The organism is Bacteroides sp. HMSC067B03, from assembly GCF_001811315.1.
GTDB lineage: Bacteria > Bacteroidota > Bacteroidia > Bacteroidales > Bacteroidaceae > Bacteroides > Bacteroides faecis.
This window is the reverse complement of the sequence record NZ_KV804410.1, coordinates 1-57,671: the sequence shown is the minus strand read 5'-3', so window position 1 is coordinate 57,671 and position 57,671 is coordinate 1. Positions and strand designations below refer to the sequence as shown.

Below are 57,671 nucleotides of genomic sequence, written 5' to 3'. Positions count from 1 at the left end.
CAGGAGGCGACAGCGGGGATGATCCGGACAAAGGTTCCGGTGGCAGCGGATCGGATGACGATGAGGCTCCGGACCCTACAGTGTGATTTTTTTAGTGGTAAGCAATTAAATGAAGATGTGAAATGAAAGAATTAGTAAGCAAGATTTTGGATGTGATCATGTATCTTATACCTTTCTTCGGTAAGAGGAAACGGAATAGGGTGGTGAGAGAGGTACGTTATAATGCTTCCTGTAAGGAGGTATGTGAAGTGAAAACTACTGAAAGGGAGAAAGACGATGAGAAAGATTAGTTTGATTGTGATTCATTGTTCGGCTACTCGTGTTGACCGTGACTTTACGGCGAAAGATGTGGATACTGCGCATCGGTATCGTGGATTCTCGTGCTGGGGGTATCATTATTATATATGCAAGTCGGGAGAAGTGGAACCGATGCGGGATGAGGATACAACGGGAGCGCATGCGAGAGGCTATAATGCGATTAGTCTGGGAGTGTGCTACGAAGGCGGACTGGATGAGAACGGTAAGGCTGCGGATACACGTACACCCCTTCAGAAAGAGGCGTTACATCATCTGGTAAAGGAATTGTTGCAGCGTTATCCGGAAGCAAAGGTGGTAGGGCACCGCGATTTGAGTCCGGATACTAACTACAACGGGATTGTAGATCCTTGGGAACGGATCAAGGAATGTCCCTGTTTTGAAGTAAGTGACGAATTTCCGTTCTAATTGACTACTACAGTAGTGAAATACTCCTTGAATACCTCCGCAGCTTGTTCTACTTGCTCGGGGGTATTTTCTTTTGCATCTTTCAGTTTGTAATCCTGCTCCATGGCTTCGTACTTGTGTACTCCTAAGGTGTGATAGGGCAGAAGCTCTACACGCTGAATCATTTTATACGTTCCCAATGCTTTTCCCAATGCGCGGATATCTTCTTCAAAACTACTGTATCCGGGTACTAGTACATAGCGTAGCCAGAAAGGTTTCCCATGTTCTTCCAGCCAGGCAGCGGTGCGTAGTGTCTGTTCGTTGTTTCTTCCGGTCAGCGCTTGATGCCGGTTGGGATTGAACTCCTTTATGTCCAGCAGTACGAGATCGGTCAGCTTGAACAGTTCTTCCACTTCTTCGTTCCAGATTCCTCCATTACTGTCCAGACAAACATGGATTCCCTTTTCTTTCAGTTCGCGAACCAATGGTACCAGTGCCTTTGCCTGAAAGGTCGGTTCTCCTCCCGAAAAAGTGATCCCCCCGCGTTTGCCAAAGAAGGGACGCTGGCTCATTGCCATGCGGACAATTTCTTCCGGTGGGGTAGGCGTACCTCCCTTTCCTGCTATCGTATCCGGGTTGGCACAATACAGGCAACGGAAATTGCATCCTTGAAGAAAAACGACGAGCCGTAAGCCCGGCCCGTCGAATGTTCCCATACTTTCGTATGAATGTACGTTTATCATCATAAGAGTATATAAGATTACATACGTTCGTGGAAGCTACGGCTGATAACTTCCAGTTGGTGTTCGCGGCTCAGTTTCACGAAGTTTACGGCGTAACCGGAAACACGGATTGTCAGCTGCGGATATTTTTCAGGATGCTCCATTGCATCGTATAGCATGTCACGGTTCAGCACGTTCACGTTCAGGTGGTGTGCACCTTTGGTGAAGTAGCCGTCCATCATCGTTATGAGGTTTTCGATACGGTCTTCGTCGGTAGCTCCCAGTGATTTCGGAACGATAGAGAAGGTGTTGCTGATACCGTCTTGTGAGTCACGGTAACGAAGTTTCGCTACAGAGCTCAAAGAGGCGATGGCACCATTCTTGTCACGTCCGTGCATCGGGTTGGCACCCGGAGCAAAGGCGACACCTTTGGCACGTCCGTCAGGAGTAGCGCCGGTCTTCTTTCCGTACATGACGTTCGAGGTGATGGTCAGCAATGAAAGGGTAGGACGCGCATTCTTGTAAACCGGCAGTTTCTTCAATTCTTCGCTGAAGAAGTATACCAGGTCAACACCCAAGTGGTCTACCTTATCATTGTCATTACCGAAGCATGGGAATTCGCCTTCGATATCGAAACCTTCTGTCAGGCCGATGTCGTTGCGGCGGGCAGTAACTTTTGCATACTTGATAGCCGATAATGAGTCGAGTGCAATGGAAAGTCCGGCTACACCGTAAGCCAGGTTGATGCGCGGGTTGGTATCTACAAGAGCCATCTGGGCTTTCTCGTAGTAATACTTATCGTGCATGTAGTGGATGATGTTCATTGCTTCGTTATATACGCGGGCAATTTCTGTCAGCACTTTCTTATAGTTGTCCATTACTTCTTCAAACTTCAGCGTGTCGCTTGTCAGCACAGGAATGTTTTTCACCATCACGGTGCCTGTATTCTCGCAACGTCCGCCGTTGATGGCAAGCAACAAGGCTTTTGCGAGGTTGCAACGTGCGCCGAAGAACTGGATCTGTTTTCCGATTTCCTGATAAGATACGCAGCAAGCGATTCCGTAGTCGTCAGACTGGCGTACTTCGCGCATCAAGTCGTCATTTTCATATTGGATAGATGAAGTGTCGATAGAAACCTTGGCACAGAATTCCTTGAATCCTTCCGGCAGTTCCGGGCTCCACAGTACAGTCAGGTTCGGTTCTGGTGAAGGACCGAGGTTGTACAGTGTTTGCAGGAAGCGGAAAGAAGTCTTTGTCACTTTGGTACGTCCGTCGTTGAGACGTCCGCCCAGAGATTCGGTCACCCAAGTCGGGTCGCCGGCAAAGATGTCGTTGTATGATTGCATACGCAGGTGGCGTACCATACGCAGTTTGATGACAAACTGGTCGATCAGTTCTTGTGCGTAAGATTCTGTAATGGTTCCCTTGCTCAATTCATATTCCATATAGATATCGAGGAAAGAAGAAACGTTGCCCAGTGACATGGCAGCACCGTCTTGTTCTTTTACGGCAGCGAGGTAAGCCATGTATACCCATTGCACAGCTTCCTGCGCAGTGTAGGCAGGACGGCTCAGGTCGAGTCCGTAGTATTCGCCCATTACCTTCATGTCTTTCAGTGCCTTGATTTGCTCTGCTACTTCCTCGCGCAGGCGGATACGGGCATCAGTCATCGGACCAGTCAGGTTGCGGAGGTCTTCTTTTTTAGCTTCAATCAGTCGGTCGATACCATAAAGAGCCATACGGCGGTAGTCACCGATGATACGTCCGCGAGCGTAGTTGTCGGGAAGTCCCGTGAGGAATCCCAGTGAACGGAACGAGCGGATTTCTTCGGTATATACGTCGAATACTCCGTCATTATGGGTTTTACGATAATGAGTGAAGATATCTTTTACACGATCGTCTACTTCTACGCCATTCTCGTGGCAAGCCTTGCTTACTACGTTGATACCTCCGAAAGGTTTGATGGCACGTCTCAAAAGTTCGTCTGTCTGCAGACCAACGATCAGTTCGTTTTCCTTGTCGATATATCCGGCTTTGTGAGATGTGATAGTAGATACGGTAACATTATCTAGCGAGCGGACACCGTTGTTGGCTCTTTCTTCTGCCAATGCTTCGAGGCAGCGGTTCCATACGGCTTTTGTACGTTCAGTAGGTCCTTCGAGGAAAGAAGCATCTCCGTAATACGGAGTGATATTGTGACTTACGAAATCTCTAACGTTGATTTCGCTGCTCCAAAGACCGTCTTTAAAGATCTTGTTTAATTCCATAAAATGATAAAATTAGAGGTTGTAGTTATCCTTTTCTTTAGAGCGCACAAAGTTACAATCATTTTTCATATAATCAGCATAAATATGCTCTCTTTTATGCTTTTCAACATAAAATACCTATTAATTGCTATCCTTAGGAAAAGATTCGATTATTTTTTGAGAGAAAACTCTTGCAAGTTTAAAATATCTTTGTACCTTTGCACCGCTTTTAACGAAAAGCACTTCTGATAAGGAAGTTCTGGAGAGGTGGCAGAGTGGTCGATTGCGGCGGTCTTGAAAACCGTTGTACTGCGAGGTACCCGGGGTTCGAATCCCTGTCTCTCCGCTGGAAAGCAGCTGTTCGGCTGCTTTTTTGTTTTTATGGAGGGTGATGACTCCGATATTTTGAAACGGAAACGGGGTGTTTCCAATGTTTTTATTGAGTTTTGAAAGGAGAGATGCTCGAGTGGTTGAAGAGGCACGCCTGGAAAGCGTGTATACGCCAAAAGTGTATCGCGGGTTCGAATCCCGCTCTCTCCGCAGAATATGAAACCATTTTATGCTATGCGGGGTTCTTTTCGTTTGTTTTTCAATTATGTACTTATCTGAATTTTAGTCAAAACTTCTCGGTCTTTAGCCAAAAGTTCTTTTCATAAGTAAAAGAGACTGGTATTTTTAGTAATCCTTTCTTGTATATCATTCTCTTTTCTGTATATTTGCGCCCGATATTTTTGAGATATCACATTTTTGTAATTCTGAAAATAGACTTGATGGATAAAATAAATGCGGTAATTACTGGAGTCGGAGGATATGTGCCCGATTATGTGCTGACTAATGATGAAATTTCTAAAATGGTCGATACCACTGACGAATGGATTATGGGGCGTATTGGTATCAAAGAACGACACATTTTGAATGAGGAAGGACTCGGGACTTCTTACATGGCTCGTAAGGCTGTAAAGCAGTTGATACAACGCACGAATACCAATCCGGATGATATTGACCTGATTATTGTTGCCACTACTACTTCTGATTATCGTTTTCCTTCTACAGCATCTATCCTCTGCGAAAGACTGGGATTAAAACATGCTTTTGCCTTTGATATGCAGGCTGTTTGCAGTGGTTTCTTGTATGCAATGGAGACAGGAGCGAATTTTGTCCGTTCGGGGAAGTATAAAAAGGTAATCATAGTGGGGGCTGATAAGATGTCTTCTATCATTGATTATACAGACCGCGCAACTTGTCCTATCTTCGGTGACGGTGCGGCTGCTTTCATGCTGGAACCAACGACAGAAGATGTAGGAATCATTGATTCCGTTTTGCGGACGGATGGTAAAGGGCTACCTTTCCTGCATATAAAAGCCGGAGGGTCTGTATGTCCGCATTCGTATTATACTTTGGATAATCATATGCAGTATATTTATCAGGAAGGCCGTACTGTATTTAAGTATGCTGTAGCCAATATGTCGGATGCATGCGAGGCCATTATTGCAAGAAATCATTTGACGAAGGAAGATATTGACTGGGTGATTCCTCATCAGGCCAACCAACGTATAATCACTGCTGTAACACAGCGTCTGGAAGTGCCATCGGAAAAGGTTATGGTCAACATTGAGCGTTATGGCAATACGAGTGCCGGCACGCTTCCGCTTTGTATCTGGGATTTTGAAAATAAACTGAAAAAAGGCGATAAGCTGATTTTCACTGCGTTCGGAGCAGGATTTGCCTGGGGAGCCGTTTACGTGAAGTGGGGATATGACGGAAAAAAGCTGAGCTAAAAAAGTCCGGTTTTAGATAGATGATATAGATAAAAAGCAAAGGGTCATCTCAAGATAAAATTTTCAAAGTGAGAGCTTTATCTTGAGATGACCTTCTTTTTGTTTTATTCCAGTTTCTCAATGATTTTCTTTACGTCTACCGGTTGTAACCGTCCGTACACCTTTTCACCGATCATCACTACCGGAGCTAATCCGCAGGCGCCTACGCAGCGCAGGCAGTCTAATGAATATTTTCCGTCGGGAGTGGTTTCTCCGACTTCGATGCCAAGTACCCGTTTGAATTCTTCCAATAATTTCTCTGACCCCCGTACGTAGCATGCCGTGCCCATACAGACGGAAATAGGATGCTTTCCTTTCGGAGTCATAGTGAAGAAGGTATAGAATGTCACTACCCCGTAGACTTTGGATACGGGAATTCTGAGTTTCGAGGCTATGATACGCTGCATCTCTTCAGGCAAATAGCCGTGCAGATGTTGCGCTTCATGCAAAATATTTATTAATTCGCCCGGATTGTTTCCATGCTTGTCGCAAATCGTTTTGACTTGTTCCACCACATCACAGGCTAGCTTTATATCTGACATAATACTACTTGTTTAAAGTTAATCGATCGATTTATTGAAATAATGCGTATGTAACAGCATTTCCGATTTCTCGCCCAGTGGTTTGCCGAGATATTCTTCATACAGTTTTTGAATATACGGATTTTCGTGAGATTTGCGTAAAGGTTTGTTGGCATCTTCACGGTAAAGGGCGTTGGCACGTGCATAAAGAACGTCTGAATTGCCGTGATGCAACGGTTGTCCGCCACCTCCGATACAGCCGCCGGGGCATGCCATGATTTCGATTACATGATATTCATTCTGTCCGTTTCGTATATCTTCCAGCAAATGCCGTGCGTTGCCTAGTCCGTGGGCGATGCCTACTTTCAGTTCAAATCCGTTTAGATGGATGGTAGCACGCCGCACACCGCTCAGTCCGCGTACCTGTTCAAAATTTACATTTTTCAGCGGTTCTCCGGTATAGATTTCGTAAACGGAGCGCAGGGCGGCTTCCATTACACCACCTGTCGTACCGAAGATGACACCGGCACCGGTAGATTCTCCCATAGGATTGTCGAACGGGCTGTCCAGTACGAGGGTAAAACCGATGTTGGCACGCTTTATCAGTCGTGCCAGTTCGCGGGTGGAGATGGAATAATCAACGTCGGGGATGCCGTTCACTTTAAATTCGTCACGGTCACATTCATATTTCTTAGCCAGACAGGGCATGATGGAGACGACTACCAGTTTCTCGCGGGGGATTCCCATTTTCTCTGCCCAGTAAGACTTGGCGATGGAGCCGAACATCTGTTGGGGAGAACGTGCGGTAGAAGGGATATCCAGCATATCCGGGAAATGATGTTCGAAGAAATTCACCCATGCCGGACAGCAGGAAGTCAAGATTGGAAGCCGAACGGATTTGTCGCCATCCAAGTAGCGTGTCAGTCGGTTCAGAATCTCAGAACCTTCTTCCATGATGGTCAGGTCAGCGGCAAAGTCTGTATCAAATACGTAGTCGAAGCCCAGTTCGCGCAAGGCGTAAACCATTTTTCCGGTTACCAACGTGCCGGGAGGTAACCCGAATTCCTCTCCCAAGGCGGCACGTACGGCGGGAGCTGTCTGAACAATTACGACTTTATCGGGATTGGCCAGGTCATCCAATAGGCGGTTGGTGTAGTCGCGTTCGGTCAATGCGCCTACAGGGCATACGGCTACACACTGTCCGCAGTAGGTACATTCACTGTCTTTCATCATTCTGTCGAATGCCGGTGCTATCGTTGTGTTGAATCCACGACGGATAGCTCCCAGTGCTCCGACTGTCTGTACATCATTGCAGACGCTTTCGCATCGGCGGCAGAAGATGCATTTGTCCATATTGCGTACAATGGAGGAGGTCACTTCCCGTTTGCGGGGAGAAAGTTCGCCACCGTTGAATGGCATCTCACGGATGTTGAAGCGCAGTGCCAGTGTCTGGAGTTCACAGTTTCCGCATTTGGGACAGGTGAGACAGTCGTTGGGATGATCGGACAGGATAAGTTCGGCTACTACTTTCCGGGCGTTCATCACACGCAGCGTACTGGTTTTTACTACCATCCCTTCCGTGCAACGGGTAGCGCAGGCGGGAGCCAGATTGCGACGCCCTATTACTTCGACTACGCAGATGCGGCAGGAAGCGGGATTGTTTTTGATACAAGTGCCTTTCAAGTCGATGTGACACAGTGTGGGTATGTTGATGCCGATTTTACAAGCGGCTTCGAGGATCGTGCTTCCTTCGGGTACGGTAATAAAGTGACCGTCTATCTGGAGGGTGATTTGTTTTTCTTCCATAGCAATAGATTTTAGCAGACAAGAATAGCTTTGAATTTACAGCGTGCCATGCACATGCCGCACTTGATACATTTCTCTGGATTGATAACGTGAGGCTTGCGTACTAAACCACTGATGGCATCTGCCGGACAGTTCTTGGCACACAGATGACATCCGATACAAAGTTCCGGATTAATGGTGTAGGTCAGCAACGACTTGCATTGTTTGGCGCGGCAGGTCTTGTCTCTGACATGTTCCAGATATTCGTCGTAAAAGTTGTCCAGTGTGGATAAAACCGGATTCGGGGAAGTCTGTCCCAATCCGCAGAGTGCCGTATCCTTTATCACCTTTCCGAGAGTGGAAAGCGTGTCCAGGTCTTTTTCTGTACCTCGCCCTTCCGTTATCTTATTCAGCAGTTCCAGCAGACGTTTATTACCGATACGGCAGGGCGTACATTTGCCACAGGATTCTTCGACCGTAAAGTCGAGATAGAAACGGGCAACGGATACCATGCAGTCATCTTCGTCCATGACGATCATCCCTCCCGATCCCATCATGGAGCCGGCTGCCAGTAGGTTGTCGAAATCGATAGGAGTATCCAGATGTTTCTCCGTCAGGCACCCACCCGACGGACCACCTGTTTGTACGGCTTTGAATTTTTTTCCACCTTTGATGCCTCCGCCTATTTCGTAAATAACTTCCCGCAAAGTGGTTCCCATTGGCACTTCGATGAGTCCGACATTGTTGATCTTCCCTGCAAGAGCGAATACTTTCGTTCCTTTAGAACGTTCCGTTCCGATAGAGGCGAACCATTCGGCTCCTTTCGTCAGTATAATAGGAATATTGGCAAGAGTCTCTACATTGTTCACGTTGGTTGGTTTGCCCAGATAACCGGATTCTGCGGGGAAAGGAGGTTTTAAGGTCGGTTCACCCCGTTTTCCTTCCATCGAGTGTATGAGGGCGGTTTCTTCACCGCAGACGAAAGCCCCTGCTCCATAACGTATCTCTATATCGAAACAGAAATCTGTTCCTAAAATGTGATCTCCCAATAATCCGTACTCACGAGCTTGCTCAATCGCTTTTTTAAGACGGTTGATGGCAAGCGGATATTCGGCGCGGATATAGACCAATCCTTTGGAGGAGCCGATGGAATAACCACAAATGCACATTGCCTCTACAATAGAGTGAGGGTCACCTTCCATGATGGAGCGGTCCATGAATGCGCCGGGGTCACCTTCGTCGGCGTTACAGACAACGTATTTTACATTTGATACTTGTTTTCCGGCAAATTCCCATTTCAATCCTGTAGGGAATCCGCCACCACCGCGTCCCCGTAGTCCGGAACGTTTGATAACGTCGATGACGTCGGCAGGCTGTTTGCAGAGCAGGCAGTCGGCTAATGCGAAGTATCCTTCCCGGGCGATGTATTCTTCTATATTTTCGGAGTCGATAAATCCGCAGTTGCGCAATGCGATACGAAGTTGCTTCCGATAGAAGTCCATGTGTTTGGAGTCACTGACGGTCTGGTCGGTTTTCGGGTCTGTGTAAAGCAGCCGTTCGATTCTTTGTCCTCCGATGATGTGTTCACTGATGATTTCCTCCGCATCTTCGGGAGTGACTTGGATGTAAAATGTATTGTCCGGAATGATTTTTACGATGGGACCTTTTTCGCAGAAGCCGAAGCAACCCACTGTGATGACATCTACTTTGTCAGTAATCCCGTTTCTTTCAATGGCTTTTTGAAGATTTTCCGTGATGCCTTGACTGGAAGAAGCTTTACAACCGGTACCTCCGCATATAAGAATCTGGAGATGTTCTGTTCCGGACGCCAGGCCGCAACATTTCTCGGAAACTTTTTCATTACTTTCTTCGCGCAATGAAAGATTGTGCTCCGCTCTCTTCCTGATTATTTGTAAATCATGGATAGATAGTATTTTCATAAGTATCAGAATTGTTAGATTTCTGCAAATATAATTCTTTGTTTGGAATTGGAGCTTTGTTTGGCGAAAATAAATATTCCTGTTTGGTGTAAGCTTGCGGAAGTGTGGTATGAAAATTTTATTTTTAACATTTTTAGTTGGCTGTATTAACAATAATAATGATACAAAAAAATTATCTTCGTATCGAAAAAGGGCGAATACCCATATGAATCCGACAATAGTTGGGGAGATTCGCAAGAATATTGTAAGAAACCGAATGTAGGAAGAACATATCCGGTAGCGACCCCTCCGGAGAGCGATGAATTCAATACCCGCCATCTGGGGTTGCAATGGCAATGGCATGCCAATAAGAAAGATACTTATGGCTTTACCACCGGCTTGGGATATATCCGGCTATACGCAGGCAGCCTTTCCAAAGAATTCGTAAACTTCTGGGAAGTCCCCAATCTGTTGATGCAGAAGTTTCCGGCGGAGGAGTTTACAGCTACTGCCAAGCTGACGTTTACAGCTAAGCAGGATGGGGAACAGGCAGGTATTATCGTGATGGGATGGGATTATAGTTATTTGTCTGTCCGTAAGGCCGGCGATAAATTTATCCTGCAGCAAGCCGTATGCAAAGATGCGGAACAACAGAATCCCGAACAAGTAAAAGAACTGGCGAGCTTTCCGGTAGAATATCTGAAGATGCCGGGTGTTGCCGATAATGAATGGAAGACCGTTTATCTGAGGGTGAAAGTAACCAAAGGGGCCGTTTGTACCTTTGCTTATAGCCTGAACGGAAAGAAATATACCACAGTAGGCGATGCTTTCACAGCCCGGCAGGGAAAATGGATTGGAGCCAAGGTCGGATTGTTCTGTGTCACTCCTAATGACGGAAACAGAGGCTGGGCAGATGTCGACTGGTTCCGGATGACGAACGAATAAATGAGAATAGAAAATAAGAACTAACACGAAGATATAGAACGAAAAATGAAGAAGATTGTAGCAGGGTTGGTTGTAGTGCTAGGCTTTTATGCTTGTGCCCATCGGACTTCCGGTACTTTGGATGTGAATAAGGCTTTAGGCTATTGCGCAGAACAGACCCAACGTACATTGGTCGAACTGAAAGGAGATTCAGGGATAGACTATACGATGATGCCGCGTAACATCATGGCGGATGAGCATCATTGGAACTGTCGGAAAGCAACGAAGGAAGAATGGTGTGCCGGTTTCTGGCCCGGTGTCTTGTGGTATGACTACGAGTACACACAAGATAAGCACATTCTGGAAGAAGCCGAGAAATTCACAGCTTCACTGGAATTCCTTTCCCGTATTCCGGCTTATGACCATGATTTGGGATTTCTCGTTTTCTGCAGCTATGGCAACGGATATCGTCTGACCAAGAATCCCGCTTATAAACAGGTAATTCTGGATACGGCTGACTCATTGGCTACTTTATTTAATCCGGTAGTCGGCACCATGCTGTCATGGCCTCGCGAAGTGGAACCGCGCAACTGGCCCCACAATACTATCATGGACAACATGATCAACCTTGAAATGCTTTTCTGGGCATCCAAGAACGGGGGCAATCCTTACCTGTATGATATTGCGGTATCCCACGCCGATAAGACTATGAAATGCCAGTTCCGACCGGATTATACCTCCTATCACGTAGCGGTATACGATACCATTACAGGAAATCTGATCAAGGGAGTCACCCATCAGGGATATGCAGACAGCACCATGTGGGCACGCGGACAGGCATGGGCTGTTTATGGTTATACGGTAGTCTACCGTGAAACCAAAGATCCTAAATATCTGGACTTTGCACAGAAAGTGACGGATGTCTATCTGGAACGCCTGCCGGAGGATAAGATACCCTATTGGGACTTCAGCGCACCGGGGATTCCGGATGCTCCCCGCGACGCTTCGGCAGCTTCGGTAGTTGCTTCCGCATTGCTCGAACTATCCACCTATCTTCCGAACGGTAAAGGAAAAAGATATAAAGATGCCGCCATAGAAATGCTGGCAAGCTTAAGCTCTGACCGTTATCAGAGTGGTAAGAGCAATCCCGCTTTCCTGCTTCATAGCACGGGACACTGGCCGGCGCATTCGGAAATAGATGCTTCTATTATTTATGCGGATTATTATTATATCGAAGCGTTGCTTCGTCTGAAACGCCTGCAGGAAGGGAAAGGAGTGCTGGGATAGAAATAAAGATGCTCTGCGAAGACCGGTCATTCGCAGAGCATTTTATTTACTGGTTAGGGTTTAGGTTATTTATTTCTTTACCTTGATGATATCATAATTCAGATCGCTGACAGCTTCCTGCAAACTATCGTTTACCAGACGCAGGGTAGTGTCATTGACGATTACGAAGTACATTGGAGCTTCGCCGTCATTCGGAGTCAGCTTAACAGCCTTGGTAGGTTTTTTGTTCACTACTTTTTGGACAGTCTGTTGTTTTCCTTTCGAAGAGAAGGTTTTGTTCTTACCCTGACCTTCTGCATCGAGGTAAGTCATATCCAGAGTATACGTGGTATCTACACCATCAGTTGCAGCATTCAGTGTTAATACGTAGTCGATACCCGGGCCGTCGGCTGCAGGAAGTGTTCCTTCATAAACTTCGGTCACTTCTGTGATCGGAGCCATTTCTATGGAAAGACTGTCTGCTTCTGCCTCTGCGGCTTTGTTGGCTTTTGATTGGCAAGATGCCAAAGCAGCTACGACTGCTGCTAACATAATTACTTTTTTCATCGTTAAGTGCTTTAAGTTAATATAAATATAGTGAGCTAATATTGCTCGGGTTATTATTTTCTTTATGCTTCTTCGTCCCGTTTGATGACCAGCAGTTTGTCTACTCGTCCACGGTCCATGTCCACCACTTCGAACTGCAGGTTCTTGTAGGTGAAGATATCTCCGGCTTTCGGGATACCGCCCAACAGGAACATTGCCAATCCTCCGAGGGTAGTGAAGTCTTCGTCTTCCAGATCTTCATAAGATAAGATTCCCATCTCTTCCATAAAGTCCTTGATGTTCATCGAGGCTTCTACGAGCATCGAACCATCCTGCCTTCTGACGATATCTTCTTCTTCCATTTCATCCTCTTCAAGGATGTCTCCGAAGATACTTTCGGTCAAGTCGTGCAGGGTGATGATACCCTCTGTACTACCATACTCGTTAACAACAACTCCGAACTTGTTTTTGTTCTTCTTGAATAGCTCTAATATTTTATTTGCATATAAACTTTCCGGAATAAACAGTGGCGGACGGGCTATTTCACGCAGGTTGAACTCCTTTTTGTTGCCTACCATCAGAATAATATCTTTTACGGATACCACACCGATAATCTCATCTTTTCGCTCGTCTACCAACAGATATTTGCTGTAGTGTTCCTCTTCGATGGTCTTCATCACCTTGTCTTTCGTATCGTCGGGATGGAAGATGACAAGATCTCTGCGATGCGTCATCAGTTCGTTGGCGCGTTTGTCCGAGAAGCGGAATACGTCACGCAGCATTTCCGTTTCTTCTTTGTCGATCACTCCCTGTTCCGAACTTTGGTGGAGAATCATCTTGATTTCTTCCTGTGTCATCGGGCGTTCTTCATTCTTCACGCCGATGATTCTGTTCAGCAGACGAGTGGAGATACTAAGCAGCCAGACGAACGGGTAGGAAACTTTCGTCAATAAAATCATAATCGGACTGAACAGAGTTGCGTACCGTTCCGGATTGCTGAGGGCAATGGATTTGGGTACCAGCTCGCCGATGATAAGAGAGAGGTAGGTGATGATTACTACTGTGGTAATCATTGCCAGATTGCGGGCATAGGCTTCTGCTCCCGGTATGAGAGAGAAGAACGGAACAAGATCGTCTGCGATGGCAACCCCACCATAGGCACCGGATACGATACCGATAAGGGTGATACCGATTTGGATAGTGGACAAGAACTTTTCCGGTTCTTCCAATTGTTTCAGTACTCCACGTGCAGATTTATTGCCTTTTCCGGCGAGAGTTTCAAGACGTGCTTTGCTGGAAGATACCAGCGCAATTTCGTACATGGCAAAGATGCCATTCAGTACAAGTAAGAAAAGTATAATAAGAAATTCCATAAATGGATTAAAATGATTATTGCTTCGAAATTACATGAAATCACGACGTCATGCAAATATGTACTGTATATTAATGATTTTTTAATAAACAATTGGTGCGGAATAGTAATGTATGCTTTGAAATGAAGGGTGTTTAATAAGCAAAGAACATATTCCGGGATTGCAAAGTAAATGCTCCCGGAATATGTTCTTTAGTTATTTCTGATTTTGAGTCTTTCTTATTGTTTGTATTTATCAGCCAGTTCTTTAGCACGGGCTACACGTTTGGCTGTGTCGGGGTGTGAAGAAAACATTCTCTGCATGTAGGAAGATGCGGGAGCTCCGTTGGACAATTCGAGAAGTTTATTCAGTGATTTGTACATGCCATAAGGGTCGATGTTGTTTTTTACGCAGAACTCTACCCCATAGGCATCGGCTTCGTACTCTTGTTTTTGTGAGTATTGCGCACCGGCAAGTGCTTCTGCCATTGCTCCCAGTTCAGAGTCGGTCAGTTTGGCGATTTGGCTGCTGGCTGCTCCTGCCGCATTCTTTACTGCCGAGCGGAGATAGGCATTCTTCATGGCATCTTTAGAATCGGTATGGATAACGTGTCCGATTTCATGACCGATGACTGCCATTACTTCCTCGTCGTTCATGACGTCCATCAGTCCGGCACAGATACGCACACTGCCGTCGCCGCAGGCGAAAGCGTTTACGTCCACTACTTCATACACGCCAAAGTTTACTTTCATGCCATCCACTTCTTTGATGTTGCCGGTCAGTCTTTCCAGACGTTTTCCGTATTCGCTGTCCGGTTTGGCCAGTGGATTATGCTTGTCCATCCATTCCATGTATTCTTTGCTCATGGCAGCGATGTCGGCATCCGATAAGGTGATTGCCTGCACGGCATCCTTGCCTGCTTGAAGAGCTTTTCCTACATTGAATTTTTTTCCGAATTGTGCCGAAGCGTTGAAACAGCTCATGCCCAGAAATAACAGGGTCACTAATGCAATTTGTTTTTTCATCATAGTGAATTTTAGTTCGTTATTATTATAATAGTGTTAGTATTCGAATGTGATTCCTAAAGTCGGCAGCAGTGTACCGCTTTCCTGTTTGACGGACTTCATGACATACCGCTGCCCGGCTATGGGTGCGTCCGGATTCTTAATTACCCCTGTGCTCATCAACACATCCGCCTGTTTCAGTTTGCTGCCTGCAATATTCTGCAAATCGATATAGAAGCCCAGCATACAGCGTTTCAGGTAAAATGTTTTATCTATGCGTATATCTACCTGAGTAAAGGCCGGAAGCCGTTCTTCGTTATATCGGGTATAGTCGTAATACGGTTTTCCCTGAGCGTTCCAGGCTGTTACCAGAGAGGACTTGTCGGCATCATAAGGAGTGTAGGGAGCACCGCCTATGCAACTGACTTTCATCCCGACGCTCCAATGTCGGGGGAGGTTATAAGTACCCCGTAAGTTGAAGATGAAGCGGTTGTCCCATGCGGAGGCGATATATTCGCTTTCTTTATTGTTACGGTATTCGCTTTTAAAGAGCGTGAAGGAGGAGGCCAGATTCAGCTTCTTGGCAATCAGCCATTTGAGGAGAAGCTCTGCGCCGTATGAACGTCCCTGTGCGGTGGAAGTCAGCAGTTCGTTGCCTATCACTCCGTAATCGTTTCCTTTGCAGGTCAGCGGAATGCCGTCGGCTACGGAAAGGGGGATTTTGTCGTAGTCTTTGTAGAACCCTTCGAGGGATACTTCGAAGGTATCGCCTTTTCGCCAGTTGATGCCTATGCTTCCCTGACTGACTTGCATATAGCGGAGCGCATATTTGTTGGCATAGAGTCCGTTATTGTTTTTAAAGCCGAGAGCGGTGTAGGGAGGCAGCTGGTAGTAAAGTCCCGCATTTCCGCTTAGCGACCAGTGTTCCGTCAGTTGATAGGAAAGCGACAGGCGGGGAGAGAGCTGATCGGTCATATCCTTCATGGCTGCCGAGTAATTATTGGCATCGGTACGCAGACCGAGCGAAGCCGTAAAGCGTTCGTCTATCGAAGTATAGTTGATCGTTCCGAAAAGTCCCCAGCGCATGATGTCCAGATAGGTGTGATAGTCAAATGTCTGCGCATGGTCGGTGTACACCTTTTGGAAAGTGGTGTTGCTATATTGGCTATAGTCCAGATTGGCTCCGACAGTCACTTTCCAGTTGCGGAAAGAAGAGCTGTTTTCCAGACGGAACTGAGTGTTCTGCTCCGTAGAACGGAGACGGAGCGTGAGGTTGTCCGGATTACTTTCGTCGTTCTGCCGGTATTTGGTGTTCCGGTTGTTCAGATAACTGTGGCTGGCGATGACCGACTGTACGTGTGCCCCTGCATAATGCCGGTATACAGCGCCAAGTGTGAATGTCTCTTGCTGAATCTTAGGCAGGTAACTGAGTATATATTCATTATCTTCATCGTCGGCTTTGGTGTTTAACTTCATTTTGTCAATGCCGCCCAGTCCCAGTACGGTCAATTCGTTTTGTGCGTCGAACCTTGTTTTCAGCTTAAACTGTGCATCCGTAAAGGTGGGCAGGAAGGGCAGACCGAGCATGTCAAACAGAAATTGCAGATAGGACTGACGGACGGAAACCAGATAGGAAGTCTTTTTACCCAGATGTCCGTTGGAAGCCAAAGATACTTCGGAAGCTCCGAGAGTGGCTTTCACGGAATTGCGTTCCATGTCTCCGTCACGCAATTTGAAGTCGAGCACAGAGCTGAGCGCATTTCCTTTATCCGTCGGAAAAGCTCCGGTATAGAAGTTCACTTCACGTATCAGATCGGCATTGAGAATACCTACCGGACCGCCCGATGCTCCTTGTGTACTGAAATGGTTGATATTGGGAATCTCTACTCCGTCCAGGTAAAAGCGGTTTTCGGAAGGTGATCCGCCGCGTACAATCAGGTCGTTGCGGTATCCTATCGGCGAAAAGGCGACTCCCGGATAAGACTGTACGATGCGTGAAATGTCCCGATTGGCTCCCGGACTCTTTTCTATCTCCTGCAATCCGATGATACGCAGGCTGACCGGACTTTCAATGTCGCGGCGAAAGGGGGAGGCGGTAATGGTTACTCCTTCAAGCTCCGTCTGGTTCTCTTCCATTTCTATCTGTATGTGCAGATCTCTGGTCGATAGAATATATTCGGGGGTAGTGACGGTTTTGTATCCGATAGCTGATGCTTGCAGGCGGTAGATGCCGGGAGGAACCTGTTCTATCGAAAACTTTCCTTCCGCATTCGTCACTCCTCCTTTGTTTAGTCCGACAATCATTACATTGATAAATTCCAGAGGCTGGCGGCTGGATTTGTCAATGACTGTACCTTTCACTTGATGGACAGGCTGTGCCCATAGGAAGGAGATTGTTATATGGCAAAGTAGCAGAACTGACAGGAGTCTTTTCATGTTATTGTAGTTTAGTAACTGCAAAGTTAATGGAAAATAGTTTCACATTTCATTTTTATATTTTATTTTTGCGGGAACAATCAAATTAGGTTGAGTATGAAAACCGTAAAACTGATAACCTGTAATGACGCAATGGAGGCACACATCCTGCAGGGAGCGTTAGAGAATGAAGGTATTGAATCTGTTCTGCACAATGAGAACTTCTCGTTTCTGTATAGAAGTTATGTGAGCAGCATCGCAGGAGTGGATATCTTGGTGGTAGATGAAGATTATGACAAAGCTGTCCGGGTGCTGAAACAGAATCAGAGTTGGCCTGAAGAACTGACTCTCTGCCCGTACTGTGGATCATCTGACATTAAACTGGTGTTGAGAAAAGGAAAGAAACTGCGTGCGATAGGTGCGGCTGTGCTTTCTATGCTGGCTGCGGCGCCTCCGGGAAGCAACCACTGGGAATATACCTGCAAACAGTGTCATAAGACTTTTGATAAGCCTGTTTCTGAATTTCAGCCTTCGGAAGACGACGAAGAATGATCTGACTAAACATATTTATAAACACAATGAAAAAGAATAGACTTCTATTAATTGCTCTTTTGTTAGTTTGGCTGGCACCTTCTTTTGCAGCCAGGGTAGATACTTTATTAGTGAAAAGCCCTTCCATGAATAAGGAAATAAAGGTGGTGGTAGTAACTCCTGATGCAGCCCTGGGAAAGAAAGCTGTATCATGCCCTGCTGTGTATCTGTTGCATGGCTTTGGCGGTCATGCCAAGACATGGATTGAAATCAAGCCCAATCTGCCTCAGATAGCGGATGAGAAAGGCATCATTTTTGTTTGTCCGGACGGAAGTACCAGCTGGTACTGGGATAGTCCGAAAGATCCGTCTTTCCGGTATGAAACGTTTGTTTCATCGGAGCTGGTGAAGTACATAGACGGACATTACAAGACAATCGCCGACCGTAAAGGACGTGCCATTACAGGGTTGAGTATGGGTGGACATGGCGGCTTGTGGACGGCTATCCGTCATAAAGATACTTTTGGCGCTTGTGGAAGCACAAGTGGCGGTGTGGATATTCGCCCGTTCCCGAAGAACTGGGATATGGCAAAACGCTTGGGAGACTATGAATCTAACAAGGAAATATGGGATACACATACTGTTATCAACCAGATTGATAAAATACAGAATGGAGATCTGGCGATTATCTTTGATTGTGGCGAAGCAGACTTTTTCATTCAGGTGAATAAGGATTTGCACAACCGCTTGTTGGAAAAGAAAATCGACCATGACTTTATCACTCGTCCCGGAGGGCATACCGGAGAGTATTGGAATAACTCTATCGATTATCAGATTTTGTTCTTTGATAAGTTCTTCAAGAAATAAAACCGGAAAAGCTTGACTTTAGCATCCGAATGTCGTATCTTTGGATGCATAATCATATAGTAGATTGAAATTAAACTACGATAGAAGGAGGAAGTGAGAACTTTCTCCTTTTTTTGTGTTTAGTCGGGGGGAAAAATGACTTTACCTCGGCTTTGGGTTGACTTTTACCTGCTTTCTGATGAAAATTAGATGCTTTGTCAAGCAAGATTAGATGCTTTGTCAGGTGAAAACCGATGCTTTGTTAAGTGAAAACCGATGCTTTGTTACGGCAAATGTGCCTTTCGTTCACGAAAAAGGGAACCGTGAGTTAAGAATCTGTAATTCTGCTCTTGACAAAAACGGGGTTATTCGATGGAAATATTGATGGTACGGTTTATATAATTCATGCTTTTACCGTTACCATATTTAGTCTGGATATGTAAGCCGGTAGGTTTGTTCTTCTTGTCAAAGCTATATGAATATTCGGTTCTTTCGGTGTAGGTATCACCCGTCTGGTCGGGATAGGAAGCAACGGTGAGATGCTGTGTCGGTTTGCCCAGTATCCCTGCAAACATCGCTTCACGATGAAAGGAGAGAGGATAAGTATCTGCCAGTACCGGACAGGGCAGGCGATAATAATTAATATCCTTTCCGGGTTCATAATGGGTTTGCAGCTCTCCGTACCCGGTGAATGATTCGTTGGTCAGCGAAGGACAAGTTGCAGAGACCAGGTCTCCTTGCTCGTATTTCAGTGAAAGGGTTTGTGTAGTGGTTGCTTCGCTGCTTCCTTCTTTGGGCAGGGTTTCCTTTACCAGTGTCAGATAGCCGTCTGTATAGGAAAAGGTATATTCTCTCTTCTGACCGAACGAAGTGTATTTACACTGTGTAGCGTATCCTTGTTCGTTTAAAGTATATTTGCGTTGGATGCCCGTTTCGTCGGTAAGGGTGACACTGCCTCTGTTATTCTCGTATCGAACTGCTATCGGGTTAGTGATAGTTTCCGTCAGGTCGGCAATAGAAACCTCCTGTGAATAGATATAATCCGTCAGCCAATTCTCTTGATAAGAGAACTCTTCTCTTTTCGTAACGTCAGATACTCCTATTCCGTCAGACTTGCAGAATTCAGTTAACAGCATTCTGCTCATTGCAGGAGTCGGGATTTCAATTTCTGTCCATGCCTTTTCTTCATCATCCGAGCAACCGAATATGACTGTCATCATGCAGACTAAGAGGAGTATCTTTCTCATTACCGCTTATTTAATCCGTAATCCTCCGGCAAACCGTCTGCTGGCAGGACTACTGACATTCTTTTCTATCTTGAAGCTCTTCGTGCTTGGAGTTTCTTCTTCTTTATCTTCGTCTTTCGGCGGATAAGTTCCTTCCAGCGTCTGAATGGCTATGCTTAGCATTCTCTCTTTGGGATCACCGAAAGGAAGAAACTGGCTGTAGTTGGTCGTTCCGTCAATGGACGTTTCACTTATCTTGAATTGATCGCTCGGAGTAAGAATGAATGGTTCTTCGCCTGCGACGTGATCTGAATTGTAAACGGTACATACCACAGGATTGACAGACCAGCGGTAAGTCTCATTGATGAACTGTTCGGTGGCTACAGTTTGTCCTTTACTTGCGCTGCCCATCACAATGATGTTAGGGTACTGGTCCTTTTTGTATAGACTGGTCAGCAGCATTTCCGCTGCTCCGGCTGTTGTGCCGCTGGTAATCACTATCAATACGTTCTGGTTCAGGTTGGTACCGGTTTTCAATACTTCCTGATCAAAATCGATGGTAGTGCTCTTGTCTATGTTTTTGTCATTGTACTCCAGGTAAGCCATAGGGGTACCCATTCTTGCACTCGGAACGAGGATGGTAGCTAATAACTGAACACAATCCAGAGATCCTCCCGCATTGTAGCGAAGGTCGAGTATGGTGGCCTTTACATTGGCTTCTTTAAATTTGGTAGAGACTTCGCGTAGTTTGTCGTTGTACTTTTCCGGATCGGCGCTAGTGCCGGCAGTGAAACTGTTGTACATCAGATAGCCTACTTTGGTACCATCATTTAAGGTCAGAATTTCGTATTTATGTACCGGCTGGTCTTCGATAGACTGGGCTGCTCCCAAATCCAGCGTAATGCCGTTCGGTACTACTTTGTATACCATTACCGGCTCTTCCGGAACTTCTTCTCCTTCTTCGGGCTCTACTTCAACTTCCTTCCATATCCCCATAGAAAGCTCTCTTGCTATCGTGCCTTGCAGCAGTTGTGTTTCATACTTCTTACTGATGTAGGAAGTATCTACTTTCATAATCCAGTCGCCACGTTGAAGACCGGCCTTTGCTGCGGGCGATTCGGGGATAACATAGGTAATCAGGGCATTGTATGCCGTATCGTTATCCTGGCTTTTTACAAGTGAATAGTCGAATCCATAGGTTGGCAATGGAGCTTCCATCACAGAGTCTACAAAAGAATAGCTGTCTTGGTCCCATTTCGCTTTGGATAGAAAGGAAGCGGGGTCCAGAAATAGATTAACGTCATTGTAGGAAGGCATATTCTGATACCACAGATAGTTCTCTTGCATAATGTCATACATCCAGCTATCCAGTTCGGTCAGGTGGGCATATTCCGGCCAGCGGTCTACACCACAAGAAAAGAAACTGCTGACAGATACGACGATCAGAGCAGGTATGAGTAGTATTTTGCGTAAATTCGTCATCATAAAAAGCTTTTCAGTGTGCAAATGTAGGAAATACTTTGCTTATCTACCACATTTATGGTATAAAAATGCCTTCAATATGTGATAGGCTGTTAGCAAATCCCGCCTTATCTTTGCAACATCGGAAATGAATGACAGGTATTAATATAATAGAGAGAGAATAAAGAGAATAATTAGAATCCGAAGAGAGTGATATAGAGTTAATGATTTTTGGATGGACCACAACCTGACTTTGACAAAGATTTGATGAAACAGATTTGCCTGTGTGCTAATTTGTCGATGATTATGATCATAATACATTGGCATATTAGCACTTCTTTGGTGTTAAATGAATAATTATGATGAATATAGCTGCATTATTATCCGGAGGTGTCGATAGCTCTGTCGTCGTTCACCTTCTTTGTGAGCAAGGATACCGTCCGACTCTTTTCTATATCAAGATAGGTATGGATGGAGCGGAGTATATGGATTGCTCGGCTGAAGAAGATATTGAAATGTCTGCCGCCATTGCCCGTAAGTATGGCTTGTCGCTGGAAGTGGTTGATTTGCATAAGGAGTACTGGGAGAACGTGGCTGCTTATGCGATTGATAAAATCAGAAAAGGACTGACGCCGAACCCGGACGTGATGTGCAACAAACTCATCAAGTTCGGTTGTTTTGAGCAGCGTGTCGGAAAGAATTTCGATTTTACAGCGACAGGGCATTATGCCACTACCGTCCAGCGGGACGGTAAGACTTGGCTGGGGACAGCCAAAGACCCTGTTAAAGACCAGACAGATTTCCTTGCACAGATAGACTATCTGCAAGTTTCCAAACTGATGTTTCCTGTTGGCGGGCTGATGAAGCAGGAAGTACGCGAGATTGCACGCAATGCAGGACTGCCCAGTGCCCGGAGAAAGGATAGTCAGGGGATTTGCTTTTTGGGGAAGATTAACTATAATGATTTCGTGCGTCGCTTTTTGGGAGAACAGGAAGGGGCGATTATAGAACTGGAGACCGGAAAGAGAGTGGGCACACATCGCGGCTACTGGTTTCATACGATCGGGCAGCGGAAAGGTCTTGGACTGAGTGGCGGTCCCTGGTTTGTGATAAAGAAGGATGTGCAGGAAAATATCATCTATGTCTCTCATGGATATGGAGTAGAGACGCAGTTTGGGCATGAATTCCGGATCAATGATTTCCACTTTATTACGGATAATCCGTGGAAAGATGCGGGAAAGGAGGTTGATATTACGTTCAAGATTCGTCACACTCCCGAATTTACAAGGGGAAGGCTGATTCAGGAAGAGGGCAATCGGTTCCGTATCTTGTCTTCCGAGAAGTTGCAGGGCATTGCGCCCGGTCAGTTCGGGGTCGTTTATGATCAGGAAGCGGGAGTTTGTGTGGGAAGTGGTGAGATTGTCCGTTAGCAGCTTTCCGCCGGGATCGATCTTTAGCCGGCTGTCTCAAATATAATATTCCGCCAAGTCGACAATCCCTGCACGCATCGCATACTTGGTAGCCTCGTGTACATTGTTGACTCCCAGCTTCCGGAAGATATTCTTTCGGTGGCTGTTTATCGTATGGAAACTGAGATTCTTTTCTGCGGCTATTTCTTTGGTCGTCTTTCCCAACGCGATCTCTTTGAGGATGTTTTTCTCTGTTTGTGTCAGCAGATGATCTTCTGTGGTGGCAGGGGATGGGGCAGAAGGGACCGATCCCGAAAGCAGCAGATTGCTGACATGATTGCAGATATACCGCTGTTTGCGTGAAGCGCATTGCAAGGCGGTCATGATCTCTTCTTTCGAATTGTCCTTCATGACTACTCCGAAAGCCATACTGCTGAACAATACCTGCCGGAGAAAAGGAATGCTCAACTCATCGGAAAACAGAATCCAGTCGGCTTCTTTGAATCGCTCCTGCAAGACAATCAGTTCGTCTGCTCCGGCGAAATCAAATAAAGTATAATCCAGAATAACCACCGCTTGCGGATACAGACGCAGTTGCTGAATCAGCTCAGCCTTGTTGTCGGCTTCTAAAAGAACAGATACATCCTTTTGGCGGCTTAGCAGAAACATCATTCCTGCTTTACTGATATCCTGGTTGTCTGCGATGATATATTCCCTCATAAGAATTGATAAATTAAAAACTCCGCTACAAATGTACGCATTTTGCGCGATTTGTAGCGGAGTTGCTATCATATTCTTCTGTTCGGATTACCAGGCGCGTCCTTTGAAGATGTTGGATTGATCCAGTGGGACGATGTTACCGTTCAATGTCAGGTTGTTGTTATTGAAGTTCGGGCTGATTGATACCGAAGCATTGTTGTTACCGCTGCTCATGTTGATAAATACCTGAGCTGAGATACCGATACCCTGTACACTGAATGAGCAGTTTACATTTCCTTTCTTATCGATGTTCATCTTCATGTCCGAAGAGTTACCGTCTACAGTCACACCGCCGATACCGTTAGGGCCGGGATAAGGAGTGTTGAAAGCTGTCTGTACAGTGGCTCTGTTTCCGTTCATCAGGACGAAGTTAGTGTTGGAAGTCACGAAAGCACTCATACCGTTACGGAAGATTACCTGATTGGCTTCCAGAACAAACTGTTTGTTTTTCAAAGCCTGAACAGCCTGCTGGTAAGCTGCCATGTCCTGTACTTGTTCTTCTGCGCGAAGTTTTGCTCTTTCTGCGTCTCTTTCTGCTTTTCTGTCTGCGCGGCGGATGGCTGCGTTACTTTCCTGTGCATACATCATTGTGCTCGCACTTACTAAAACTAATGCTAATAATGCAATAAACTTTTTCATAACTTTTTTTTGTTTAGGTTTAATACGTTGTTCGTTTATTGCAAAAACAAAGTGTATGCCAGATTGTTCACGAGCGTTTTACAATTTTATATCCGATGGCTGCCACGGCAATACTCATTAAAGGACTGATAATGTTGAAAAAGCAATAGGGGAGGTACACCAGCGTAGGCACGCTCAGAATAGTGGCTTGCGTCATCCCGCAGGTATTCCACGGAATCAGTACGGATGTAACGGTTACTGAATCTTCCGTAGTCCGGCTGAGCAGGCCGCTTTCGTAACCTTTTTTAGCATAAATGTCGCGAAACATATTCCCGGTCAGGATAATGCTGATATATTGATCGGCAGTTGCCAGGTTGAGGAAAAGCCCGGAACAAACCGTAGCCGATACGACGCTGACCGTTTTCTTCATGAAGCGTACGAAGAGCGATGTGATGCTTCCCAGCATACCGCTGGCAGTCATAGCTCCGCCGAAACACATCGCACATAAAATCAGCCAGATTGTATTCATCATTCCCGACATACCACGGGTGGCAATTAAATCTGTCAAAACGGCATTGTCGGTCTGCAGGCTTGTCTTGCCGTAGATGGTCATCATCAGTCCTTTAAATAGGGAGTCGAAGTTGGAAACGGCAGCCCCCGAAATTTCCCGCAACAAATCCGGTTGGAAGATCAGAGCGAAAATGCCCGCCAATAGAGTGGACAGAAACAGGGTAATGATGGAAGGCACTTTCCGTGCAATCAATATGCCTGTTGCTATCGGTATAATCAGCAGCCACGGGGTGATATGGAACTTTTCGTTCAGGGCAGCTGCCACTTCCGCGATGTGCTGGGTGTTGCTGGCGTCATGAGACAGACCTGCTACCGTAAATATAATCAGTGTAATGATCAGTGAGGGCACCGTAGTAATCATCATATAGCGGATATGACGGAAGAGGGGCGTGTCCGTGACGGATGCCGCCAATATGGTCGTCTCGGACAAGGGAGAAACCTTATCGCCGAAATAGGCACCGGAGATGATAGCTCCCGCAATCCAGCCTTCTTCAAATCCCTGTGCCTTTCCGATGCCCATGAGGGCAATACCGATGGTAGCGATCGTTGTCCATGAACTTCCGGTCATAACGGAGATCAATACGCAAATAATACAGGTGGATGTCAGGAAGAAACTGGGATGGATAATCTGCATTCCGTAATAAATCAAAGTGGGCACTACTCCGCTAATCATCCAGATACCGCTTAATGCGCCGATAATCAGTAAGATGATGATGGCTGTTGTCACTCCTGCCACGTTGTTCGTGATTGCCAGTTCGTAGTCTTTCCAGGGGATTTTGTAGAAAGCCATGCCGATAAGGATACAAATGGAGGTGGTAGTAAGCAGCGATACCTGACTTCCACCATTGAGGGCATCACTGCCAAATACACGAATGGTGGCGAATAGTAATATCACTAATACGACAATGGGCAATAGTGATACGAGGGGAGATGGAGCTTTCTTCATTCTAAATATAACGCTTTATTATTTAATCTGGTGGTTTAGGTTTCTTTATTATGTAACTACCGGACCTTCAATGATGTCGGATGCTTTATTGATTTCAGGCATCGATTCCGGTAAATGTCTTTAGAGCGTATCCTATCAGGAAACTGATACCTGCCACACTGAAACTGAGTACAGCCATTTCCGTAAACCTCTTTCGGAAGCTTTCTCCACGGGCTACGGAATAATAGTAGTTGAAAAGGGCAATGATGATAAGTGCCATGGTCAGCATCACTCCCAAAGCTACGATTACATTGCTGATCAGTATAAACGGAGTAACCAGTGACACTACCGTGATCAGATAGGCGATTCCTGTATATACAGCAGCTTTTACCGGATGTTTCTTATCATCCCCTTCCGATTTGGTAGAAAGATATTCGGAAGATGCCATTGACAGTGCAGCGGCTATCCCTGTGATACTGCCGGTCAGTGCTATCAGTTTACTGTCACTCAAGGCAAGTGTGAAACCTGCCAGTGCACCTGTAAACTCAACCAGCGCATCATTAAGTCCTAGTACGACCGATCCCATATATTCCAGCCGTTCTTCATTGATAAGTGAAATCAACTTCTGCTCGTGCACTTCTTCTTCATGTGCCAGACGTTGCAGGTCTGGTATATGGGCATATTTATCATAATTATTATGGGCATTTTCCTCACTGGACTCCATTAATTTGATGGCGAATGTGATACCTAGTATGCGTGCCAGAAAGTAGAAACGGGCGATACGCTTATAGTCCGGACCGATTTCTTTTCCTGTATATTTCTTGAGGATAGCGTAATGCGACTTTTCTTCTGCTGCTATCAGTCGGAGCGTTTTGCGGTTATTCTCGTCTTTTTCGATAGATGCGAGCCGTTCATATAAGATGCTTTCTGTTATCTCGTTTCGTTGAAAGCGGGTGAATTCGGCAATATCCTGTTGGGTTGGAATCATTTCTTTATTTTTTTGGTCGCGCAAAGATACAATAAAAAGACAGAATTCTTTTTACCTTGCCGGACAGCACAATAAAATTTATTATAAGTTTATATTTTATTGGAATATAGATGCTCTCCTGTTACACCGGATTCGTCTTGCGCCTCAGCCACCAGTAACGGATGAAGAGTACGCCGGTCAGGATCAGTGCGATGGACAGTCCTGTGTAGAAGACAGATATAAAACTTTCGGGCAACAGGTGGAAGCTGCGGATGGTGATGCCAAGGCAGATCATAAAGATCATGACGATCCAGCTTTTGACATCGAAGAAGGAGAAAGGGCAGTTCTTCTGTTCCTTTTTCCGTTCGATCCTTTGGGTATGCTTGTAATAGAGTCTTTTGAAGATTAATACGAAGAACAGCAGAAAGACGATGGTTGCTTCTCCTATCTTGAACATCCAGCCTTCGGAGTTATTAAGCCATGTAACGATGCCTATTCGCAAGATATTGGCACCGGCGATAATCCAGACGGTGCCTGCTGTGATAAGTAAGATTTCTTTGTTAACTCCGTATTTCATGTTTCCCTTTTTTTGTATTAAACGGTTTACTGCTCCGTTTTGTTGACTCACTTCTTCGACAAAGTTGTAATTAGTAAAGAAATGCAGGTCAGTGTAGCTCCAATTCCGATAACACCATGCCATCCGTACAATTGCCAGAATGTACCCGCAAGGAAGGTTCCCAGGGAACCGCCGACGAAGTAGGTCGTCATGAAAATTGTATTGATGCGGTTGGAGGCCCGGGGTGACAGTTCGAAGATACTGGTCTGATTACTGAGCTGGATACACTGCATACCTATGTCGATGATGATAATTCCCAGAATGATACCAAGGTAGGTGTTTTCTCCGACGAAGAAGAGTAGCCATGAAAAGAGGATCAGCCCGCAACCGATGAAGTTGAAGCGGCGGACACCCACTCTCTTTACGTATTTCCCCACAAAGGAGGCGGTTAATGCTCCCGCCACACCGCATAATCCCAGCAAACCGATGATGTCGCTATTGGCATGAAAGGGGGCTTGCCCCATCTTGAAGGCAAGGCAGGACCACATGGCAAGAAGGGAACCGAAGTTTAACGCCGCACGGATGGAATAAATACGTAGCTGCGGAAACTCTTTCACCAAAGCCAGCAGGGATTTCATCAGGTCGCCGTACTTGCCCCGGAAGTTGGTCTGAATATCGGGAAGGACTTTGAGCACGACAATCGCGCAGACGAACATCATGGCTGCGGCGATGTAATACATTTCGCGCCATCCGAACAGTTCGCCGACGAATCCGCTGACCACCCGTGAAGCAAGGATTCCGGTCAGCAAGCCCGATAGGACGATCCCGACATTCCTGCCTTTGTTTTCCGGACGGGAGAACTGGGCGGCTATGGGAATGAATATCTGCGGAATCATAGAGCAGGCTCCCGTGAAGAACGAAGCAAGGAGTATCAGATGGATATTATCTGCCAAAGCAATCGTCAGCAGAGAGAATATCAGGACAAAGAAATTGACAAGGATAATTTTTTTCCGCTGATACAAATCACCTAAGGGAGTGATAAACAAGAGTCCCGCTGCATAGCCTATCTGTGTGACCATGGCAATCAGGTTGGTACGGAATTCTGATATGCCAAGTTCATGGCGTATCATATTTAGCAGCGGTTGGATATAATAGATGTTGGCTACCGAGACTCCTGCCACAATGGCGAGCGTCCACAGGATGGATGCCGGCAGACCTCCGTTTTCTTTCAATGACTGTTTCATGCCGCAAAGATAATGAATATCACTCAACAAAGAAAGTGGTGGAGATGGTATTTCCTTCACCGTCTACTGCCGTCAGCGAATGTTTGCCGGCGGCGGGTTGCAGGGAGATTTTGTGAAAGTCCTGTGTCTGCGCTTGGTAGGTCTCGTCAAGATGCCAGAAAACGGTAGCGTTAGGATTGTTGTGCGCCAGTTCTACAGTCAGGAAACCTTTGCTGCCATCCAGTTGCTTGGGCAGTTTGATGCGTGCGTTCATCGGAGGATATATAAATTGCATCGGCTGGAAAGTATCTTCTCCGCATCCGGCTTTAAAAGGAGGCAGCGGTTTATACTCCGGATGATGTTGCTTGTAATACCATTCCCATACGGGTGGCAGTGTGAACCAGCTTTTTCGAAGCGTAGGCTCCGTGTTGGCGCAATTTTCATAAATACGCTGGCTTTCATCGGCTGATAAAGTGACGAGATGGTGATAGGGGCATGCCTCTGTCCGCAGTCCTGCCGGTAAAACAAGAAGTGTGTCCGTTTCATCACAGAACCGTCCTTTTAGATGTCCCGATTTCCGGCAGACCTCTGCTTCGACAAAGATGCCCGCAGGACGTGTAAACCACGAAGAGGAGGGGAGCAGATTAAAAATATCGAATAGTACGGGACCGGCTGTCTGTGCACCTACCAGCCCGGGTTTTCCTTCTCCGGTGGCATTTCCTACCCATACGCCGACTGCATAGCGGGGCGTAACACCCACCGCCCAAGCATCCCGGAATCCGTAGCTTGTTCCGGTTTTCCATGCAATGGTCTGCATGGAAGGAATGGATTTCCAGTCAATCTCTTCGGGACGGTTGACTTCTTTCAAGGCATCGAATGTCTGCCATACGGCGCCTGGCTGAAAAGGACCGGTTGATTCTGTGATTCGGCTTGTCGGGAGCAATAGGCTGCATGATGTTTGCGGCAGTTGCAACAAACTGCGTCCCATCATTGCATATGCGTTTGTTACATCCCATAAAGTGGCTTCCGCTCCTCCCAGAATAAGTGATAAACCATAGTGGGAAGAAGAACGGTTGATGGTTTTTAGCCCGACCTGTTGCAGGAAACTATGAAACTTCGGGACTCCGTATCTTTGCAGCATCGTGACTGCGGGAATATTTAATGAACGCGCGAGAGCTTCCGAAGCGGGAACAGCTCCTTCGAACTGCATACTGAAATTCTGTGGCGTAAATCCGTTGATATTGACAGGTACGTCCGGCAGCAACATATCCGGCAGTAAACTTCCTTCCTGTAACATTGCGTAATATAAGAAAGGTTTGAGAATACTGCCCGTACTTCTCGGAGCCTGAATGACGTCCACTTGATTTCCTCCTTGTTTCCGGTCGAAATGGACGTTGCCGCAGTATGCCACCACTTGATTGCTCGGAATGTCAATCACCAGAATGGCCAGATTGCGAATATCACTTCGCCCGAATTCGTTACTCCATCGTTCCGCCAGGTCCTCTACCTGAGTCTGAATGCCCTTGTTGATGGTCGAACGGGAGTATTCGCCGTTTCGTTCCTGATAGAACCGGCTGACCAGGTACGGTGCGATTTGTGGGAGCGCATGAGGCTCATCGGGAAGTGGCTCGCTGATAGCCAGTTCGTAGGTAGACGAATCGATGGTTTTCTTTTCGAGAAGCTGTTTCAGCAGGCGGTTTCGTTTGTCAAGCAACGTTTTCCGTCCTTTGGACAGATGAATCATGGCGGGCGCGTTGGGAAGAACGGCAAGCATGGCAGACTCCGCCCACGATAAGTCATCGGCAGAATGTCCGAAGTAGCGCCATGCGGCGGCATCCAGTCCCACTACATTTCCCCCGAAAGGGGCATGGGAGATATACATGGAAAGAATCTCCTCTTTGGAAGCGCGAAATTCCAGGCGGGTGGCCCAGATCATTTCAATCAGTTTCTCACGGAAGGTGCGCGATTCGTTTCGTGCCAGGCGGATGGTCTGCATGGTCAGCGTACTGCCTCCGCTTACGATGCGTTTATTCTTCACATTCTGATAGAAAGCTCTTCCGATAGCGAACGGATTGACTCCCCAATGGTGGTAGAAATGTTTGTCTTCGAAAGTGATGAGGCATTCCTTGATCTTTTCCGGAGTTGTGTTTCGGGGAGGGAATCTCCATTGGCCGTCGGAGGCGATGCGTGCACCCAGCAGTTCCTCGTTCCGGTCCGTCACTACTGTGGAGTAGGGGACATGAAACAGGTGGCGGGGAAGACAAAAGATATATCCTGTCACCAAAAAAGCAAGAATACAAAGTATTACTTTTTTGGTGACGGACAATCGTTTGAAGAAATTCAAGATTTTACTTCCCATGCACTTATGCTATCTGTCAATGCTGTCTTATTGTTCAGAGTCTTGTCATCGGCTGACAGTCGTTCTTCCCGCTTTGGTGCGTGCCTGTACCGCTGCGTCGTACATAGCTTCGCACTGAATGGCCGGAAGAATGAAGTTACCTGCATAAGTTGCCTGCAACCTTACGGTAAATGTTTTCGATTCACCCCGTCGCAGATCGAAATAAGTCAATACCCGGTCGTCACGAATATCTTTATAGGTGTACTTACCGGCTGAACTTTCCGGAGTATTCGCTTCATTAGAATTGGAAGAGGACGCTTCCGGAACAATCATCCGTTCATTATATATTTCCCATCCGGACGGTATGATATGGGTCAGTGCCAGATTGCTGTAATCGGAAGTACCGCTGATATTGGATAGGGTGACGGCAGACATAAAGTCCGTTCCCTGTCTGATGTCTTCCACGGAAATCGGTGAACCTGCCATATCTGTGTATTTCACATCCAGCCGGATATTATCGGCAATGGCTGGCAGCGTATCATTCAGCAATTGGGTACGTGTAATCAGGTCTACGCTCAATGCTCCTTTGCCTTGATTCTTCACAGAGACTGTTCCCGATTTCGGAGAAGTAGCTATCTCCTTCTCAAATACGGCTTTAGCAGATTTCACGGCGGGCTGTTGCTTGCCGTTCCAGCTCCATGTGAAATCCAGTGTACCGGATAATTGCTCCGCAAGTCGTCCCATTGCCATCAGGGCAAAGGCGGTAGACTGCGTGCTGAACCAGTTTTCCTGTGCCAGATTCTGTGATACCTTCTTTGCCTGTTGCAACGCATCCCGATCCCGTTTCATCAGAATGAGCGTTTCCAGAATCATTGCTTCATCCCGGTCGGACGAACCGTAAATCAGATTCATGGAAGAGTAAGGAATGACGGTCGTTTCTGCGTTGTATACTAATTCTCCGGCAGGTTTCATCTTACCGGTCAGCACGTAGGCGGCTGCCAGTCTCCATTTGGCTTGGATGGAGAGCCCCGGCTGTTCCTTCATGCGGTTCATGGCTCCGTATTCCGGTGCACCGGCCAGTGCAAGGGTATAGAGGCGGAAGGCCTGCTGCAATTCCGATTGCCATATCTGCCAGTTGCTTGCTTCCTGCGGCATACGCCAGTTTTGGGCGGCGGCACGCTGGAAGCGTTTCCATTTGTTCAGTACGTTCGGATGAACGGCATACCCTTTTTCTTGTGCCAGTGTCAGGAACATACCCGTGTAAGAAGTGATCCATTCGTCGGCGACGGCGTTGCCCGGCCAGTATACAAATCCGCCGTTGGGAAGCTGGCGGGCATATATCTGCCGGATAGCTTCCTGTACATTCGCCTTTATTTTCTCGGCCTCCTGTTCGTCCACCGCCTTGAACTGGGAGACGAATAAGAGAGGTAATGCTTTGGATGTCAGCTGCTCTGTGCAATGATGCTGATAGTTGTATAAGAAGTCGAATCTACGGCTGATGTCTACCGACGGAATGCGGGAGACTTCCAGTTGCACCTGATTGTTAGCCGAAGAAGAACCTGCCAGTGTGTATGACAGCTCGGCCTCCTGACCGGCTTCTATCCATTGGCTGTTGCGTAAGGTAACCACCGGATTCGGATTCCGGACTTCTATTTCGATCGTTTCTTTTGTCTGCTGTCCGTTGCCGCTTGCCGTCAGGTGGATGGTTGCCTTTCCGGTTTTGCTGCCTGTTTTCAGAGTGAAGTATGCCAGTTGGTCACCCGGCTGGTCAAAAGTGAGTGACTGCTGGCGATTGCCTGTGATCTGTACGCCTGCGCCGGATGCTTCCAGCGATACGGTTACGTTCTTCACTTGGTTCTCCATAGCGAATACATTTACCGGAACGGTAATTTCTTCCTGCGTACTCAATACACGGGGCAGAGTAGACAACAGCATGAGCGGTGTCCGCACAAATGCAGTCTTTTCCGCATTTCCGTAAGCGCCGTCCTGTCCGGCAACTACCATCGCACGTACAGAACCCACATACATCGGAAGCTTCAACGTATGTGTCTGTTGCTTGCCTTTTGCGAGATAGAAAGGACCGATGAATTTGACCACCGGTTTGAAACGGTTGGCTTTGGCATCTGCCGGTTTCAGCGAGGCATCTCCACCCGTGCTGAACAATGAACTGTAACGTCCGCCGGAAGCACCCAGTACATCGTCGTACATATCCCATGTACGGATGCCGAGAGCCTCGCGTGCATAAAACTCGTTCCACGGGTCGGGCGTCTTGAAGTTAGTCAGATCGAGCAGACCGTCATCCACAATCGCCAGTGTATAAGTCATCGGTTTTCCGCTTTTCTCGCTGACAGTCACGTTAAAGTCAGTTTCCGGACGCAGCACTTCCGGCATCTTGATCTGCGGTTGCAGAATCGTCTGACGGTTGGTCACAAATACCGGAGCAATGCCGTACATACGGATCGGCAGATCATTGACTGTCTGCGCATGAGGCTGCAACAGGCTGATATGCAGATAAACATTCGGAGCCATTTCCGGTGTAATCTTGAAGGTGAGTTTCGTATCTCCCTGATCGGACACTTCGAGCCATTGCTGCTGCAAGACGGTCGAACCGTTTTCGAGGGATACCAGCGCACGTCCTCCGGCGGCTGCGGGAATGATTGCCGTGGCTGTTTCTCCTATCTCATAAGAATCTTTGTCCAGTGAGAAAGCAAGCATCTTGATGCCGCTCGGATCTGTCTTGTTCGAACGTCCGCGCCAGTCGGGCCAGTCGATGTAGACGGTTCCTCCGGTGGCGTGTCCGCTTTCACGGTCTTTCACGTACACCAGATAGCGTCCCCAATCCGGATAATTGATGCGGAACTTGAAGGAGGCTTTTCCTCCTGTGGTCTGCAGGTTACCACTGGCAACGGGAGTGATGGAACTGTTGTTGATGTAGGTTCCGAAAGACTCTTCACCGTTTTCCCACCACCAGCTCCAGCTGATCCGGTAGATTTTATATTCCAGATTGGAACGGTTCACCGGCTGTCCCTGATCGTTGACCGTCACGATGTCAAACACATGATCTTTGTCTGTTTCGATATACTTTCCTTTCGGCTGGTTCAGATTGATACCCACATACGATGTGAACGGAGAGAAGGGAACAGTCTGCGAGTAAATGCTCGCATCTCCTCCCGGTTCGAAGACACGGGTGGTGAGCGTTGCATTCAGCATGCCCGGAGCACCCGTTGCTACCGGAAGCTGTATGTTGACGCCTGCTCTTCCTTCCGCATCCAGTACCCCGTTGAACACATCCGCCCGGACGGTCGTAAAGTCCGTTGCCGGATTGTTGAACAGGTATTGCCCGTAGTTCTTGAACTGCGTATTGACCTTTGATAAGGACATTTCGACCTTTGCTTTCAGCCGCGATGCGGTGGCTCCCGTCAGCCATGAAGAAGTAAGCGGGGCATATACGTCTTTGCTCGAAGCCTGAAGGATGGTTGGTAAAGCCAGTGTAATCTTCAGACGGTTCGGCTTGATGGTTTCGATGCGCAGACTCTTGTGGAAGGCAGTTCCTCCTACTTTCACGTAGGCATTCCATAATCCGGTGGGATCGTCGGCTTGTGTGGGCACGGCAAATGTATAGAATCCGTTTGTACCCTGCGTAGAGATCATTTTGGTATAGAACTGTCCTCTTGGATTGTAAATCTCCAATGCTACCGGATGTTTGTCCGGAATGCGTTTCTCACGGTCTTCCAGCATGAAGGAAATATGCAGTGTATCTCCCGGACGCCATACGCCTCTCTCGCCATAGATAAATCCTTTCAGACCTTTCTGAATGTCTTTTCCTCCCACATCGAACCGGCTGACCGACTGCTCTTCGCCATCGACCACGCGTACATATGCCTTTTGCTTGTCCGCTTCGGCTACCGCTATGAAAGGAACTCCCTTCGGAGTGATTTCTACCAGCCCTTCACCGTTCGTCTCTCCCTTTCCAATCGGCTGAAGCTGGAAGTTGTAAATCGTTACCTGTGCTTTCGCTATCGGCTTCGTATCCAGAATGTTATTTACTGCAATCCACAACTTATTCAGTGAATTACGTTTCACAATCATTCCCAGATTGGAGGCAAAGATATTGCAGGCAGCTATCCGGTCGGAATTCATATAGTAGGACGGATGGCAGGGATTATCCCGTTCTGTCCATCGGTACTGGCTCCAGTCCATCGGCACGCTGCCGTTATAATAATAGTATGTTTCCGGAGTGTCCCATACCGCTTCATCGTCTTCCGACAATGTCTCTTCGCTGACTTTGGTCAGGTTGTCGGAAGACTTGTTGTCCGCGAACTGCATTTCCTTGTTTTCACTTCCCCCGCAAGGATAAGCGGAGTATTCCTGGCGGAACGAGAGGATGACACGGTAAATGGCTCCCGGCTCCTGATGAATCAATCCGGCAAGGTCTATCGAATAGTCTTCCCAGCGGTGCACATCTTTGGAAGAATCTTTCGCCAGCCACAATGTCTTCTTATAAACCAGTCGTCCCGAACGTCGCAATTCATTGGCTGAGGAGAGCGAGTTGTTCTGCATGAACATCAATACGTTGCTTTCGAAAATACGGATCACGCTCAAATCCACCGCATATAGATTGACGGCACGGAAGGAGATGATCAGACTTTTCGAATCGGGCAGGATAGCGGCGGAAGTAGCCATTTCTACCTGCGGTTTCAGGTTCAGTTCGCTGAATGAGATGGAGTGGGAAGTGCCCAGCGGTTTGTCCTGGCTGTTTCTTATTCCTTCATGGATATTCAGCGTCAGTTTGTTCAGTTTGCCGGCTTCGAAGTAAACGAATACTTTATTTTCTTTGATCTGGAAAATAGAGGAAGAAACTTCCGGAACGTCGATGAGCCCTTTCAAGTCCTGTGTGTTGGATACAGGGTCGGAGAATATGATTTCAATTCCGTTTTCCGGTTGGTCGATGCGTACGGCGGACAGGAAGCGGAAACTGTTCTTTGCCGGGATCAGAATACTTTCGTTTTGGGTACGGTCGATGCCTGCCGGATTGCCTTTGGCGGTAATTTCCAGTTGGTAATCTTCCGCTTCTTTGGTTATCTGACTGATGCTGAATGCGTATCGGGTCGGGTGATCTGTCTGGGTGATTTCAATCGGATAGCTTTTGTTCTTTTCGCTTCCAGCTGTGAGCATTTTCTCTACTTCCTCTTTTTTCACTACATCGCTGAAACGTATTTCACCCGTTACGGTCACTTGGTCGGGCTGGGTGGCTGTGACGGTTATCGGATCGGTATGAATACTAAAGTTTCGTTCCTGCACGCGGAAGGAGAAGTTGAATTCTTCCAGCTTTTTGTCTACATCGACGAAATCTCCCAGTCGGAAGGTTCCTTCGTAAAAGGCGCCTGGTTTCAGTGCCCCTTCTTCGGGGACAAATTCAATGATATTGTTGCTGACCCAATACGTTTTTCCTTTCAATGAAGGAGAGAAGCTGAACGGATTGTCTTTCAGTTCCTGATTCAGGTCCACCATCGGTTGGTCTTGTGTCAGTTCTATGCGTATCGTTGAGTTTTGTGAAATCACTCCTCCCGTATAAGCATTGACGTATGGAGCGTATTCGGCAGAAGGAATAATGTCTTTCTGATTACTTTTACAGGACGAAAATCCCGCAATTACTGTCAAAAGAATCAAGAATAGTCCGGCAGCAGTGCTGCATCTGGTTTTAATTTGTCCCATAGCGATGAGGTTTTATGATTCAACAAACAAATATACAGTTTTTATGGAAGATTTCTCTTAAATCTGCTTACTTTTGTACATTCAAATCATGTATTTATGGGAAGAAAGCAAGAATATAAAGAGACGAATTTGGAGTTCTTGAAAGAATTGTCATCGCAGGAAGGTATTTTTTCATTGCCTTGCGGCATCTACTATAAGGTTTTGGAGACTGGTACGGGGACTGTTTTTCCTAATGTGCGGAGTATTGTTACCGTTCATTATAAAGGGAGCCTGATTAACGGTCGGGTGTTCGATAATTCTTATGAACGTAATTGTCCGGAAGCTTTCCGCCTCTGCGATGTAATAGATGGTTGGCAACTGGCGCTCCAACGGATGCGTGCGGGAGATAAATGGATCATCTATATACCTTACACGATGGGATACGGAACCCGTGCATCCGGTCCGATTCCGGCTTTTTCGACATTGGTATTTGAGGTAGAGCTTTTGGGAGTTGCATAACTAACGAAGAAAGATATGAAAGTGGAAATAAGAAGCAAAGTGGTGATATTGCTATGTATCGTTCTGGCAGTTTTTTCTTCCTGTATCACGGACGATGATGATGACAGGGGAGACTTTGCTCTTGTTGCCGGTGACGCCCTTCCTCAGTTTTCGGTAGAGATGAGTGATGGGGGAATGTTGAATACGCAGTCATTTAGCGGGAAGGTTGGAGTGATTGTCTTTTTTCATACGGATTGTCCGGATTGTCAGAAAGAACTTCCGGTTATTCAGAAAGTTTATGATACATATAAAGAGAATCCGGATGTATTATTGTCTTGTATCAGCCGTTCAGAATCGGGCTCTGAAGTACAAGCCTATTGGGAAAAACATTCGTTTACCTTGCCTTTTTCCGCTCAGAATGATGATGCTGTCTTTTCGCTTTTTGCTTCCCATACCATTCCCCGTATATTGATAACAGACAAGGAGGGGATTATTCGTGCTGTATATACAGATGATCCTTTGGCGACCTATCAAGAATTGGCAAAAGATATCGATGCTGTCTTAATCGATAAGTTATCCGGGAATGAACGATAGCTCATTTGTTGCAAACCAACAGGTGGTTTAATCCGGCTTTTTCGGTTATTTGTTTTCATTCTACAGACCGGTGAAAAAAATGCTTGTATAATATATTTATGATATCCACCGGGCGGATTAACAATTTTTATGTCAGTAGATACGAGGAGGAATGGTAGTAGACTGAAAGAACGAAAAGTGAAAAAGGAATGAACTGGAGGAGTGTAATGATTGAAGTACTTGAAGAGGGGGAATGATGTACAAGAGTGTAAGAAGTAAAGTACTAGAGTTGAGAGTTTGAAGTACTGGAGTTGGAAGTATGAAGTACGAGAACCTGTAAGATGAAGTATAAGAGTTGATGGGAGTAAGTACTCTTAGGGGAATGCACTATCAAAGTCTTGAAAAAAGCGCTTCAATGCAATCATTAATACACTGATTTAAGTTATCTTTGCGGTTAAGAAAAAGGCCCCGGACGATATTCTCTACTGCGTGGTGATTATTAATCTGGTCGTATTATAAGAGCATTATGCAAAAAATAGATAGATTGGCATTATGAAAAGATCAATAAAGCGTTTGCCCAAACGTACACAGGAAGAGCTGGCGGTGCTGCAAGAACTGATATTGGCGTACCTTGCGAATGTGCGTATGATTATCCTGTATGGGAGTTATGCACGGGGAGAATATGTCATTTGGGATGAAACATACGACACTGGCGGAGGGATTACTTATTACCAGAGTGACCTTGATATACTGGTGATATGTGATACGGGCGATGCTGTTAAAGCGGAGAATCATGCGAATACTTTTATCATTCCTAAGTATGATAAACGAATGGAAGGGAGGCGGCACCCTGCACCACCGCAGATCATTGTTGAAAGCACGAGCACCGTTAATCGGGCTATACGAAGGAAGCATTATTTTTTTTATGAGGCTATAAAAGACGGTATTCTGTTATATGATGACGGTACGTTTCATATTGGCAAACCGGAGAAGTTGCCGTATCGGGAAATTAAGCAATATGCGGAGGAAGAATATACAGGATGCTTCGACATGGGAGAAAGTTTTTTAAGATCCGGGCAGACTGCCTACAAAAGCGGTGATTTAAAATACGGTTCGTTTGAATTACACCAAGCCTGCGAACGTTACTACAAAGCGTATATGCTTGTCTATGGCGGCACTCGCCCTAAATCTCATAAATTGGAAGTGTTGGGCCCGATGGCTAAAAGCCGTTCACGAGCTTTCGCAAATGTATTTCCTGTCAATACTCCCGAAGATATAGAAGCGTTCGATAAATTATGTCGGGCGTATGTCGAAGCTCGGTACAACCGACTGTTCACTGTTAGCAAAGAGCAATACGAGTACATGCTGGCACGAACGGAGCTATTGCGCGAGGTGACTATTCGGGAGTGTGCCGCACGCATTGCGTATTATGATAAGATGATAGAGCAGGAAGAGAATTCTCTGATTTGAAGCTTTGGAATTTTAGGGTGACGCACGATGAAAGTCACCCTACTCAATATACTATTACCGTTTTTTCCGAATCTTAAAGATTGCGAGATTACCTTTATGGTCGCTGGGCCAAATACAAGAAGGCGTCAGAATCTTATCCTTAGAATCGTTTTCTGTTATTTTTCCCCGGACAACTGTTTCGGAGGGACCTACCAACTTGCTATCCTTCATGGAAAGCATCGACTCCAATGGATGATAATAAATGAAATCAATCCGGTCACGTTCGTCTGCCTCAGGCGCCCAAGCCAACTTTTCCAGTTTAGCCTCTTCTGCGAGTTTGTTTCCGGCAGGGAATGTAAAACCGGGATATCGAACTGTATTGGGGTATTTTTCACGATAAGCATCTTTGAATCCTGCTTTGCTCAACATCATTGAGCAGTCCCAATGAATGACAGCCCCATTATGATCCCACAAATCCTTTGTATCTGCCTGCCAGTCTAAATGAGAGGGCTCATTAAAATCTCCTCCCATGATTATCGGGCGGCCTTGTTGAATGTCAGATTGTACTTCCTGAATAAAAGCACGGATGGTTTCATCCCGGAAAGACTGTCTGTTTGCTTTCAAGACTTCTTCTTCATCCGTTATCGGCTTATCCATTTTCTTCCAGGTAGTACCATTATATCCACGTGGCATATAGCATTGATAATGCCGGTAGTCCAAATGACAAGAATAGAAAGATACGGGTTGGCCTTCGATTGTTGCAACCATTTTCACCATAGCACGACCTTCGTCACCAGGTACGATGCAGCATTTGGTCCAACTGTCCGGCTTGAATTTACTCAAAACACCGATTGCAAGATCAAACGTTTCACCATAGTAATGTTTTCCTCTCTTCTCCAGCTCTTCGATCACATGAGGGATAAACTGTTTTCCGTCTCTGATTTCGCACAGAAAAACGACATCCGCATCCATCTGATCCAGTACATCAATAATGCCTTGATCTCCGTTGGGTACTTTAGTACATCCATGCCACAGGTTTAATTGGAAAACGGTAAAAGTGTCTTTCGCTTTTGCATGGCAAACATTGACCAGACAAAACAAGCAAAGTAATAATAGTAAGTTCTTTTTCATATCGTGTCCTTTATATTCTTTGGAATTTCAGTCATTGTGAAATTCATTGATATATTCCATACCATAGGTCATTAAGAATTCATGCAAAAGTAATACATTTTTTATTTATTCCAATCTATTTATGTGCTTTTTGAATTTTCTTCTTCGGCTAGTTCTTTTATTTCTTTATTCAGAAAGACTGATAATACAGTTCTTACTATAACTACACCTCCTAAAATAGCCAGTTCGTCTAAAGTCGGGTCTACTACGGTCTTTAGTATGTCTGATGCAATTAGAAATTCTAATCCCAATAAGAGGTAACTGCCGAAATCAGCTCTCAGCTGCCGGACATTATTGATGGTATAGGTTCCGTTGATCCGTTTGAATTCGTTACGGAGAAAAGCGATGAATCCTACGAATACTCCATAGGTTACAATCAATAAGCTGATTACGCCAATGATGGTGGCCAGTATGTTTAAAAATGTCAGTAGCATCGTTTCATGATGTTTGGTTATATTGTAATAACAAGTTATCCTGTATAAAAGTTTTGTATTGTGATGTAGAAAACGGATAATTAGTTATTGTCAAATTCCTGACATTTGACTACTATGGAGGAACAGTCGATGAAATACTTGCTGCCCCGTTTTACCTGATTATGTTATTTCATTATACATATTGGCAAATTCAATCTGCCTTGTACGCCTCTGGTATCTATTCTGCTTTCTTTGGGACCTGGAATCAGTGGGCTATAGTTTAAGATATGGCGTATTCTTTTTCGTTGTTCTAAAGTTATTTCATTATAAAAGCAATATGCATAGTCCATAATGTTGTGTGCTTCATATTCTCCTTTTTCACAGCTATATCGTTTAGCTAAATCTTTTAATTGATATTTATTCTGCTTATCCAAATTGTTAAGCCATTGTTCATACTCACTACGGTTATAACTGGGAGTATCTTTGCAATAATCCGTATCGGTACACATTGAAGTGGTCCCTCCTTCTGAGAATACATGACGTAATCCTAAATAGTGTCCGAGTTCGTGTGCTAATGTTATTGCAGCATCGTTTTGATTAATTCTTTCATCTGTACTTTGCTCATAAATATATGAACTATTGATCGATATACAATATGGGAAACTCAAATTCTCTAAAGTGATCCACGAAGCTGATACCTGTTGAGTCCCTTCTAAAAAAAAGTCCTTTAAACTATATGGAAATGTAGATATGCCTAAAATCTGCGAATCCGTAAAAGGATATACCATTATGTTAATGTATTCATTGGGTTCCCATAGTAAAGATGTATATTTTCCTGTATTATCTCTCATAAACTTTTCGCAATCAATAGGAAGCTCATTAAATGGCACTCTTTCTACTCCAGGTTCTGGTAATGTGGTTCCATTCTTATCTTTGGTTGCTAATACAAATTCGAGATTTATATCAATTCCACACTTTTCAGATTGATAGAAATGGTTAGTTCGCACTAATACATCTTTTAAATGGTCTTCTTTTATATATTGATTTATGTCATTTTCGTTTTGATAAAGAACATGGAAAATAACGGGTAATTGATAGTGTATTTTATCTAAATCTGGATTAACTTCTCCTTTTTGTTGTGAAATCTTGATTGTTTGGTTTATCCCTTGGGCGGATATGATTAGATTAGTTTGTCTGTTTGCATGTTTGGTGTTAGCTAGAATTTTTATAGTAAGTATATCGTTTCCTTCTCCTTGATATTTGTCTGGTATGCACCAATCAGCTGAATTTGCGATGATCCATTCAGAATTAGATGTGATAGCAACAGTTATTTTCCCTCCGTTATTGTCGATGTTGCGGAAGATGTTTTGTGAAATTTCAAGTTTTATATCATCGATTTTCTCCGAATGATCACAGCTTGTGGCTAGAAATAGTAATGTAAAGAGAATAGTGTTATATACAATTTTCATAGCTTTTATTTATAAAAGCCGTAATTTCTCATTTTCAAGAAAAGGGAAATTACGGCTTTGGGATATTTGTAACCTTTACTGAATTTCTACTTTTACTGTAAAGATTGGTGGGCTTTAATCACGAGTTCCGGTAAAAGTGGTCATACTTCCTGCATTATTAAGGAAACTTATAGTCATTGCTTTACCTGTAACAGTTATGTTGATACCAGATGAGCTTTCGCTTGAAAGAATGTATTGATTGCCTTCTTTAGTAACATTGTAATTTTCACTACCGTTATCTGTGTAGAAGTCAGCGGTAACTTTTACTACAGAAGAAGATACTTTGGTAACAGTGACTACATATGCATCAGCTGTAACATTAGTTCCAACTTTGAGTTTACCTGTATAAACTCCTGCTATGCTGGCACTGAAATCACCAGACGTTTCATCATCATCATCTCCACATGATACAAATGACAGGCTTGATATAAGCACAATCATCAACATACTTAAAATTCTAAATTGTTTCATCTTTTTTGTTTTTAATGTGTAATCTTTTTAGTCATATACTTTGGTTGTCTTAAAAAACTTAGCAAAGATACATGCTCTTTAAACATAAATATCCTTTTAATTGTTGCTGTTTTATATACAAGGTTGTAGAAGATATTTCTATGTTCTGTTGTTATATATATCAGAATATATTTGGAAGAAATTGTATTCTAATATAATGGATATACGTAACAACAGTTCTGTATCTAAGCTCTGTCTTCTAAATATATTATATACATTAGTTCGATCGCAATAGAGTCGTCTTGCGAACCATGTGACCGAGCGTTCTTGGCGATGGAGCTCTTTTTCAATAATTTGTCCGATGTGTGTCATACTGGATTATTTTCGAGAGTTTATTTTATGTAATTCTTTATTTTCTAAAATTCTCTCTTTATATCCTCTTCTCTTTTTAATAATTTATGGATATTATTATCTCATTGCAAAGATATGTTATAAGCTGGTTCATGGTAAGAATTTGTTGTAGAGAACTAAACAACGATAGTGTAGATTATTTGTAACAATCATCATCTTTTTTATAAAAATAGGAGAGTGCCTTATAAAAAATACTCTCCTGTATAATAATAAGTAACTTTTATTACTTAGCTAAGGCCTGAGCTACGTCTACAGCGCAAGCCACAGTGCAACTTACCATTGGGGGTTACCAATTCCCAAGAATCCTATCATTTCGGCTTCTTGTAAACTATAGCAATCTGTTATTAATCAATACTATAATAGTTATTCATAAATGATTTGAGTTGGCAAAAGATATTAACTCTTCGATTTGCCCTCTCTCATAGCTTTCTGCTGGTTCAAGCGTTCCTGCTGCTTCTTTTGATTATGATTTTATGTAAATGTAGCTTTCATTGTATATAAATCTATCATTCAACAATTCTAAATGATAGGTGAGATAAGGTATCTAAAACTACCATCTACTTCAAATTACCACAAATAAAAAACTCCTGTAATCACATGGACTACAGGAGTTTATTTATATAATGTAACTTTAATTACTTAGCCAAAGCCTGAGCTACGTCTACAGCACAAGCCACTGTACATCCTACCATCGGGTTGTTACCGATACCCAGGAAGCCCATCATTTCTACGTGAGCAGGAACTGATGAAGAACCAGCGAACTGAGCGTCTGAGTGCATACGGCCCATCGTGTCAGTCATACCGTAAGAAGCAGCGACACAGCATCCCTGTAAGTCTTTGCAAGCTGTTATTAATCAATGCTATAATAGCAATGGGTAAACTCCTTGTTAGTAAATAAAAGAACGAATTATCAAAAAGGGCTGCATCATGGGCAAATGCCTATGCGTTACCCTTTAGATGAGAGTACTCCTAATGGAGTTAAGACCGTAATCTAATTTGCGTGTCAATGAAGTATAAATCTCCGTCTATGCCATAAAGTACATTATTGGGAACTGCATCAAACACTTCATAATCTGAATTGTGGTATTCGTCGTAATAGTCCATTTCAAAACCTAATGCTTGCATATAGGCGGCTATCTCATCTTCTGTAGCTTCTCGCTCAGCTAATATATAAGGTTGTACGAGAACTGCGCAAAATTCTTGCTGACTGTTATAAGCGAAGCCTATCATTTGATAAGGCACATTGCCAAAGAACTTGTTATGTGCAGCAATGCGGATGAAGAAGTTCTCTAAATCATCCCCTGCGTACTCAAAGTTATTTAATTTTACAACAGACACATTACCATCATGGAACACTTCATTCTCACCACCTCTATCCATATAAGTAATATTGAGGTGTGATAAGTCAATCCATAGACCATTGTCATTGGCAAACTTTATCAGTTCTTCTGTTTGTCTTCTCTTATAGCCCTCTGTTGATTCAGTTTCTCCTGCTGCTTCCTTACTTCTTCTGGCGATGCAGGTCGCTTGCTCCAAGAGGCTATTGATTGACGAGTGCGTTCTATCCATTCTTTGTGAAATTCGTTGATGTATTCCATAATTTGTTTGATTATGAGTTTAAGACAAAGGTAATCATTCCTCTTTTAATAGCAATGCTTTGGTTGTTATATTCTTGCGAATGGGGTGTTGTGGAACATTCTATAAAAGAGAAGCAGCATAAGAGTTCCCTCAAGTGCTGCCCTGCCTTAAATTAGTTTGGCAATTAGTTAATCTTCTTGTAGGTGGTCGTAGTAATATCGTCTAACTCTAAACCACCGTCATCCGTATTATCCCAATCCTCAAAGGCGAGAACCAATTTATTAGCTGTAAGCTCATTGATAGTAAGGACATCCGAATAACCGTCATCGTAAGAGATAGTCAGCTTATTGCCTTTCAAAGACCAGCGACTTGTTTCTGTATATCCACCGTCCGCATAGCCTTCTGTGCAAGTACCGTCAGCTTTGAACTCCCATAAGCCATTGGTGTAGGCTTCATCAGAGGTGACAACTTCCTTGCCATTCTCCACTTTGTGAACCTTCTCCCAAGTGGACTGCCATTTACCTATAAGGTTGGCTTGGTCAATGATTGTCTGTTCTTCTTCATCATCGCTACAAGCTGTAAAGTTTACAGCCAACATGACCATTAACAAGGTCATTCCAATTAATCTTAAAGTTTTCATTATTAAATTGTTCTTTAGTTAGTAATATGTAAACTTTTCTCTCAATCGCTCTCATTTGTACTTATATTGACATAAATGTAAGTTCACGTAGTTGCCATCATGATATTCTTTACATTCTACCCAATTATTATGATTGTCGTATTGATATTCAAACTCTTTCTTTATTCTCTTGCCATTCCACCAAGAGTCATATAAGATTATATGTCCTAAATGATTATATTTAACGATAGCTTGTTTCTTTACACCGTTATCATCCCAATCAGATACTATTGTTCTGCCTGCTAACTGTCCTTCCTTTTCTGTGTCTTTAATATAACGAGTTATATTCTCAATAGTAGAACCTTCATGAGTTGGAGCTGGCTGTGGATTCATATATCCTTTGAGCATATATTCTTTAATATGTACTTTGCTGCCTTCAAATGTTCTTGTGTAAAGTCTTGATTGAAATCCATTTAGATAGCTTATTGTGTCACAACTCGCAATCTTTCCATTAGTAAAAAGCAACTTATGTTCAAGGTGTAATCTTTGAGTTTCCTGCATATTGTTATGAGGTGAGTACCATTTACTAATATCTTTTCTCTCAATAGTAAATGTTTGTGCTATTAATCCTTGAATAAGTTCTTTATTATGCAAACTGCCATATAGTCTGCTGATATGTATTGAGTAAATGTCTATAACTGAATGCCACATGATGATTTATTCTAATGAGAAACCTCCTAATTGCGTATAACTTTTTAAACAATATTGCATTCCCTTTCTTGAAGTTTTACCTGTTACGATAAGAGTATCAAATCCTAAAGTCATCAGTTGTCTTATGAAAGGTTTGTTTGATAATATGTATTGAGATATATCTCTAAATTCAGAATCCTTTATATTATTATCGTTCTCTATGGAGATTTTAAACCCACTTCTTAAAAAGAATGCACTCATTTCATGCGCATAGTTTGTATCTCCAACTGTTATAGAGACTTTGCAGAATCTATCTAACGCACCAGAACAATAGCTGTCTTTGAAAGTTTGATTCATCGTATTTATCAACTTCATTCGCTCCAATGAAGTACCTACTAAAGAATTGAGTAAGTTTTTAAAGAAATCGACAATATTCATATTACACTAATTTATCATTTACTAAATCCTTAATCTTTAAGAGTTCTCTGTAATTGAATCTGTTGTTATTAATCATTGCTGTTAGTTCCTCTGCTACATCTTTATTGTTGGGGTGTTTGTCTGGGTGAGCTTGTTTGATAAGCTCTTTGTATAGCGGTTTTGCTTTAGCCATGCTCTCAACAATATTGTATGCTTCATCACTTGTTGAATGATTCTTAGAACAGAATAGTCTGGCAAATATATTATTCATAGTATGCCTTTCAATTATTAAGAGAACAGCCATGCTGCTATTCCAATTACTACCAGAACTATAAGGATAACAAAGAATTCTGATAATTTGGGGTCTTCCCCATTATATTGCATTTTAGTCATAATTAGGATATTTGCGCTCATCTGTTCCCAAAGATGAGCATAAATAAAAAAGATGTGGGAACACTATTTGCTTTATCTTACTGACGGGCTTCTCGCATTGCCTTTGGAGTAGATAAAACAATAGCGACCCACACCAAAGGGCATATAGAAACCTCGCAACTATGAGGTAGGTATATATCCAAGTGTGGGTGCTACTGCTATCATCTTCACTCCATTTCAAATTTTGCGAGAATTTGTCAGTAGAAGATAATTTCAATAACACCTTTCGTTAACTATGTCCTTCCAACTCCCTAACGCATTAGTTCATTGGAATTGATGCAAAGATAATGAAAGGTTCTAAATTAATAGGCATGAAGTGTGGATTAATAGTAAATTCTATGCCCTCAAACATAGTCTGAATAAGATATTTAAGCAGAATTGCATCTGAACTCTCTAAATCCATGTGGGTATCAAATTCACTTCTCCCCATATAAGAACTAAATTCAGAACATTCTTACCAACCTTGAATGACTAACTTTAGGTCAGTATATTGTTGGATATTCAAGAAGTGCTACCAGCAACATGATTAATAAGGATTGAGACAGTTCTAAACTCTGTAAACTTATGGAATTGACTTACTTCTATAAGGCTGAAATGCCAAACTATTAAAATTGGACTTTAGATGTGTCTAAGCTCAATATATTATGAAATTGGGACAGAACCATTCAGACCACTATATAAGGTGAATCTTAATAATTCTGTCCCATATTCCAATTATCAGAAACTCAAACAGTCATAAGTTTGTAAGATTTCTTCCTGTCTTAGTCCCAAGTATCTCTTAGTAATGGCAACTGAACTATGGTTGAATAGTTCCATCAGCTTTACTAATGCTAACTCTGCGTTATCACTGTTCATATTATAAACCTGCCTGCCGAATGTCTTTCTAAGTGAATGGCAGCTAAAGTTCTTAATCTTTAATCTGTACTTCTTCTTCACCTCTTTAAGAATGATATTGATTCTCTGAACTGTGAAGATAGTGCCTTTCTGACTTATAAGAATTGGTGCATTGATTCCAACTGGATTTATATGCTCGTAACACTCTTTAATGTGTTCCTGTAATTGTGGATTCAGTCTGATAGTCCTTACCTTGCCTGTCTTTTGCTCAATTACTGTAAACTCGTCAACACCTAATATCTGCTTCCACCTTAGAGATAGAATATCAGATATTCTTAATCCTGTGAAGCATCCCAAAGCTATAAGGAGTGAGATTTTATAATTCTCATCCTTTGCCAATTTTCTTATGAGGTTCATTGCATCAGACCAAACAAGATAGTCTGCGGTTGTGCTTGAATATTTAAGTGACATAATGTTCTGTTTTATAATGAAACGAATAGAAGTGAATATTAATTCTGAGTTGGATTTACTAACTCATTGATTACTAAGGGAACATTCACTAATTATCAAAGTGAATATGATAAGGACACCCAACTTAAAAATTGAGTGCCATTTACCTTATTATAATTCTCCCTCGTCAGAGAAGCTGTAATATCCTGCATCTGTTAATATGAGGTGGTCTAAAACTGTAATCCTCATAAGTTGGGCTGCATTCTTGACCTGCTTAGTAATCTCCATATCCTGCCTACTTGGTTTCAGATTACCGCTTGGATGATTATGTGCAAGAACAAGAGCTACTGAATTGGTAAGTAACGCAGCTTGCAGAATTACTCTGACATCAACAGATGTTTCAGTAATTCCTCCCTCTGATATGAGTGTGTAGCCTAAAACTTGGTTGGCTTGGTTTAGGAATAAGACCTTAAAATATTCCTTGTAACAGATAGTTCCCTCTCTATATGTAGGGAGCAAATATTTATAAGCATCCTCTGAACTGATTACCTTATATATATTCTTGAATTTGGGTTTGTAGGATAGTTCCACTTCACCCACAGTATAATCTATATCCATAATGTACAATGTTTAATAAGTTGGTAGAAATAAAGAAAGGACACCAACTTAATGATGTCCCTTCCTCTCTCAATCAACAATCCACTCAGCCCAAGAACCAAGCGTATTCACTATCTCCTAATTTGGCACGTTGAATGCCTTGTACAAACTCTGTACAGTTAAGATTCCTCTCCAAGAAGTTATCAATGTAACTTGACTTTACAGAACCATTGAGCAGGTTTAAGAGCTGCCAACCTGTAATGCTGTCCCCTGTGCTCTTGAAGTTTGCATCAGAAACGAATGCTCTACAAGCTGCATTAATTTGACTGTCTCCCAACAATAGACGAGGTAAGCGTTTCTGTTGGTTGGGTGTAAGAGTTTGATATAATCTCATCCTGCCTATTATTTGGCAGAACTCACTCGTTGAGATTGACATCTGCCCAAGTGTCCTTAACAGATGCAGGTCTTTGGATGGGTTGTAAGCATGGAACAGATTCAATGCTGCTGCATATAGTTCCTGTACGTTTAGGACTTCTATCTTATCCTGCAAGCCGTCAGTAGTAAGCATTAAATTTGAGCACACACGATTACGAAAGCCTATGAAGATTTTAAATCTCTCAACAGACTTCTTACTGTATAGGTTAATCTCGTTATATGCTCTCACTCCACCAATGGATAACGCTAAACGATTACCGTATTCATCATGTACAATGGATGGGATTTCAAAACAGAAGCACATTCTCTGATAGAACAAAGTCTTCTCTTCATCTGTCAGTTCAGATGCTTTCTTACCTAATGCACTTGGGATTCTGCCATTGATAGGGTGTGAGATTCTAATCTCTGGTGTATCAAACTGCTCTCCATGAAAATAGTCCTTAGCTGCATCCACTACTGCACCTATAAAGGATTGGTGGCTTATGGTTTCCTCCATTGATGCAAAACTTGGAATGATGCAGTCTTGTTGTAAGTGCTGCAAGGTTACTTCCTGCGTGTTGGCTTCAATGAAATGGTTTACTCTCTTGGGTGCTGCAACTTCTTCTACAATGATTGCTTCTTCTGCAAACTCACCCATGTTTAATGATTCTCTACGCTGTGCCATAGCTGGCATAATTACTAAATCTCTCATAATGAAATTGAATTAAATGGTTATTGATTGAATGGATTTAATAGGAACAGACCTAAAACACAAGTGAATTACTTCGCTTGCATCTTAGGCTGTTCTATGTCTTTCCCTAAATATTCTTTTAAAGGAAATAAGGAGCATTAGTAAATTATTGGTTAGCTATGGCAATAGTGCATCGTGCCTGCTCTTGGATTAATAAGAATGCTTATTCCTGCCAACTATCAGACTGCATTTCTAAAGCATTCTTTTTATTTAAGAGCTATGAGGGGGGGGTATGTGGGTAGGGGTGTCTTGTGCATTACTCTGATGGTTTAAAATTGTCATTACGAAGTAGCATTCATAAGGGCTGCTTACCCTTATCGTAGAAATTCAACTTTAGATGCTTCTAAAGTCAGAATAAGACGGAGTGGGGATTATTCGTACTATCTCTTAATATATTAATAAACAGTACGAAAAATCCTACTTGCCTGTTATTTGGACTTGAAAGCTATCTTAACCACGTTTTTTGAGTTGGTTGGATTCCACTCCTTGCGCTGTTTGGCTATGTTGTTGTCTAATAATAGTTCATTGGGAGTAAGCTCTATCCCTTTGGGTATATATCTTAACAAACCTGCACTATATAATTCCAGATTGTAACTCTCTACATTCTTCTTACCCATTCCCAATTTGTCAGCCAACTTATTAGGAGTAAGCAGTATCTTGTTGTTCTCTGCTATTAATAGGAGCTTGATATAATATCCTTTCACTTTAATATTCAAATCCACTGTCATAAAGAGGTAGGACAGTGTTATGAAGTTGGGATGTTCAATGGGTGGAATGCAGTAAATGCTCCTCATTACAAATTCTATAAGAGGATGGTTGATAGCTTCCCTATATCTCTTTCTAATCAGCACTGCCTCTATATCCTTATTGAAGTTCTTTAATGCGTCCTCTTTCTCTCCAGTTCGTTTGGCTAAGTCTTTGATTCTCCATCTGACCTTATAATAGTCGTTTCTATATAAGGACAGACAGAAGAACCTGTACAAATTGGGTGGATTGAGTTTATCTACAATAGACTTGTTAATGGTAGCATATTCTTGTTTGATGTTACTTGTCCTGTTTTGCAGGTGCTTTAATTGTATCTTCATATTCATTAGTAGCTGATTGAATATTATTGGTAAACATTAAATCTTTCTTCTCTCGTTCCATCCTGTAATAGTAGGCAGTTCCAAAGTATATCTTGGCTTCCTTTCTGTTGTGAAACTTCTTTCCTGTTGGCAGATGAATTATCATATCAGATTAAATATCAGTGAATTAATAAGCCAACTTCTGCAATGAGATATAATAGGTAGCAACCTTTCCATTCTTCTTTCTCCTTGTCTTTAGATAGTTATTAAGATTAGCCCACAATCCAATGTGAACCTTGTTATCTTTTACTCCCTGTTTAAGAGCCTTAGCCCTTATCTGCTCATAAGTAAATTCTTCCATTTTAGATATTCTGAATAGTTTGTAAGTCCGTCAATCTGTGTGGTGGGATTATCTGTCTGTACTACTATAAAGATAGTAATTCCACAAGTGGGGAACTAATGATAAGACCACACATTTAGTAATCAAACTTTAGACTATTCAGAATGTCTAAGAACTTGGGGAGAACAAACCCACCTGTCACATGGGCTTGGTTATTGGTTACTTATGCTTCCAGAGCTTCTTTCAGTATTTCTATGAAGTCATCTTCTTCTTTAACTTCTTTCCAATTTGCTTCTGTATAGTTCAGCTCTTTCAATTTGTTTAATGCTTCAAATGCTTGTTCTTCGCTTGTGGATTTGGCATAACTGTTGAAGTCTTTGATGAAGTAGCGTTTAGTGATGAAAGAAACATCCATCTTGGCTGCCTTGCATAAGTTGATGAACTTGTTTCCTCTTTCAATGTTAATCTCTGTACCTTTGGGGAAGGTTATTTCTTCACCTTTTAAAGCCTTGTTCACTTGTTTGTCAGATAAGCTCTTACCTGTGTAAATCAGCATGGCGGTAGATGGGTTGAAACCTTCATTCAACAGTTCTGCTACATTTTGGAATAGTTCATCTTTAGTAGTCAAAGAAGCTACAACTAATCTGTCTTTTTTATCCCAACTGCTGCCTACATTATTAATATCTACCAAGTATTCACCTACATTCTCAATATCCCTTACATAAACATTGGGAATGGTTTCAGTGTACTTGCCTGTTGCTACCAGCTTGGCGAATGCTGTGCATCTGTGCTGTCCGTCAAGAATAACGAGATAGTCCGCAGCTTCTTCCTTAGTCAATTCCCTGCCTTTGATGTCAGTAACAGTGTAACCTGCTTCAATCAGCTTTGCTGCTTCCACTACAATGATAGGAAATGCCTTCTCATATTTGTTTGCAGCTATTAGAGCAATAAAGCTATCTACCTTCTTGGAGTTTACTGGTCTATTGTTCTTTACGAATGCTATCTTCTTCTGCTGTTCTACTCTTGCACCTGTTTCTTCATTGACTATTGAGAATGTAAGGAAGTCATTGCCTATATTCTCATTGGATTCTTTCTCAAATTCCTGTGCCTGTTCCAACTTGGCTTTAGTCTTATCAACTACATTCTGTTGTGCTGCTATCACTGCTTCATCAGCATTTCTCTTAATGAGACGCTGTAATTCCTTTTCTTCTTGTTTCAAAACCTTAGTCAGTTCCTCTACGTTACCCATAGTTGCGTTGTTTGATTCTACACTGTTGTTTACCATCTCTGTTGCATTTACATTTAATGTTGTCATATTCGTTTATTTTTAATTGTTATTAAAATGTTCTGTGTAATCGTCAAACCTATGTACACTTGGTTATCTGATTACGTTGCAAAACTACTGGCTTCTGGGCTGATTAAAAGAGAGAAATTAATGAGTGGTTTTACTTCCCCTCTTAATTGGTAGCTCGTCCGCTATCGTTTTGACGGTACAAAGGTGGTATATAATGGTAGGATTAAAAGAGAGAAAAAAAGTCCTACTCTTATGTACCCTCTTAATGGTACGGAGTAGGACTTGGTTGGTTATCAGTGTGTTGTTAGAAGTATATGCTATTCACAGTATCAATTCTCTTGTCTTTATATTGCTTGATGTAGCCTTTTAAAGTAAATTCATCCTCTGAGAAATTCTTATTCATAGATAGCTTAGTGAAGTAGATAAGCCTTGATATGAGTAATGTCTTACTAAGTGATATGGTGCTTCCTTTCTTCTGTCTGACATTAAACAGCTTGTTATAAGGGGATAGATTGAAGAAGTCATTGAACATCTTATAGAACAGCCATATCTGAACGGATTCCTTTTCTTCTGCATTAGTAGTTATGCTGACTTGTTGGCTCTGCATCCAAGGGTGTTCCTCTATCTCCTTTAGGTTATTGATGATGGTAGTAGCCAAATATCCTATTGCATTGGCATTATCAATTACTATCTGATGCTTACCTTCCACTTTTACAGAGATAGTGATAGGCTTTTTAAAACTTACTCCAAATTGGTTAATCTCCTTATGGTTGTCAGCTATGGCTTTGGCGAATTTGATGAGCTGTTCTATTCCAATGCCTGTTGCTTTCATTCCATCCAAGCACGTGCCACAAGTATAGTCAAAGATGAACAGAAGTAGAAACCAGAACTTATCTATATCAACTCCCAAACCTTTCAATGTATTCTGTATGTCCTCATTAGCTATATAATCTTCGTATGTGAAGTTGCCATATAGTTTATTCTGATTGTATCTCCTTATGAATAGAGGTGAGGCGGTAGTGCCACAGACGTATCTTTCTCCTGTGGCTGGGTCTATATCTACATCTGGAACGTATTCAACGGCTATGGCTTCCATGTATTCCAAACGGGTATCAATGCTTATGTAATCTTCCTTTAGCTTCTCCATGATTATTAGTTTAAGGCAAAGTTAAAAAATAATCCCCACCTGCATTGCTACAAGTGGGGAATTTGTGGGTAGGATATGCTTTAGTAATCAGAATCTCCTGTAAACGTATCCATAAGTTTATCCATCTGCTCACCAATGCACTTGTCTATTAGCTTTGCATAATGGGCAGTCATTCGTGTATTGGTATGTCCTAACATCTTAGAAACAACTTCCAGAGATATGTTATTGGCTAAAGTAACTGTACTTGCAAATGTGTGCCTACTTGTGTGGAAGCAAATGCGTTTATTGATTCCACAGAGTATAGCTATATCCTTTAGATATTTGTTGATGTCCGCAGGGTCTTGAATAGGGAGTAGCTTATCTCCACCTTTGTACTTATCCAATATTAGTTTGGCGATTGGGAGTAGGGGGATGCGTGATAGAACACCTGTCTTAACTCTACGTTTCTTAATCCATATTCTGCCTGCATTGTCTTTTTCAAAGTGTTCTGGTGTCAAGGTCTTAATGTCAATGTAACTAAGCCCAGTGAAACACCCAAAGAGGAACATATCTTTAGCTCGTTCCAATCTTGGTAGGGGAGTATCAAAGTTGATAATCTTCCTCAATTCTTCTTCATCCAAGAAATCTATATCTACGGGTTCGCGTTCCACCTTATAAACATTTACAGGATTGTAGGATATATAGGAGTTGGCAACAGCTAAATTCAGCAGCTTCTTTAAAAACTTTAAATGTTTGGTGCAGGAGTTTTGTCCCATCTTCTTCTCTCCTAAAAGGTAAGCATGGAATCCTTGAATGAAGCCTAAGTTTATCTCTCTTAAATATAAATCCTTACGTTCATATTTCTTCTGAATAAACTCTTTGAACAGTCTGCCTGTATATTCAAACACCCAATAAGTGGCAGGGGCAACAGTTTTACCTACCATTGCTTTGCGTTCTGTGTTATGTTCTTCCAGAAGTTCCAATAAAGTTTTCTCATTCAGAGCTTCTACTTTATCTGTGATAGCTTCTTTTAATAGTTCAGCAGTGATAAGGTAACCCTTTTGGAGTAGCTCAATCTCTTTCTGATATATCTTATTCCGTAGTTGAATCAGATAACCGTTGATTAGCTGTGCTTCTTCACTCTTACCTTTTACAGCTTGCTTCTCTTTGTTCCAATCGGCAGCAGGTACGTGCTTACCTGTACTAAAGTAGATTCTCTTGCCGTTAGTGGTGATTGAAACTTCAATAGGTGATAGACCTTTCTTGTTTTGCTTACTTTCTCTTAATGAGAAGTACACCATTGTACAATGTTTCTCCATTTTAAATTAAATGTTATATGGAGTGTATCGCATTGTATTATAGTTGATTATGCCAATTCTTGCAGCCGTTTTTAAAGAATGGCAAATTCGGCTGCAAATCGGCTGCAAAAGTAACCTGTTTATGGCTTGATTTGAGAGGTAATTGGCTATTCTTTACATGGGGTGTTCTGACTTAAATAAGACAGAATTTAGCTTGTTACCCCCTTACCGATTCACTATTCATTAGCTCTCAATAATGGGTGATGCAAGGTGCTTCAATCTGTTATCTAAGCCAAGTTACCACAAATAAAAAACTCCTGCAACCACAAGGATTACAGGAGTTTATCTATATATAGTAACTTAAATTACTTGCTCAAAGCAGTAGCAACGTCTACAGCACAAGCCACTGTACATCCTACCATCGGGTTGTTACCGATACCCAGGAAGCCCATCATTTCTACGTGAGCAGGAACTGATGAAGAACCAGCGAACTGAGCGTCTGAGTGCATACGGCCCATCGTGTCAGTCATGCCATAAGAAGCCGGACCGGCAGCCATGTTGTCCGGGTGAAGAGTACGGCCTGTACCACCACCGGAAGCAACTGAGAAGTATGGCTTACCAGCCAATACACGTTCTTTCTTGTAAGTACCTGCAACCGGGTGTTGGAAACGAGTCGGGTTAGTAGAGTTACCTGTGATAGATACGTCTACGCCTTCTTTCCACATGATAGCTACACCTTCGCGAACATCGTCAGCACCGTAGCATTTTACTTTTGCACGAGGACCGTCAGAGTAAGCGATTTCGCGAACTACTTTCAGCTCACCAGTGAAATAATCAAACTGAGTCTGAACATAAGTAAAACCATTGATACGAGAGATGATCTGAGCAGCGTCTTTTCCAAGACCGTTCAGGATGCAACGCAATGGCTCTTTACGTACTTTGTCTGCTTTTGCAGCGATTTTGATAGCACCTTCAGCAGCAGCGAAAGATTCGTGACCTGCAAGGAATGCGAAACATTTAGTTTCTTCGCGAAGCAACATAGCAGCCAGGTTACCATGACCGATACCAACCTTACGGTCGTCAGCTACAGAACCCGGGATACAGAATGCCTGCAAACCGATACCGATAGCTTCAGCAGCTTCAGCAGCGTTTGTGCAGTTCTTCTTAAGAGCAATTGCAGTACCTACCACATAAGCCCATTTTGCGTTTTCAAAACAGATAGGCTGAGTTTCTTCACACGTTTTATAAGGATCAAGTCCGGCAGCTTCGCAGATTGCGTTAGCTTCTTCGATGTCTTTGATGCCGTTAGCGTTCAAGGCTTCAATGATACCTTTGATACGACGGTCTTGGCTTTCGAATTTTACTTCTCTAATCATAGTTTCTTTCCTCCTTATATTATTCGTGACGTGGATCAATGTGTTTAACTGCTCCCTGTTCTGCTGTTACACGACCATAAGTACCTGTAACTTTCTTCAATGCTTCGTTAGCATCAGTTCCCTTCTTGATTTCATCCATGAATTTACCCATGTGAACGAATTCGTATCCACAGATTTCATCATTCTTATCCAAGAAGATATTTTTGATGTAACCTTCAGCCATTTCAAGGTAACGAGGACCTTTAGCCAAAGTACCATAAAGGGTACCTACCTGGCTGCGCAGACCTTTACCTAAGTCTTCCAGACCTGCACCGATAATCAAACCACCTTCAGAGAAAGCAGACTGAGTGCGTCCGTAAACGATTTGCAGGAAGAGTTCGCGCATAGCTGTGTTGATTGCGTCGCAAACAAGGTCAGTGTTCAGTGCTTCGAGGATTGTTTTACCCGGAAGGATTTCAGCAGCCATAGCAGCTGAGTGAGTCATACCGGAACATCCGATAGTCTCAACTAAAGCTTCCTGGATAACGCCTTCTTTAACATTCAGTGTCAGTTTACAAGCACCCTGCTGAGGAGCACACCAACCGATACCGTGTGTCAAACCTGAAATATCAACGATTTCTTTAGATTTTACCCATTTGCCTTCTTCGGGTATGGGAGCCGGTCCGTGGTTAGGACCCTTCTTTACAACACACATGTGTTCCACTTCGTGTGAATAAGTCATAATTAGCTCTTTTTTTTAGTGATATAATTAAAAATACGTAGTCACGATTCTCTAAATCGCCCACAAAGGTAGTCGATTTATTTGTTTCTGCAAATCGCCATATCTTACTTTTTTGTGAAAAGTGACAAATCCGTTTACGTTTTTTCTTCGTTTGCTAAGTCGGGATTGCATTTGTGAAAGATTACTATGCGTCGAACTATCTATTCGTTGCTTTGTTGTTATCTGAAATATAAATTTTATGGAACTCAATCAGGTTGATATACATTATTTGATAGCGGCAATCTGCGTTATTTCATCTGCATTGGTATTTTATACTATCGGTGTATGGGGAGAAAGGCTGCAAAAGAAACTGAAGTTATGGCATATTATTTTCTTTCTTTTAGGATTGGTGTCCGATGCAGTCGGGACCAGCCTGATGGAACATATTGCCGAATTAACGCATTTGCATGATGAAATCCACACGGTAACGGGGACGATTGCCATTCTTCTGATGTTTGTACATGCTTCATGGGCGATATGGACTTATGTGAAGGGATCTGCCGAGGCGAAAAGGCATTTTAATCGTTTTAGTATCGTCGTTTGGTGCATTTGGTTAATACCTTATTTAATAGGTATGGCTATAGGAATGCATTTACATGCATAAATAGTTATATGTTTTTGCATTAGATAGACTTAAAAGAGTTCCTTCTTTCAGCTAACTCCTGCAAAGAAAAAAATATTTTAGTCTCACGGTCTCACTGTTTTTGTGTAATCTACATATAATTAGTATATTACAGAATGAGAGATACTTCTCAAATAGGTATCTCTCATTATTTTCTCCCTAGAATCGTAAGCGTCTCGGCGATGCCGTGTTTTTC

At 43.5% G+C, this 57,671-nt stretch carries 51 protein-coding genes, 2 tRNA genes and 3 pseudogenes (1 of these 56 running past the window's edge); 15 read left to right on the top strand and 41 right to left on the bottom strand.

Annotation, left to right across the window (positions count from 1 at the left end):
- The 3 genes in view from HMPREF2794_RS18580 to HMPREF2794_RS18575 are tightly spaced (at most 36 nt apart) and all read left to right on the top strand, a layout consistent with a single transcriptional unit that may run on beyond the window.
- Nucleotides 1-86, top strand: partial view of an HU family DNA-binding protein gene (locus HMPREF2794_RS18580; RefSeq protein ID WP_010537418.1) — the final stretch only. It extends 412 nt beyond the left edge of the window; 86 of the gene's 498 nt are visible here — the last part of the coding sequence; its start codon lies beyond the left edge, outside the window; it ends in the stop codon at nucleotides 84-86.
- A 36-nt stretch (nucleotides 87-122) separates the two neighbouring features.
- Entirely contained in the window at nucleotides 123-290 is a 168-nt protein-coding gene (locus HMPREF2794_RS29030) for a hypothetical protein (RefSeq protein WP_167321002.1), read from the top strand.
- A complete protein-coding gene (locus HMPREF2794_RS18575; protein WP_070752171.1) occupies nucleotides 277-723 on the top strand; it encodes an N-acetylmuramoyl-L-alanine amidase in 447 nt (148 codons plus the stop codon). The genes HMPREF2794_RS29030 and HMPREF2794_RS18575 overlap by 14 nt, the downstream gene beginning before the upstream one ends.
- Here the strand turns inward: HMPREF2794_RS18575 and pflA are convergent.
- Nucleotides 720-1,448, bottom strand: coding sequence for a pyruvate formate-lyase-activating protein (gene pflA / locus HMPREF2794_RS18570; RefSeq protein ID WP_083312128.1), 729 nt, complete (start codon nucleotides 1,446-1,448; stop codon nucleotides 720-722). The genes HMPREF2794_RS18575 and pflA overlap by 4 nt on opposite strands.
- 14 nt (nucleotides 1,449-1,462) lie before the next feature.
- Nucleotides 1,463-3,691, bottom strand: coding sequence for a formate C-acetyltransferase (gene pflB, locus HMPREF2794_RS18565; protein WP_070752169.1), 2,229 nt, complete (start codon nucleotides 3,689-3,691; stop codon nucleotides 1,463-1,465).
- 240 nt (nucleotides 3,692-3,931) lie between these two features.
- On the opposite strand from pflB, the gene HMPREF2794_RS18555 reads away from it, so the two are divergent.
- The 3 genes from HMPREF2794_RS18555 (at nucleotide 3,932) to HMPREF2794_RS18545 (ending at nucleotide 5,448) form a co-directional block, all read left to right on the top strand.
- A tRNA-Ser gene (locus HMPREF2794_RS18555) sits at nucleotides 3,932-4,016 on the top strand.
- A gap of 106 nt (nucleotides 4,017-4,122) precedes the next feature.
- Nucleotides 4,123-4,210 (top strand) — tRNA-Ser (locus HMPREF2794_RS18550).
- 230 nt (nucleotides 4,211-4,440) lie between these two features.
- Nucleotides 4,441-5,448: a beta-ketoacyl-ACP synthase III gene (locus HMPREF2794_RS18545; protein ID WP_010537423.1), complete on the top strand. Its 1,008-nt coding sequence runs from the start codon at nucleotides 4,441-4,443 to the stop codon at nucleotides 5,446-5,448.
- A 104-nt stretch (nucleotides 5,449-5,552) separates the two neighbouring features.
- On the opposite strand, the gene nuoE is transcribed toward HMPREF2794_RS18545, so the two are convergent.
- The 3 genes from nuoE to HMPREF2794_RS18530 are packed head-to-tail and all read right to left on the bottom strand — an operon-like array spanning nucleotide 5,553 to nucleotide 9,733.
- Entirely contained in the window at nucleotides 5,553-6,029 is a 477-nt protein-coding gene (gene nuoE, locus HMPREF2794_RS18540; RefSeq protein WP_010537424.1) for an NADH-quinone oxidoreductase subunit NuoE, read from the bottom strand.
- Nucleotides 6,030-6,047: 18 nt separating this feature from the next.
- The gene (locus HMPREF2794_RS18535; protein WP_010537425.1) at nucleotides 6,048-7,814 is read right to left on the bottom strand and encodes an NADH-dependent [FeFe] hydrogenase, group A6; all 1,767 of its coding nucleotides are present in this window, start codon (nucleotides 7,812-7,814) and stop codon (nucleotides 6,048-6,050) included.
- 11 nt (nucleotides 7,815-7,825) lie between these two features.
- On the bottom strand, nucleotides 7,826-9,733 hold the full coding sequence (locus tag HMPREF2794_RS18530) for an NADH-quinone oxidoreductase subunit NuoF (protein WP_070752167.1): 1,908 nt from the start codon (nucleotides 9,731-9,733) through the stop codon (nucleotides 7,826-7,828).
- Between the two features lie 246 nt (nucleotides 9,734-9,979).
- Here HMPREF2794_RS18530 and HMPREF2794_RS18525 point away from each other — a divergent pair.
- Nucleotides 9,980-10,657, top strand: a pseudogene (locus HMPREF2794_RS18525) (glycoside hydrolase); the annotation flags it as partial.
- A 45-nt stretch (nucleotides 10,658-10,702) separates the two neighbouring features.
- The gene (locus HMPREF2794_RS18520) at nucleotides 10,703-11,923 is read left to right on the top strand and encodes a glycoside hydrolase family 88 protein (RefSeq protein WP_070752165.1); all 1,221 of its coding nucleotides are present in this window, start codon (nucleotides 10,703-10,705) and stop codon (nucleotides 11,921-11,923) included.
- A 69-nt stretch (nucleotides 11,924-11,992) separates the two neighbouring features.
- Here HMPREF2794_RS18520 and HMPREF2794_RS18515 read toward each other — a convergent pair whose 3' ends face one another.
- From HMPREF2794_RS18515 to HMPREF2794_RS18500, 4 genes are all read right to left on the bottom strand, one after another.
- Nucleotides 11,993-12,469, bottom strand: a complete 477-nt coding sequence (locus HMPREF2794_RS18515) for a copper resistance protein NlpE (RefSeq protein WP_010537450.1) — start codon at nucleotides 12,467-12,469, stop codon at nucleotides 11,993-11,995.
- A gap of 62 nt (nucleotides 12,470-12,531) precedes the next feature.
- On the bottom strand, nucleotides 12,532-13,821 hold the full coding sequence (locus tag HMPREF2794_RS18510; protein ID WP_010537451.1) for a hemolysin family protein: 1,290 nt from the start codon (nucleotides 13,819-13,821) through the stop codon (nucleotides 12,532-12,534).
- A gap of 218 nt (nucleotides 13,822-14,039) precedes the next feature.
- Nucleotides 14,040-14,825, bottom strand: coding sequence for a M48 family metallopeptidase (locus tag HMPREF2794_RS18505; protein WP_055269975.1), 786 nt, complete (start codon nucleotides 14,823-14,825; stop codon nucleotides 14,040-14,042).
- Nucleotides 14,826-14,861: 36 nt separating this feature from the next.
- Nucleotides 14,862-17,240, bottom strand: coding sequence for a TonB-dependent receptor (locus HMPREF2794_RS18500; protein ID WP_070752226.1), 2,379 nt, complete (start codon nucleotides 17,238-17,240; stop codon nucleotides 14,862-14,864).
- Nucleotides 17,241-17,336: 96 nt separating this feature from the next.
- Between HMPREF2794_RS18500 and HMPREF2794_RS18495 the strand changes: the two genes are divergently transcribed.
- Nucleotides 17,337-17,771: a putative signal transducing protein gene (locus HMPREF2794_RS18495; protein WP_022302110.1), complete on the top strand. Its 435-nt coding sequence runs from the start codon at nucleotides 17,337-17,339 to the stop codon at nucleotides 17,769-17,771.
- Between the two features lie 26 nt (nucleotides 17,772-17,797).
- The gene (locus HMPREF2794_RS18490; protein WP_010537455.1) at nucleotides 17,798-18,616 is read left to right on the top strand and encodes an alpha/beta hydrolase; all 819 of its coding nucleotides are present in this window, start codon (nucleotides 17,798-17,800) and stop codon (nucleotides 18,614-18,616) included.
- Between the two features lie 344 nt (nucleotides 18,617-18,960).
- Here the strand turns inward: HMPREF2794_RS18490 and HMPREF2794_RS18485 are convergent, their stop codons facing one another.
- Complete coding sequence (locus tag HMPREF2794_RS18485; protein ID WP_070752163.1) at nucleotides 18,961-19,842, bottom strand: DUF4595 domain-containing protein; 882 nt, start codon at nucleotides 19,840-19,842, stop codon at nucleotides 18,961-18,963.
- A gap of 6 nt (nucleotides 19,843-19,848) precedes the next feature.
- Nucleotides 19,849-21,306: a S41 family peptidase gene (locus HMPREF2794_RS18480; protein ID WP_070752161.1), complete on the bottom strand. Its 1,458-nt coding sequence runs from the start codon at nucleotides 21,304-21,306 to the stop codon at nucleotides 19,849-19,851.
- A gap of 338 nt (nucleotides 21,307-21,644) precedes the next feature.
- Here HMPREF2794_RS18480 and mnmA point away from each other — a divergent pair, with 338 nt between their 5' ends.
- A complete protein-coding gene (gene mnmA / locus HMPREF2794_RS18475) occupies nucleotides 21,645-22,712 on the top strand; it encodes a tRNA 2-thiouridine(34) synthase MnmA (RefSeq protein WP_022302107.1) in 1,068 nt (355 codons plus the stop codon).
- Nucleotides 22,713-22,748: 36 nt separating this feature from the next.
- Here mnmA and HMPREF2794_RS18470 read toward each other — a convergent pair whose 3' ends face one another.
- The 8 genes from HMPREF2794_RS18470 to HMPREF2794_RS18435 form a co-directional block, all read right to left on the bottom strand.
- Nucleotides 22,749-23,411 (bottom strand): response regulator transcription factor, encoded by a 663-nt coding sequence (locus HMPREF2794_RS18470; RefSeq protein WP_070752224.1) that lies wholly within the window; start codon nucleotides 23,409-23,411, stop codon nucleotides 22,749-22,751.
- A gap of 87 nt (nucleotides 23,412-23,498) precedes the next feature.
- A complete protein-coding gene (locus HMPREF2794_RS18465; RefSeq protein ID WP_010537460.1) occupies nucleotides 23,499-24,089 on the bottom strand; it encodes a DUF4251 domain-containing protein in 591 nt (196 codons plus the stop codon).
- 67 nt (nucleotides 24,090-24,156) lie between these two features.
- Nucleotides 24,157-25,584: a Na+/H+ antiporter NhaC family protein gene (locus HMPREF2794_RS18460; RefSeq protein ID WP_070752159.1), complete on the bottom strand. Its 1,428-nt coding sequence runs from the start codon at nucleotides 25,582-25,584 to the stop codon at nucleotides 24,157-24,159.
- 94 nt (nucleotides 25,585-25,678) lie between these two features.
- Nucleotides 25,679-26,551, bottom strand: coding sequence for a VIT1/CCC1 transporter family protein (locus HMPREF2794_RS18455; RefSeq protein ID WP_008760477.1), 873 nt, complete (start codon nucleotides 26,549-26,551; stop codon nucleotides 25,679-25,681).
- Between the two features lie 121 nt (nucleotides 26,552-26,672).
- Nucleotides 26,673-27,107 (bottom strand): hypothetical protein, encoded by a 435-nt coding sequence (locus HMPREF2794_RS18450; protein ID WP_055269960.1) that lies wholly within the window; start codon nucleotides 27,105-27,107, stop codon nucleotides 26,673-26,675.
- A 47-nt stretch (nucleotides 27,108-27,154) separates the two neighbouring features.
- On the bottom strand, nucleotides 27,155-28,330 hold the full coding sequence (locus HMPREF2794_RS18445; protein ID WP_008766719.1) for an MFS transporter: 1,176 nt from the start codon (nucleotides 28,328-28,330) through the stop codon (nucleotides 27,155-27,157).
- Nucleotides 28,331-28,349: 19 nt separating this feature from the next.
- Nucleotides 28,350-30,668 carry a penicillin-binding protein 1C gene (gene pbpC, locus HMPREF2794_RS18440; RefSeq protein WP_070752157.1) on the bottom strand — a complete coding sequence of 773 codons (2,319 nt, stop codon included), beginning with the start codon at nucleotides 30,666-30,668 and terminating at the stop codon, nucleotides 28,350-28,352.
- 45 nt (nucleotides 30,669-30,713) lie between these two features.
- The gene (locus HMPREF2794_RS18435; protein ID WP_070752155.1) at nucleotides 30,714-36,362 is read right to left on the bottom strand and encodes an alpha-2-macroglobulin family protein; all 5,649 of its coding nucleotides are present in this window, start codon (nucleotides 36,360-36,362) and stop codon (nucleotides 30,714-30,716) included.
- A gap of 96 nt (nucleotides 36,363-36,458) precedes the next feature.
- On the opposite strand from HMPREF2794_RS18435, the gene HMPREF2794_RS18430 reads away from it, so the two are divergent.
- The 3 genes from HMPREF2794_RS18430 to HMPREF2794_RS18420 all read left to right on the top strand — a co-directional run bounded on the left by HMPREF2794_RS18430 (nucleotide 36,459) and on the right by HMPREF2794_RS18420 (nucleotide 38,882).
- Nucleotides 36,459-36,860 carry a BamJ family beta-barrel-assembly machinery protein gene (locus tag HMPREF2794_RS18430; protein ID WP_070752152.1) on the top strand — a complete coding sequence of 134 codons (402 nt, stop codon included), beginning with the start codon at nucleotides 36,459-36,461 and terminating at the stop codon, nucleotides 36,858-36,860.
- A 15-nt stretch (nucleotides 36,861-36,875) separates the two neighbouring features.
- Complete coding sequence (locus HMPREF2794_RS18425) at nucleotides 36,876-37,433, top strand: TlpA family protein disulfide reductase (protein WP_010537464.1); 558 nt, start codon at nucleotides 36,876-36,878, stop codon at nucleotides 37,431-37,433.
- 531 nt (nucleotides 37,434-37,964) lie between these two features.
- Entirely contained in the window at nucleotides 37,965-38,882 is a 918-nt protein-coding gene (locus tag HMPREF2794_RS18420) for a HEPN domain-containing protein (protein WP_070752150.1), read from the top strand.
- Between the two features lie 54 nt (nucleotides 38,883-38,936).
- Here the strand turns inward: HMPREF2794_RS18420 and HMPREF2794_RS18415 are convergent, their stop codons facing one another.
- The 22 genes and pseudogenes from HMPREF2794_RS18415 to HMPREF2794_RS18325 all read right to left on the bottom strand — a co-directional run bounded on the left by HMPREF2794_RS18415 (nucleotide 38,937) and on the right by HMPREF2794_RS18325 (nucleotide 56,814).
- Nucleotides 38,937-39,992, bottom strand: a complete 1,056-nt coding sequence (locus tag HMPREF2794_RS18415; RefSeq protein WP_010537467.1) for an endonuclease/exonuclease/phosphatase family protein — start codon at nucleotides 39,990-39,992, stop codon at nucleotides 38,937-38,939.
- Between the two features lie 119 nt (nucleotides 39,993-40,111).
- Entirely contained in the window at nucleotides 40,112-40,465 is a 354-nt protein-coding gene (locus tag HMPREF2794_RS18410; RefSeq protein ID WP_008766711.1) for a DUF1622 domain-containing protein, read from the bottom strand.
- 164 nt (nucleotides 40,466-40,629) lie between these two features.
- Nucleotides 40,630-41,913, bottom strand: a complete 1,284-nt coding sequence (locus tag HMPREF2794_RS18405) for a zinc-dependent metalloproteinase lipoprotein (protein WP_008760487.1) — start codon at nucleotides 41,911-41,913, stop codon at nucleotides 40,630-40,632.
- A gap of 114 nt (nucleotides 41,914-42,027) precedes the next feature.
- Nucleotides 42,028-42,423, bottom strand: a complete 396-nt coding sequence (locus HMPREF2794_RS18400) for a hypothetical protein (protein ID WP_008760488.1) — start codon at nucleotides 42,421-42,423, stop codon at nucleotides 42,028-42,030.
- A gap of 138 nt (nucleotides 42,424-42,561) precedes the next feature.
- A complete protein-coding gene (locus HMPREF2794_RS29620) occupies nucleotides 42,562-42,774 on the bottom strand; it encodes a hypothetical protein (protein WP_008760489.1) in 213 nt (70 codons plus the stop codon).
- Nucleotides 42,775-43,036: 262 nt separating this feature from the next.
- Nucleotides 43,037-43,128 (bottom strand): annotated as a pseudogene (locus tag HMPREF2794_RS29970) (GGGtGRT protein); the annotation flags it as partial.
- 320 nt (nucleotides 43,129-43,448) lie between these two features.
- Nucleotides 43,449-43,625 (bottom strand): annotated as a pseudogene (locus HMPREF2794_RS27965) (GGGtGRT protein); the annotation flags it as partial.
- A gap of 166 nt (nucleotides 43,626-43,791) precedes the next feature.
- On the bottom strand, nucleotides 43,792-44,382 hold the full coding sequence (locus HMPREF2794_RS18395) for a putative polyvalent protein kinase domain-containing protein (RefSeq protein ID WP_005832800.1): 591 nt from the start codon (nucleotides 44,380-44,382) through the stop codon (nucleotides 43,792-43,794).
- Nucleotides 44,383-44,575: 193 nt separating this feature from the next.
- Nucleotides 44,576-45,031: a lipocalin-like domain-containing protein gene (locus tag HMPREF2794_RS18390; RefSeq protein ID WP_005923901.1), complete on the bottom strand. Its 456-nt coding sequence runs from the start codon at nucleotides 45,029-45,031 to the stop codon at nucleotides 44,576-44,578.
- A 51-nt stretch (nucleotides 45,032-45,082) separates the two neighbouring features.
- A complete protein-coding gene (locus HMPREF2794_RS18385; protein WP_004310782.1) occupies nucleotides 45,083-45,721 on the bottom strand; it encodes a hypothetical protein in 639 nt (212 codons plus the stop codon).
- Between the two features lie 6 nt (nucleotides 45,722-45,727).
- On the bottom strand, nucleotides 45,728-46,138 hold the full coding sequence (locus HMPREF2794_RS18380; RefSeq protein WP_004310783.1) for a hypothetical protein: 411 nt from the start codon (nucleotides 46,136-46,138) through the stop codon (nucleotides 45,728-45,730).
- A gap of 1 nt (nucleotide 46,139) precedes the next feature.
- Nucleotides 46,140-46,388 carry a hypothetical protein gene (locus HMPREF2794_RS18375; RefSeq protein ID WP_004310784.1) on the bottom strand — a complete coding sequence of 83 codons (249 nt, stop codon included), beginning with the start codon at nucleotides 46,386-46,388 and terminating at the stop codon, nucleotides 46,140-46,142.
- Nucleotides 46,389-47,266: 878 nt separating this feature from the next.
- Nucleotides 47,267-47,854, bottom strand: coding sequence for a tyrosine-type recombinase/integrase (locus HMPREF2794_RS18370; protein WP_055269231.1), 588 nt, complete (start codon nucleotides 47,852-47,854; stop codon nucleotides 47,267-47,269).
- Nucleotides 47,855-48,004: 150 nt separating this feature from the next.
- Entirely contained in the window at nucleotides 48,005-48,451 is a 447-nt protein-coding gene (locus HMPREF2794_RS18365; protein WP_055269230.1) for a JAB domain-containing protein, read from the bottom strand.
- Between the two features lie 85 nt (nucleotides 48,452-48,536).
- Nucleotides 48,537-49,556: a DUF3871 family protein gene (locus HMPREF2794_RS18360; protein ID WP_055269229.1), complete on the bottom strand. Its 1,020-nt coding sequence runs from the start codon at nucleotides 49,554-49,556 to the stop codon at nucleotides 48,537-48,539.
- Nucleotides 49,557-50,023: 467 nt separating this feature from the next.
- Complete coding sequence (locus HMPREF2794_RS18355) at nucleotides 50,024-50,680, bottom strand: hypothetical protein (RefSeq protein ID WP_055269228.1); 657 nt, start codon at nucleotides 50,678-50,680, stop codon at nucleotides 50,024-50,026.
- A complete protein-coding gene (locus HMPREF2794_RS29615; RefSeq protein ID WP_055269227.1) occupies nucleotides 50,640-50,825 on the bottom strand; it encodes a hypothetical protein in 186 nt (61 codons plus the stop codon). The genes HMPREF2794_RS18355 and HMPREF2794_RS29615 overlap by 41 nt, the downstream gene beginning before the upstream one ends.
- Before the next feature lie 397 nt (nucleotides 50,826-51,222).
- The gene (locus HMPREF2794_RS18345; protein WP_081030796.1) at nucleotides 51,223-52,314 is read right to left on the bottom strand and encodes a hypothetical protein; all 1,092 of its coding nucleotides are present in this window, start codon (nucleotides 52,312-52,314) and stop codon (nucleotides 51,223-51,225) included.
- A 283-nt stretch (nucleotides 52,315-52,597) separates the two neighbouring features.
- Nucleotides 52,598-53,440, bottom strand: a complete 843-nt coding sequence (locus tag HMPREF2794_RS18340; protein WP_055269226.1) for a hypothetical protein — start codon at nucleotides 53,438-53,440, stop codon at nucleotides 52,598-52,600.
- 80 nt (nucleotides 53,441-53,520) lie between these two features.
- Entirely contained in the window at nucleotides 53,521-54,738 is a 1,218-nt protein-coding gene (locus tag HMPREF2794_RS18335) for a site-specific integrase (protein ID WP_055269225.1), read from the bottom strand.
- 344 nt (nucleotides 54,739-55,082) lie between these two features.
- Nucleotides 55,083-56,093 carry a GGGtGRT protein gene (locus HMPREF2794_RS18330; protein WP_004310793.1) on the bottom strand — a complete coding sequence of 337 codons (1,011 nt, stop codon included), beginning with the start codon at nucleotides 56,091-56,093 and terminating at the stop codon, nucleotides 55,083-55,085.
- Nucleotides 56,094-56,112: 19 nt separating this feature from the next.
- Nucleotides 56,113-56,814: an iron-sulfur cluster assembly scaffold protein gene (locus tag HMPREF2794_RS18325; RefSeq protein ID WP_005677723.1), complete on the bottom strand. Its 702-nt coding sequence runs from the start codon at nucleotides 56,812-56,814 to the stop codon at nucleotides 56,113-56,115.
- A 238-nt stretch (nucleotides 56,815-57,052) separates the two neighbouring features.
- Here HMPREF2794_RS18325 and HMPREF2794_RS18320 point away from each other — a divergent pair, with 238 nt between their 5' ends.
- Entirely contained in the window at nucleotides 57,053-57,457 is a 405-nt protein-coding gene (locus HMPREF2794_RS18320; RefSeq protein WP_008760491.1) for an HsmA family protein, read from the top strand.
- Nucleotides 57,458-57,671 lie beyond the last annotated feature (214 nt).

Excerpts from the sequence above, each read along its gene's own strand:
- HMPREF2794_RS18470 (WP_070752224.1), bottom strand. The coding sequence starts at position 23,411 with ATGAGGGAATATATCATCGCAGACAACCAGGATATCAGTAAAGCAGGA.
- nuoE (WP_010537424.1), bottom strand. The coding sequence starts at position 6,029 with ATGTCAGATATAAAGCTAGCCTGTGATGTGGTGGAACAAGTCAAAACG.
- HMPREF2794_RS18345 (WP_081030796.1), bottom strand. The coding sequence starts at position 52,314 with ATGACAACATTAAATGTAAATGCAACAGAGATGGTAAACAACAGTGTA.
- mnmA (WP_022302107.1), top strand. The coding sequence starts at position 21,645 with ATGAATATAGCTGCATTATTATCCGGAGGTGTCGATAGCTCTGTCGTC.
- HMPREF2794_RS18480 (WP_070752161.1), bottom strand. The coding sequence starts at position 21,306 with ATGATGACGAATTTACGCAAAATACTACTCATACCTGCTCTGATCGTC.
- HMPREF2794_RS18505 (WP_055269975.1), bottom strand. The coding sequence starts at position 14,825 with ATGAAAAAACAAATTGCATTAGTGACCCTGTTATTTCTGGGCATGAGC.
- pflB (WP_070752169.1), bottom strand. The coding sequence starts at position 3,691 with ATGGAATTAAACAAGATCTTTAAAGACGGTCTTTGGAGCAGCGAAATC.
- HMPREF2794_RS18385 (WP_004310782.1), bottom strand. The coding sequence starts at position 45,721 with ATGTGGCATTCAGTTATAGACATTTACTCAATACATATCAGCAGACTA.
- HMPREF2794_RS18515 (WP_010537450.1), bottom strand. The coding sequence starts at position 12,469 with ATGAAAAAAGTAATTATGTTAGCAGCAGTCGTAGCTGCTTTGGCATCT.
- HMPREF2794_RS18390 (WP_005923901.1), bottom strand. The coding sequence starts at position 45,031 with ATGAAAACTTTAAGATTAATTGGAATGACCTTGTTAATGGTCATGTTG.
- HMPREF2794_RS18435 (WP_070752155.1), bottom strand. The coding sequence starts at position 36,362 with ATGGGACAAATTAAAACCAGATGCAGCACTGCTGCCGGACTATTCTTG.
- HMPREF2794_RS18430 (WP_070752152.1), top strand. The coding sequence starts at position 36,459 with ATGGGAAGAAAGCAAGAATATAAAGAGACGAATTTGGAGTTCTTGAAA.
- HMPREF2794_RS18335 (WP_055269225.1), bottom strand. The coding sequence starts at position 54,738 with ATGGAGAAACATTGTACAATGGTGTACTTCTCATTAAGAGAAAGTAAG.
- HMPREF2794_RS18320 (WP_008760491.1), top strand. The coding sequence starts at position 57,053 with ATGGAACTCAATCAGGTTGATATACATTATTTGATAGCGGCAATCTGC.
- HMPREF2794_RS18485 (WP_070752163.1), bottom strand. The coding sequence starts at position 19,842 with ATGAGAAAGATACTCCTCTTAGTCTGCATGATGACAGTCATATTCGGT.
- HMPREF2794_RS18575 (WP_070752171.1), top strand. The coding sequence starts at position 277 with ATGAGAAAGATTAGTTTGATTGTGATTCATTGTTCGGCTACTCGTGTT.
- HMPREF2794_RS18400 (WP_008760488.1), bottom strand. The coding sequence starts at position 42,423 with ATGAAACAATTTAGAATTTTAAGTATGTTGATGATTGTGCTTATATCA.
- HMPREF2794_RS18380 (WP_004310783.1), bottom strand. The coding sequence starts at position 46,138 with ATGAATATTGTCGATTTCTTTAAAAACTTACTCAATTCTTTAGTAGGT.
- HMPREF2794_RS18460 (WP_070752159.1), bottom strand. The coding sequence starts at position 25,584 with ATGAAGAAAGCTCCATCTCCCCTCGTATCACTATTGCCCATTGTCGTA.
- HMPREF2794_RS18395 (WP_005832800.1), bottom strand. The coding sequence starts at position 44,382 with ATGGATAGAACGCACTCGTCAATCAATAGCCTCTTGGAGCAAGCGACC.
- HMPREF2794_RS18355 (WP_055269228.1), bottom strand. The coding sequence starts at position 50,680 with ATGAAGATACAATTAAAGCACCTGCAAAACAGGACAAGTAACATCAAA.
- HMPREF2794_RS18420 (WP_070752150.1), top strand. The coding sequence starts at position 37,965 with ATGAAAAGATCAATAAAGCGTTTGCCCAAACGTACACAGGAAGAGCTG.
- HMPREF2794_RS18445 (WP_008766719.1), bottom strand. The coding sequence starts at position 28,330 with ATGAAACAGTCATTGAAAGAAAACGGAGGTCTGCCGGCATCCATCCTG.
- pflA (WP_083312128.1), bottom strand. The coding sequence starts at position 1,448 with ATGATGATAAACGTACATTCATACGAAAGTATGGGAACATTCGACGGG.
- HMPREF2794_RS18370 (WP_055269231.1), bottom strand. The coding sequence starts at position 47,854 with ATGTCACTTAAATATTCAAGCACAACCGCAGACTATCTTGTTTGGTCT.
- pbpC (WP_070752157.1), bottom strand. The coding sequence starts at position 30,668 with ATGGGAAGTAAAATCTTGAATTTCTTCAAACGATTGTCCGTCACCAAA.
- HMPREF2794_RS18510 (WP_010537451.1), bottom strand. The coding sequence starts at position 13,821 with ATGGAATTTCTTATTATACTTTTCTTACTTGTACTGAATGGCATCTTT.
- HMPREF2794_RS18375 (WP_004310784.1), bottom strand. The coding sequence starts at position 46,388 with ATGAATAATATATTTGCCAGACTATTCTGTTCTAAGAATCATTCAACA.
- HMPREF2794_RS29615 (WP_055269227.1), bottom strand. The coding sequence starts at position 50,825 with ATGATAATTCATCTGCCAACAGGAAAGAAGTTTCACAACAGAAAGGAA.
- HMPREF2794_RS18365 (WP_055269230.1), bottom strand. The coding sequence starts at position 48,451 with ATGGATATAGATTATACTGTGGGTGAAGTGGAACTATCCTACAAACCC.
- HMPREF2794_RS18535 (WP_010537425.1), bottom strand. The coding sequence starts at position 7,814 with ATGGAAGAAAAACAAATCACCCTCCAGATAGACGGTCACTTTATTACC.
- HMPREF2794_RS18465 (WP_010537460.1), bottom strand. The coding sequence starts at position 24,089 with ATGAAAAAGTTTATTGCATTATTAGCATTAGTTTTAGTAAGTGCGAGC.
- HMPREF2794_RS18490 (WP_010537455.1), top strand. The coding sequence starts at position 17,798 with ATGAAAAAGAATAGACTTCTATTAATTGCTCTTTTGTTAGTTTGGCTG.
- HMPREF2794_RS18455 (WP_008760477.1), bottom strand. The coding sequence starts at position 26,551 with ATGATTCCAACCCAACAGGATATTGCCGAATTCACCCGCTTTCAACGA.
- HMPREF2794_RS18415 (WP_010537467.1), bottom strand. The coding sequence starts at position 39,992 with ATGAAAAAGAACTTACTATTATTACTTTGCTTGTTTTGTCTGGTCAAT.
- HMPREF2794_RS18405 (WP_008760487.1), bottom strand. The coding sequence starts at position 41,913 with ATGAAAATTGTATATAACACTATTCTCTTTACATTACTATTTCTAGCC.
- HMPREF2794_RS18530 (WP_070752167.1), bottom strand. The coding sequence starts at position 9,733 with ATGAAAATACTATCTATCCATGATTTACAAATAATCAGGAAGAGAGCG.
- HMPREF2794_RS18330 (WP_004310793.1), bottom strand. The coding sequence starts at position 56,093 with ATGATTAGAGAAGTAAAATTCGAAAGCCAAGACCGTCGTATCAAAGGT.
- HMPREF2794_RS18410 (WP_008766711.1), bottom strand. The coding sequence starts at position 40,465 with ATGCTACTGACATTTTTAAACATACTGGCCACCATCATTGGCGTAATC.
- HMPREF2794_RS18360 (WP_055269229.1), bottom strand. The coding sequence starts at position 49,556 with ATGAGAGATTTAGTAATTATGCCAGCTATGGCACAGCGTAGAGAATCA.
- HMPREF2794_RS18520 (WP_070752165.1), top strand. The coding sequence starts at position 10,703 with ATGAAGAAGATTGTAGCAGGGTTGGTTGTAGTGCTAGGCTTTTATGCT.
- HMPREF2794_RS18340 (WP_055269226.1), bottom strand. The coding sequence starts at position 53,440 with ATGGAGAAGCTAAAGGAAGATTACATAAGCATTGATACCCGTTTGGAA.
- HMPREF2794_RS18500 (WP_070752226.1), bottom strand. The coding sequence starts at position 17,240 with ATGAAAAGACTCCTGTCAGTTCTGCTACTTTGCCATATAACAATCTCC.
- HMPREF2794_RS18450 (WP_055269960.1), bottom strand. The coding sequence starts at position 27,107 with ATGAAATACGGAGTTAACAAAGAAATCTTACTTATCACAGCAGGCACC.
- HMPREF2794_RS29030 (WP_167321002.1), top strand. The coding sequence starts at position 123 with ATGAAAGAATTAGTAAGCAAGATTTTGGATGTGATCATGTATCTTATA.
- HMPREF2794_RS18325 (WP_005677723.1), bottom strand. The coding sequence starts at position 56,814 with ATGACTTATTCACACGAAGTGGAACACATGTGTGTTGTAAAGAAGGGT.
- HMPREF2794_RS29620 (WP_008760489.1), bottom strand. The coding sequence starts at position 42,774 with ATGACACACATCGGACAAATTATTGAAAAAGAGCTCCATCGCCAAGAA.
- HMPREF2794_RS18545 (WP_010537423.1), top strand. The coding sequence starts at position 4,441 with ATGGATAAAATAAATGCGGTAATTACTGGAGTCGGAGGATATGTGCCC.
- HMPREF2794_RS18425 (WP_010537464.1), top strand. The coding sequence starts at position 36,876 with ATGAAAGTGGAAATAAGAAGCAAAGTGGTGATATTGCTATGTATCGTT.
- HMPREF2794_RS18495 (WP_022302110.1), top strand. The coding sequence starts at position 17,337 with ATGAAAACCGTAAAACTGATAACCTGTAATGACGCAATGGAGGCACAC.